Below are 42,088 nucleotides of genomic sequence, written 5' to 3'. Positions count from 1 at the left end.
GCCTGAACCGCCGTGTACGGAACCGTACGCACGGTGGTGTGGGAGGACGGCGGCCGTGAGGCCGCCTCCTACCCGATCGTGACGTTTGACTGAGGTGCTCAACCCAACGTCTGCACGGCGAGTCCGGGAAAGTCGGTGATGATGCTGTCCACCCCGAAATCGGCCAGGCGCCGCATCAGCGCTGGCTCGTTGACTGTCCATACGGAGACATGCAAGCCAGCTTTTTGCGCTTTGAGCAGGCGCTCCGGGGTGCACAGTGTCCAGTTAAGGGCCAGTAGATGGCAGCCGTAATGCTTGGCGACTTTAAGTGGGTCGAGCCAGGCGTACTCGGCGACCAAGCCGCGTTGCAAATGCGGCGTCAGGCGTTGCAGCGCGCCAAGTACCTCGCGTGAGCTGGACGTTACCGTGACTTTGTCAGTCAGTTTGTAGCGCTCAGCCAGCTCGCTAATGGCCTCAACCATGCGCGCGGCGCGGACCTTAGAGGCGCTTTTGACTTCCAGCTGCCAGTGCTCGAAGTCGCATTGTTGGAACAGTTTTTCCAAGCGTGGGATGGGGCAGGGCGACACGGCGCCAGGGCCGCCTTTGCGCGCGTCATAACCCACCAGTTCAGCAGCGTCATGTTCGACCACCTTGCCGCGGCGGCCGGTGGTGCGCTTGAGCGTGGGATCGTGAATCACCATCAGCTCGCCATCACGCGATAGGTGCAGGTCCAGCTCACAGCGGCGCACGCCATGCTTAAGGCATTGCTGGAAGCTGGCCAGGGTATTTTCCGGCACCTCGCCTTTGGCGCCGCGATGTCCATAGATAACTGTCACTGTGGCTCCTTGTTGTGCCGGGTTGTGCCGGGCTGATGATGGCGGACGCTGCTGATTAAGTGCGTGTTCTCAAAATAGACACTGAACTCGCGGTAATCCCAGCGGGTAATCGGTGGGTTGCCAACGCTTGGGTGTTCTTCATCGGCTAGGCCGAAACGTTCCAGTACGGCGCGTTGTGACTCACCCAGCTGCGGCAGTGCAAGACCGCTGGCACCTTGCTGGCCCAGAGGGATTTGCAGGGTGTCGGCGAACGCACTAAAGGGCAACAGCAGGGCAATAAGCAGAAACAGGCGTGGCATGTTGGCTCGCTATCAGGGTTGTGGTGGCTGCTCGCGGGCTTGGCGACGTTCCAGTGCCTGGCGTTGCAGGATATGCCGGGCGAGGAGCTGGCGTTGGGCATCGCTGAGGGCTTCGAACTCCGCACCAATCTCAAATTGCTGCGAGGGTAATGCCTGGCAATGCACCACCTTGGCTCGTAATAGCAGACCCAGGGCTTGCGGCATCAGCACCATCTTCAGTGCTAGGTGCGCCCCTTCGGCCACTGGCTGATGGTTATTGAAGCTGACGCCCCCTTCGGAAAGGCTGACCCGGCGCGGTGTGCCAATTTCGCGCAGCAGGCTTTGCGCGACGGCCTGACCGAGCAGGTCGATGCGTTTGTTCATGACCTTGAGGTAATTGGCCAGAGTACGATCACGCTCTGAAATATGCCGCAGCAAATGCTGTGACTCGAAGTCCATCAAATGCAGGTCGCTGAGTAGGTTGAACAGCGGCGAGTTGTCGTGAAGTTCGTCACTGGCCAGGGCCTCGGCGCCCGAGAGTAGGGTGAATTCCAGTGCGATCGTATCGTCGATACGATAGTATTCGCGACGATCATTTTCATCTTGAGTCGGCATGGCGAACCCATGGCAGCAGTAGTGGTCAGAGTGTAAGGCTGCTCGCCAACCCCCGCCACAAGGACGTTTCTTTTTCCCTCAAGTCAGCCTCGAAATGTACAGACCCCTGTTCGTATTTATCGGCACGCGCTACACGCGGGCCAAGCGCCGTAACCACTTCGTCTCGTTTATCTCCCTGACCTCGATGATCGGGCTGGCACTGGGTGTGCTGGTGATGATTCTGGTGCTGTCAGTGATGAACGGTTTCGACCATGAGATGCGCACCCGCGTACTCGGCATGGTGCCGCACGCCACGGTGGAAAGTGCCACGCCGATCAACGATTGGCGCCGCCTGGCCGAACAGGCGCAGAGCAATCCGCAAGTGCTGGCGGTGGCCCCCTTTAGCCAGATGCAAGGCCTGCTGACCAACGCCGGCAAGGTGCAAAAAGTGCTGATCAATGCCGTTGATCCGCTTGAAGAGGCCAAGGTCTCGATCATTGACAATTTCTTTCAGCAGGGCCGTCTGCAGGCGCTGCAGCCTGGCGAGTTCGGCATGGTGCTGGGTGACAAAGCCGCCGCCAAACTGGGCGTCGGTCTGGGCGATAAGGTCACTTTCGTAGCGCCTGAAGTCACGGTGACGCCGGCTGGCATGTTCCCACGGCTTAAGCGTTTTACCGTGGTTGGCATCTTTCATGTGGGTGCCGGTGAAATTGACGGCCACCTGGCCCTGACCCATGTGCAGGACCTGGCGCGCTTGCAGCGCTGGCAGGCTGATCAGGTCCAGGGCATTCGCCTGAAATTCGCTGATTTGTTTGAAGCCCCACGCACGGCCTGGGCCTTGGCGCAAACCCTGGGCGAGGGCGATTACTATGCCCGCGACTGGACGCGTACCCACGGCAACCTGTACCAGGCGATCCGCATGGAGAAGGCGATGATTGGCCTGCTGTTGCTGCTGATCGTTGCGGTCGCGGCATTCAATATCATCTCCACCCTGGTGATGGTGGTCACTGACAAGAAGGGCGATATCGCCATTCTGCGTACCCTGGGCGCAACTCCACGGCAGATCATGGCGATCTTTATGGTCCAAGGTACGGTGATCGGCGTATTCGGCACAGCCATCGGTGCAGTGCTGGGTTGTCTCGCTGCCTTGAATATCAGCAGCGCCATTGCTGCGCTGGAAGGCGTGTTGGGGATCAAGTTCCTCAATGCCGATGTTTACTTCATCGACTACCTACCGTCTCAGTTGATGCTGGCGGACGTGCTGCTGGTCTGCGGTGCGGCCCTGGTTCTAAGTTTTTTCGCCACCCTGTATCCGGCCTGGCGTGCGGCGCGTACCCAGCCGGCGGAGGCTCTGCGTTATGAATGATCAGGTTATGAGTGATTCGGTTATGCAAGATCGTGCAGTGTTGAGTTGTCGCAACCTGGGTAAAAGCTACGACGAGGGTCCGCAATCAGTGGCCGTGCTGCACGACTTGCAGCTTGAGCTGCACCCTGGTGAGCGCGTGGCGATTGTTGGCAGTTCCGGCTCGGGCAAGAGCACCTTGCTGAATATGCTTGGCGGCCTGGATACCCCGAGCACTGGCAGCGTCTGGCTGGCCGGCGAGGAGTTATCGGCGCTGAATGAAAAGCAGCGCGGCCTGCTGCGTAACCGCGCATTGGGTTTTGTGTACCAGTTTCACCATCTGCTGCCAGAATTCACCGCGCTGGAAAACGTCTGCATGCCATTGCTGATTGGCCGTACGTCAATCACCGAAGCACGCCAGCGCGCCACGGCGCTGTTGGAGCGGGTGGGCCTCGGTCATCGCCTGGCGCATAAACCCTCGGAGCTTTCCGGCGGTGAGCGTCAGCGGGTGGCGATTGCCCGCGCCCTGGTTAACCAGCCTGGGCTGGTATTGCTCGATGAGCCTACCGGCAACCTTGACCATCACACCGCGCAAGGCATTCAGGACCTGATGAAGGAACTGAGCACGTCCTCGCAGACCGCGTTCCTGGTCGTCACCCATGACATGGAACTGGCCCGACAAATGGACCGTATTTTGCGTCTCGAAGACGGCAAGTTGGTGGCCGCCTGATGTTTCGTCCCCTGAGTATCTTTATCGGTATCCGCTATACCGGGGCCAAGCGGCGCAATCACTTTATTTCCTTTATCTCGATGACCTCGATGATCGGCCTGGCGCTAGGCGTGCTGGCGATGATTGTGGTGCTGTCGGTGATGAACGGTTTCCAGAAGGAAATGAGTACGCGCATCCTCGGCATGGTGCCGCACGCCAGTATTGCCGGTGCGCAGCCGCTAGATGATTGGCAGCAGGTTGCCGCAGCCGCGAAGAACAACCCGCAGGTGCTCGCGGCGGTGCCCTTTGCCGAGTTGGAAGGCATGCTTTCGGTGCGCGGGGCTATGCAGCCGATACAGCTGCACGGCATTGATCCGGCGCTGGAGCCGCAAGTCTCGATCATCGATAAGCATATGCAGCAAGGGCGCCTGAGCGATCTGCGTGAGGGCGAGTTTGGTGTGGTGCTCGGCGAGATCACCGCGCGGCGCTTCCAGCTGCAGGTGGGCGACAAGCTGGCGCTGATTGTGCCGGAGCTGAGCAGCGTGCCGGGCGGTATCAGCCCACGTATGCAGCGCTTGAATGTGGTGGGGGTCTTCAAGGTGGGCGCCGAGCTGGACAGCTCCCTGGCGCTGATTCACGTCGCTGATGCTGCGCATATTCAGCGCCTGCAGCCAGGCCAGGTGCAAAGCGTGCGCCTGAAACTGCAGGATCTGTATCAAGCGCCACAGGTGGCTGCGCAGATTGTCCGTGGCCTGGGGGCGGGTTACACATCCAGCGACTGGACCCTGACCCAAGGCAGTCTGTTCAGTGCGATGAAAATGGAAAAGACCATGATCGGTCTATTGCTGTTGCTGATCGTCGCCGTGGCGGCCTTCAATATCATCGCTACGTTGATCATGGTGGTAGCAGATAAAGGCGCGGACATCGCCATTATGCGTACCCTCGGCGCGACGCCAGGGCAGATCATGGGCATCTTTATGGTCCAAGGCACGGTGATCGGCGTGATCGGTACGGTGATCGGCGCGGTGCTGGGTGTGCTCGCTGCGCTGAATGTCAGCCAGTTAGTGGGCTGGGTCGAGCAGTTGAGCGGCCAGCAGGTGATGAGCTCGGATGTCTACTTCATCAGCAACCTGCCATCAGAGCTGCTGCTGTCGGATGTCCTGCTGATCTGTGGCGCAGCCTTTACCCTGAGCTTCCTGGCCACCGTCTACCCGTCTTGGCGTGCCGCGCGTATCCAGCCAGCCGATGCATTGCGCTACGAATAAGCTAGGCTGATCGAAACAAAAAAGCCGTTACTCAGTAACGGCTTTTTTGTTTCAGTGTTGCTGGCGTTTTTCTTGGCGCTTGCGCCAGTTGTGCTGCACCCACCAGCGCCAGTAGGCATTGGTGCCGAAATAGCCGATCAGGCCGAGCACCAAGCCGATCACCAGCGAGCCTAGGTAAAGTGGCTGCCAGTGGGTTTGCAAGACATGGCCGACCCAGCTGATGGTGATGTGATCCGGCATTTGCAGGGTCGGCGTATTCATCAACCAAGCACCGAATTTATAGCTGCAGTAGAACACCGGCGGCATGGTAATCGGATTGGTCAGCCAGACCAGGCCAATCGAGATCGGCAGGTTGGCCCGGCCGGTTATTGCACTTGCTGCGGCAGCCAGCATTTGCAAAGGCATGGGGATCATCGCCCAGAACAGGCCGATAGCCATAGCGCGCGAAACGGAATGGCGATTCAGGTGCCAGAGGTTGGGGTCATGAATCAGGCTGCCCAGAAAACGCAGGGATTTATTGTCCTTGATGCGGTCTGGGTGAGGCATGTAGCGCTTAAATAAACGACGCGGCATGAAGGCTCTCTGGCAGGTAAAAGCGCCGACATTATGCACCCATTGCGCGCTGCCTGCTTTCACACTTTGTGACAGCAGATAAGCAAGCGTGGGTCTTCAGGCTAAGTATTCTCCCCGACTCAAGGAGTGAGTCTATGCGCAGCGGCATATTAGCGTTGGTGGCCGGGCTACTGACGCTGCGTTTTCTTCCAGCCTTGCCGCCGTTCTGGTTGCTGGCTCTTTTGCCAATTGTGGGGTTGATGCTGTTGCCGTTTCGCAGCTATCCCATTGCCTTGTTTCTGTTCGGCTTTACGTGTGCCTGCGTCTCGGCGCAGTGGGCGCTGGATGATCGTCTGGCACCATCATTAGATGCGCGCACGCTGTGGTTGCAGGGGCGGGTGGTCGGCCTGCCCGATGTCAGTGAAGGGGTGGTGCGCTTCGAGTTAGAGCAGGCGGTTTCGCGCCGCGGGGCGTTGCCCGAACGGTTACGCCTGTCTTGGTATGGCGGGCCCGCGCTGCATGCAGGGGAGACTTGGCGCCTAGCGGTTCGCCTCAAGCGCCCCCATGGTTTGGTCAATCCACAGGCATTTGATTATGAAGCCTGGCTGTTGGCGCAGCGTATTGGGGCTACCGGCACAGTGAAAGCGGGTGAGCTGATTTATCCAGCCAGTGGCGCCGGGGCGTGGCGTGATCGCTTGCGGCAACATCTGTTGGCAACTCCAGCGTATGGCCGTGCAGGTGCTTTGGCCGCGTTGGTGCTGGGTGATGGCGCAGGGCTGTCGACAGCCGATTGGCAGGTGCTACAGGCCACCGGTACGGTGCATCTGATGGTGATCTCAGGCCAGCATATAGGGCTGTTAGCAACGCTTTTGTATGGCCTGGTTGCTGTGTTGGCGCGTCTGGGGTTATGGCCGCGGCGCTGGCCCTGGTTGCCCTGCGCGTGCGTGCTGGCTTTAACGGGCGCTTTGGCTTATGGCGCGTTGGCTGGGTTTGAAGTGCCGGTACAGCGCGCCTGCGTGATGGTCGCTCTGGTGCTGTTATGGCGTTGGCGCTTTCGCCACCTGGGTGTGGGGTTGCCTGTGCTGTTGGCTTTGCTGGCGGTGTTGCTGTTAGAGCCGCTGGTCAGCTTGCAGCCAGGGTTCTGGTTATCCTTTGGCGCGGTGATGCTGTTGATTCTGATCTTAAGCGGCAGGCTGGGTGCCTGGCCTTGGTGGGGCACGCTGTTGCGCGCGCAGTGGGCCATGGCGATTGGTTTGCTGCCCTTGTTGCTGGCACTGGGTTTGCCCGTGAGTGCCAGCGGGCCCTTGGCCAACCTGGTGGCCGTGCCTGTAGTGGGCTTGCTGGTGGTGCCGTTGGCCTTGCTCGGTACGCTATTGCTGCCGTTGCCTGGGGTGGGTGCTGCGTTGCTCGGCGTCGCTGGTTGGCTGCTGGATTGGCTATTCGGCTTGCTTGCGCAACTGGCCCTGTGGATGCCTGCCTGGTTACCCAGTGCATTGCCATTTTGGGCTTGGCTGCTGGTGGCGCTGGGTGCGTTGGTGCTGTTATTGCCGGCCGCTCTGCCAGTACGCAGCCTTGGGGTATTAATGCTAATGCCATTGTTGTTCACCGCGCAGTCGCGGCCTGAGCACGGCCGGGCTGAGGTATGGATGCTGGATGTGGGGCAGGGGCTGGCGGTGCTGGTACGCACCCAGAAACATGAGGTGCTGTATGACGCCGGGCCGCGCTTTGGCGAGTTCGATACGGGCGAACGGGTAGTGCTGCCCTCGCTGCGGGCGCTGGATGTGCGTGGGCTTGATCTGCTGTTGCTCAGTCATGCCGATAGCGACCATGCCGGTGGTGCTGTTGCCATTAAGCGTGGGCTGCCGGTTGGGCGCGTCATCAGCGGTGAACCCTACAAGTTGGCGCGTTCACTTCAAGCGCAGGCCTGTGCCACAGAGAGCTGGCAGTGGGACGGCGTGCACTTCAGCACCTGGCAATGGGCCGGTGCGGTCAATGGTAATCAGGCGTCTTGTGTGTTGCGCATCGAGGCCAGTGGTGAGCGCCTATGGCTGACAGGTGATATTGACAGTCAGGCTGAGCGCGCGCTGCTCAATAGCGGTTTGGCGATGCCTGCACACTGGTTGCTGGCGCCTCACCATGGCAGCCGCAGCTCTTCGTCTGCAGCACTACTGGCGAAGGTTAAGCCGTCCGCTGTGTTGATTTCACGGGGTGCACACAATGCTTTTGCTCATCCGCATACTGAGGTTCTGACGCGTTATCAGGCGATTACGGCGCAGCCTTATGACACCGCACGGCATGGCGCGGTACGGATTCGCCTGGGTGCATTCGAGCCGGCGCAAGGTTTGCGTGATTACGCACGTTTTTGGCGGGAAAAATGAGAACGGCAGCGGTCGGCGAGGCCGCGACCCTATGCTAGAGTGGCGCCACTTTTGTGAAGGGGATCTGCCACCGTGTGGGAACTGGTAAAAGCTGGCGGCTGGATGATGCTGCCGATCATTCTGTGTTCTATCGCTGCGGCCGGCATCATTGCCGAGCGCCTCTGGACACTGCGGCCGAGCCGCATCACCCCACCCAACCTGCTCGGTCAGGTGTGGAAGTGGATCAAAGAAAAGAAACTGAATAACCAGAGGCTCAAGGAATTACGGGCCAATTCGCCGCTCGGGCAGATCCTCGCCGCTGGGCTGGCCAATTCCAAGCATGGTCGCGAGATCATGAAAGAGTGCATTCAAGAAGCCGCCGCGCGGGTGATTCACGACCTGGAGCGCTACTTAAATGCCCTGGGCACTATCGCCGGCATCGCACCGCTACTGGGCTTGCTCGGCACGGTGCTGGGCATGATTGAAATCTTCAGCTCGTTTATGGGCTCGGGCATGGCCAATGCGGCATTGCTGGCTGGCGGTATTTCCACGGCACTGATCACCACGGCCGCGGGGCTGATGGTGGCGATTCCGGCCCTTTTCTTCCACCGCTACCTGCAGCGCCGGATCGATGAGCTGGTGGTGGGCATGGAGCAGGAAGCGATTCGTCTGGTTGAAGTGGTACAAGGCGACCGCGATGTTGATATGGGCGAGGGCAAGGCGTGAAGTTCCGGCGTAAACCGCGGGAAAACGTTGAGATCAACCTGGCCTCGTTGATCGACGTGGTATTTATCCTGCTGCTGTTCTTTGTGGTGACCACAACCTTCACTCGGGAAACCCAGCTCAAGATCGACCTGCCGGAAGCCGCCACGGGCACGCCGCCAGAACAGACCGAGCTGAAGCAGCTGGAAATCCTGATTGCCGCCGATGGCAGCTATTCGCTGAATGCCAAACAGTTGCTGAAAAGCGATCTGCCCAGCCTGATGGCGGCGCTGCAGAAGGAGTCGGAAGGCGATAACAGCCTGCCGCTGATCATCAGTGCCGACGCCAAGACGCAGCATCAGGCGGTGATTACCGCCATGGATGCCGCCGGCAAGCTGGGCTTTGCCCACCTGCGCATGACCACCATTGAGGCGCAAGCCGCGCCTTGAGGCTTGCCCGTCGATGAGTCTGACTGACCGCATTACGGCTGCCTGGTACGCCGGTCATCCGGCGCTGGGGCTGCTGCGTCCACTTGAATGGCTCTATCGTGCGGTAGTGCAGCGCAAGCGCTCGCGCTTTCTCGCGGGTGAGGGCGAGATCTACCGTGCTCCGGTGCCGGTCGTGGTGGTGGGTAATATCACCGTTGGCGGCACTGGCAAGACGCCGATGATTCTCTGGTTGATCGAGCACTGCCGTAGCCAGGGGCTGCGCGTCGGTGTGGTCAGCCGCGGCTACGGTGCGCAACCGCCACAGTTACCCTGGCGGGTACAGGCTGATCAGGCGGCCCGCGTGGCTGGCGATGAGCCGCTATTGATTGTGCAGCGCAGTGGCGTGCCACTGATGATCGACCCGGACCGCAGTCGCGCGGTGGCGGCCTTGCTGGCTGAGGAACCGTTGGACCTGATTCTCAGTGACGACGGTTTGCAACATTACCGGTTGGCCCGTGACCTGGAATTGGTGCTGATCGATGCGGCGCGCGGTCTGGGTAACCGTCACTGTCTACCGGCCGGCCCGCTGCGCGAGCCGGTCGAACGCCTGCAAAGCGTCGATGCATTGCTCTATAACGGCGCATCAAGCGATCCGCAGGGTGGTTATGGATTTACGCTGCGGCCGCATACTCTGGTTAACCTGCACAGCGGCGAAAAGTGTCCGCTGAGCCATTTTCCACCCGGTCAGGCCCTGCATGCGGTCGCCGGTATTGGCAACCCGCAGCGTTTCTTCAACACCCTCGAAGGGCTACACTGGCGGCCTGTCGCGCACGCCTTTGCCGACCATGCGCCCTACAGCGCCGAGTTGCTGAATTTCAGCCCGGCGCTGCCGCTGGTGATGACGGAAAAGGATGCGGTCAAGTGCCGTGCCTTTGCGGCTGACGATTGGTGGTACCTGGCGGTGGATGCCGAGCCCTCGGCCGCGTTTGTCGCCTGGTTTGATCAGCAATTGCAGCGCCTTGTGCCGCGCACCTGATTGTTCTGATCATTCGGCGGTTTCGTCCGCCTCAGCAACTGCTTCCTCTCAAGGATCTCCCATGGACCCGAAACTACTCGATATTCTCGCCTGCCCACTGTGCAAGGGGCCGCTGAAGCTCGCGGCTGATAAAAGCGAGCTGATCTGCAAGGCCGACGCCCTGGCCTTTCCGGTGCGTGATGGCATTCCGGTGATGCTGGAAACCGAAGCGCGCACCCTCAACGTCGACGAACGTCTGGACAAGTAAATGAGCACTGCCTTTACCGTTGTGATTCCGGCGCGTTTCGCTTCCACTCGCCTGCCAGGCAAGCCGCTGCAGGATATTGCTGGCAAGCCGATGATTCAGCATGTCTGGGAGCAGGCGTGCAAAAGCAGCGCCCAGCAGGTGGTGGTGGCGACCGATGATGCGCGGATCGTCGAGGTGTGCCGTGGTTTTGGTGCGCAGGTGGTGCTGACCCGCGTTGACCACAACTCCGGTACCGATCGTTTGGCTGAGGTGGCCACGGCTCTCGGCCTGGCGGCTGACGCCATCGTGGTCAACGTACAGGGCGACGAGCCGCTGATTCCGCCGGCGATCATCGATCAGGTGGCGGCCAACCTGGCCGCTAATCCGCAAGCAGCCATCGCCACCCTGGCCGAGCCGATTGAGGATGTACAGGCGCTGTTCAATCCCAACGTGGTCAAGGTGGTCAGTGATAAAACCGGCCTGGCCCTGACCTTTAGTCGTGCGCCGTTGGCCTGGGCGCGGGATGCTTTCGCCAAGAATCGTGACGAGCTGCCAGCGGGTGTGCCGTATCGCCGGCATATCGGTATTTACGCCTATCGTGCGCAGTTTCTGCATGACTTTGTCAGCTGGGGCCCTTGCTGGCTGGAAGACACCGAGTGTCTTGAGCAACTGCGCGCGCTCTGGCATGGCGTGCGTATTCATGTGGCCGATGCACTCGAAGCACCGCCAGCGGGCGTTGATACCGCAGAAGACCTGGAGCGGGTTCGTCGCCTGCTGGGGGCCTGATGCGCATTCTGTTTGTGTGCTTGGGCAATATCTGCCGCTCACCTACGGCGGAAGGTGTTTTGCGCCACAAGCTACGTGAGGCCGGGCTGGCGGGTCGCATTGAGGTCGACTCGGCCGGTACGGGCGATTGGCATGTCGGTAAGGCTGCTGACGTGCGCACCCGGCAAGCCGCGCAGCAGCGCGGCTATGATTTGTCCGCTCTGCGTGGGCGGCAGGTCAATGCCGCCGATTTTCATGCTTTTGACCTGGTGTTGGCGATGGATGCGAGCAATCTGAATGACTTGCAGCAACTCCGACCAGGCAACGCTTCGGCCGAGTTGGACCTGTTCTTGCGCCGTTATCAGTTGGCGCTGGATGAGGTGCCTGATCCTTATTACGGTGGCGAAGCCGGTTTTGCCCAAGTGCTGGACTTGATCGAGCAAGCCTGCGATGCCTTGGTGCTTGAGCTTAAGGAGCGTGTATGAGCTTGCAGGTGCGCACTCAGGTATCGCTGAAACCCTATAACAGCTTTGCCGTCGAGTCCCAGGCCAGCCATTTTGCCGAGGCTGAAAACGATCAGCAGGTGCGCGAGGCGTTAAATTATGCGCACGCGCAGCAGTTGCCGTTGCTGTTGCTGGGCGGCGGCAGCAATTTGCTGCTCACTGCTGATGTTCAGGCGTTGGTGTTGCGTATGGCCAGTCGCGGTATTCGCCTGCTCGAGGATGACGGCGAGCGCGTACTGATTGAGGCGGAGGCGGGCGAGCCGTGGCATGCCTTTGTGCAGTGGACCCTGGCCCAGGGCTTTGCCGGGTTGGAAAACCTCAGTCTGATTCCCGGCACTGTGGGTGCAGCGCCAGTGCAGAACATCGGTGCTTATGGGGTTGAGCTGAAGGATCTGTTTGCGGGCTTAACGGCCTTGGATCGCCACACTGGCGAGCTGCGCGAGTTTTCTCTGCAGGACTGTGCCTTTGCCTACCGCGATAGCCTGTTCAAGCGCGAAAGTGGGCGCTGGGTCATCCTGCGTGTGCGTTTTGCCTTGAGCCGCGTTGCTGCACTGCATCTGGATTACGGCCCGGTGCGCCAGCGTTTGACGGAGCAGGGCATCAGTGTCCCTACGGCGCTGGATGTCAGTCAGGCTATATGCGCCATTCGCAGTGAAAAACTGCCTGATCCAGCTGAGCTGGGCAATGCCGGCAGCTTCTTTAAAAACCCCTTGGTATCGGCTGAATTGGCGCAGCGTTTGCGCGATGAATATGCTGATCTGGTGGCTTATCCGCAGGCCGACGGGCAGGTCAAATTAGCCGCTGGCTGGCTGATCGAGCGGGCGGGCTGGAAGGGTTTTCGCGAGGGTGATGCGGGCGTGCATCGCTTGCAGGCGCTGGTGCTGGTCAACTATGGCGCGGCCACTGGTGCGCAGCTGTTGGGGTTGGCACGGCATATTCAGGTGGATGTTGCGCAGCGTTTTGCGGTTGAGCTGGAGATTGAGCCTAACGTGCTGTAGGCATGGTCAATAGAGTCGCGAGCGAAGATGTGCGCGGCTAACAACGCAAAAGGGGATGCCGAAGCATCCCCTTTTTTATTGCCTGAAGCGGATTAGATTTGCGGTTTGGCCGCTTCTTTATCCTGTGCTTCAGTATCTGCCTCAGTAAATAGCGAGCTTTGCGGCTCTTGCTTTACTTCAGCTTCTGCTGGCGCTGCGGAGGGTGTTTCTGCTTCAGCTGCAGCATCAGCGATCGGCTCGGCGGCAGGTGCTGCCGAGGCAGTAGCTGGGGCTTCTGCGGCTGCACGGGCCAGGCGCTCAGCCTCGCGCTTACGACGGCGCACTTCGCGCGGATCGTTAGGTGCGCGACCGCTGTTGCTGGCGACTACTGCAGGTGCGGCCTCGGCGACTGCCACTTCGGCAACTGTCTCAGGAGCAACCACTGCGGCGGGTTCTTCTACAACCTGTGCCGGTGCCTCAACAACAGCCGGCGTTGGTGCAGCTTCGCTGGCTTCAACGGTTTGAGCCGCTTCAACTGGCGCTTCGTTGGTCTCTGCAACAGGGCTGCTTACCGCTTCAATAACAGCAGTTTCAGCGACCTGTTCAACAGCTGCTTCAACAACTGCATCAGCCGTTACTTCAACAGTTGCTTCAACTGGCGCGGTTGGCGCTTCAGCTGGAGCCGCTTCAGGTGCGTGCTCCTGCTTGGCAACAACAACCGGTGCAGGTTCCACTGCCGCTGGTGTTGCTTCATCTGCAGTTGCACTTGCAGTAACAGCGCTAGTGGCTGCCGCTGTTGCAACTAATGCAGTGTCTACATCGCTGGTTGTTTCTCTTGCCTCTTCGCTGCCCTCAATCGGGTTGCCGTTGGCATCGCTCTGGCGCTCACGACGATTGCTGCGACGACGCTGGCCGCGGGAGCGGCGGCGTGGACGATCACCACCTTCGCTACCGTCCTGCTCGTCATCTTGCAGAGCTTCTTCGGTATTCAGCGCTTCTTCATCAGCTGCGGCGGTCGCTTGCTCGGCACGCGGCTTGCGTTCTTCACGTGGTGGTCGCGGCTGGCGCGGTTCACGTTGTGGGCGCTCGGCCTGGGCTTCATCGCTTGTGGCAGTGCTGTTGTTTTCTGCGGCATCTAGTGGTTCACGCAGTTCGCGGGTCTGGCGCTCTTCACGTGGCTTGCGGTCACGCTGCTGGCGCTCTTCGCGTGGCGGGCGCGATTGGCGGACTTCCTGCGGCTCACGAACCTCTACGGCATCACGTGGGCTACGTTCCTCGCGAGGTGCACGCTCTTCGCGTGGCGCGCGCTCTTCACGGGCGGCGCGGGGCTGGCGTTCTTCGCGTGGTGCGCGCTCCTCGCGTGGTGCGCGTTCTTCACGCGGCTTGCGATCTTCGTTGTTACGACCACCGCGGTTGCGGTTTTGCTGGCGACCGTTACGGCGCTCATCGCCGCGCTGTGGGCGTTCGCTGGTTTTCTTCTCGACGACAGCAGGCTTTTCTTCTTCCTTGCTGGCGAACAGGCTGACCAGCGACTTCACCAGACCCTTGAATAGGCTAGGTTCAGCGGCAGCAACAGGCTGAGCGGCAACGGCTTCAATCGGGGTTGGTGCGGTGCGCTGCGGGGCTGCTTTGATTGCGGCTTCTTGACGAACCAGGGTGCGAGTTGCTGCAGCCTGCTTCTCTTCTTCCACTTCAATGGTCGCCATTTCATAGCTGGATTGAGTGGATTGCGCTTCCGGGCTGTCGTCGCGGATGCGGGTAACTTCGAAGTGCGGCGTTTCCAGGTGGTCGTTTGGCACGATCACGATGCGCGCACGGGTGCGCAGTTCGGTCTTGGTGATCGAATTGCGTTTCTCGTTGAGCAGGAAGGCCGCAACGGTAATCGGCACCTGTGCACGCACTTCAGCGGTGCGGTCTTTCAGGGCTTCTTCTTCGATCAAGCGCAAAATGGCCAGCGACAACGATTCGACGTCACGGATGATGCCTTGGCCGTTGCAGCGTGGGCAGACGATACCGCTGCTTTCACCGAGTGATGGACGCAGGCGCTGACGCGACATTTCCAGCAGGCCGAAGCGTGAGATGCGGCCCACTTGTACGCGGGCGCGGTCAGCTTCGAGGCTTTCGCGGACTTTTTCTTCCACGGCGCGCTGGTTCTTCGCCGGGGTCATGTCGATAAAGTCGATAACAATCAGGCCACCGATATCACGCAGGCGCAGCTGGCGGGCGATTTCTTCGGCCGCTTCCAGGTTGGTCTGCAGGGCGGTTTCTTCGATGTCGCTGCCTTTGGTCGCGCGCGCCGAGTTGATGTCGATGGACACCAAGGCCTCAGTCGGGTCGATGACCAATGAGCCGCCGGATGGCAGTTTCACTTCGCGCTGGAAGGCGGTTTCGATCTGACTTTCGATCTGAAAGCGGTTGAACAGCGGCACGCTGTCTTCATACAGCTTGATCTTACTGGCGTACTGCGGCATCACCTGATTGATAAAGCTCAGGGCTTCCTGCTGCGCTTCGATGCTGTCGATCAGTACTTCGCCGATGTCCTGGCGCAGGTAGTCGCGGATGGCGCGAATGATCACGTTGCTTTCTTGGTAGATCAGGAAAGGTGCGGCGCGGTCGAGCGAGGCTTCCTTGATGGCGGTCCAGAGTTGCAGCAGGTAGTCGAGGTCCCACTGCATTTCTTCACTGGAGCGACCCAGGCCTGCGGTGCGCACGATCAGGCCCATGTCGCTTGGTGCGACCAGGCCGTTCAGTGCTTCACGCAGCTCGTTACGCTCTTCGCCTTCAATGCGGCGCGAGATGCCGCCGGCGCGCGGATTGTTCGGCATCAATACCAAGTAGCGGCCAGCAAGGCTGATAAAGGTGGTCAGGGCTGCGCCCTTATTGCCACGCTCTTCTTTCTCGACTTGAACGATGACTTCCTGGCCTTCCTTAAGCACGTCTTTAATGTTGACGCGGCCTTCTGGGGCCTTGCTGAAGTATTCGCGGGAGATTTCTTTGAGCGGGAGAAAACCGTGGCGCTCGGAACCGAAATCGACGAAAGCGGCTTCAAGGCTAGGTTCTACGCGGGTGATTTTACCTTTGTAGATGTTAGATTTTTTCTGCTCACGAGCGCCGGACTCGATGTCCAGGTCGTAGAGTTTTTGCCCATCTACCAGGGCGACACGCAGCTCTTCGGGTTGAGTTGCGTTAATCAGCATTCTTTTCATGTAATACCGTCGGTTTCCGGTGCTGGCGGAAGCGGCGTTCGGCACACACGACTTCAGGGGGCAGTGTTAGGTGCGTCAGGAACGGTCGTAAAGCGTTCCAGTGTCTAGCGGCGATCAGCCTGTTGTGCTGGGCCGCGACGGACGTCTCCTGCTCGCTGTAACTAACAGAAAGCACTAAGTCAGGAGGAGGAATCAGCTGTTGGTAGCGGACGAGATAAAGCGTCTTGGTAAAGCGAGCTGCTACGCGGACCAACAGTTGTACGTCTCCACCCTACACGTATCGCTGAAACTCGGGTGCCGCTCGCGAAAATCCGCTGCGGGTTTACTATTATCGCAACTGTCCAAAGGGGCAGGTTGCGCATCATGGCTTAAAGGCTTGGTTTCCGGATTATTCAAAGCCTAAGTGGCTTTCTTTCAATCTAATAATCCGTTGGACGGCCTTGCGTCCCAAATGAATTGCGTTAGTTGGAGGTGGCAGTTTTGAAGAGCACCCGCAAACTAGGCCGCTTTTGGCGGCGTTCCCGACTATAGCAGCAATGATTAAGTGCTTCAATTCCATAAAAATTGTTATGATTGCGCGATGACAAATCCTTCCCCTCCAACCTCTGGCGTTCAGCTGCTCGAGGTTGCGCCGGAACTTGCCGGCCAGCGTATCGATAACTTTCTCCGCACCCAGCTGAAGGGTGTCCCTAAGACATTGATTTACCGGATTTTGCGTAAAGGCGAAGTGCGTGTAAATAAAGGTCGCATCAAGCCTGAGTACAAGCTGCAATCCGGCGATATCATTCGTGTGCCGCCACTGCGTTTGGCTGAGCGTGATGAGCCTGAGCCGCTTGCGCAGGGGCTTCTTCAGCGTCTTGAGGCGGCGATTGTCTATGAAGATAAAGCGCTAATCGTGCTGAATAAGCCGGCGGGCATTGCTGTGCATGGCGGCAGCGGATTGAACTACGGGGTTATCGAGGCGTTCCGGCAGTTGCGTCCGCATGCCAACGATATTGAGTTGGTTCATCGCCTGGATCGCGACACGTCGGGCCTGCTGATGATCGCCAAGAAGCGCAGCATGCTGCGTCACTTGCACGAGGCATTGCGTGGTGATGGCGTGGATAAGCGCTACATGGCGTTGGTGCGCGGTAATTGGGCTACAGCCAAGAAGCAGGTCAATGCGCCGCTGCTAAAAAGTAATTTGCGCTCCGGTGAGCGTATGGTCGAGGTTAATCCTGAGGGTAAGGAGGCTTTGACGGTGTTCCGTGTGCTGCGCCGCTTTGGTGAGTTTGCCACGTTGATCGAGGCTAAGCCTGTTACCGGGCGTACCCATCAGATCCGTGTACATACGCAGCATGCCGGGCATTGCATTGCCGGTGACAGCAAGTACGGTGATGACGACTTCACCAAGGAAATACGTGGCCTAGGCGGTAAGCGCTTGTTTTTGCATGCGTACGAGTTAACCGTGCCGTTGCCTGAAGGGGGCAAGCTCAAGTTAGAGGCGCCGGTTGATGAGATGTGGGCGCGAACCCTGGAGCGGCTCAGTGCGTGATTATCAGCTGCTGATTTTCGATTGGGACGGCACCTTGGTCGATTCCATTGGGCGCATTGTTGCCGCCATGCACATGGCGGCGGATGCCTGTGAGTTGCCGCGCTGCACGGATGAGCAAGTGCGCGGCATTATTGGTCTGGGTCTGCCTGAGGCAATTCGTTGCCTTTACCCCGATATGCAGAGTGCGGTCTTGGCGCAACACGTGCGTAAGAGCTACAGCGAAAATTATCTGGCCTTAGAGTCTGAGCCTTCACCGTTGTTTCACGGCGTGGCGGAGGGGTTGGAGGCGTTTCGTGCGGAGGGCTATCGTCTGGCTGTGGCGACTGGTAAAGGTCGGCATGGTTTGCAGCGTGTGTTGGCGGATCGAGGTTGGCTGGATTATTTCGACTGCAGTCGTTGCGCCGATGAAACGGCGAGCAAGCCTGACCCGCTTATGCTGCACGAAATTCTTGCGCAAAGTGGCGTTGCGGCCGATCAAGCGTTGATGGTGGGTGATTCGTCTTTCGATTTGTTGATGGCGCAGCGCGCGGGTATGGATTGTGTGGCGGTCGGTTATGGTGCGCAGTCGCTGCAGGCGTTGCGTAAGTGCCAGCCGACGTTGGCTATAGAGTGTTTTACCGAGTTGCGTGCCTGGCTGGGTCAGCGTGCGCCTAATCAGTCAGTTGAGGTGGTGGTACATGGCGGATGAATGGAAGGCATCGGCAGCAGCTGATGGTGATGAGAAGAGCTGGAAGTTGTTAGAGAAAACCCTACTGGCCGGTGTGCAGGAGCAGCGCCGGTCGCGGCGCTGGGGGATTTTCTTCAAGCTGCTGACCTTTATTTATATCTTTGCCGCGCTGGCGCTCTTCTCGCCGATGTTGGCGATGAAAAAGGGTGCGACTACAGGTAGCCACACTGCTCTGATTGAAGTGCGCGGGATGATTGCCGACCAAGAGGCGGCTAGCGCTGACAATATCGTCAGTAGTCTGCGTGCAGCGTTTGAGGATGCTAATACCAAGGGCGTGATTCTGCGTATCAATAGCCCGGGCGGCAGTCCTGTGCAGTCGGGTTACATCTATGACGAGATACGTCGCCTGCGTGCCGAATACCCGGCAATTAAACTGTATGCCGTGATTACTGATCTAGGGGCGTCGGGTGCCTATTACATAGCCAGTGCTGCCGATCAGATTTATGCCGATAAGGCCAGTCTGGTGGGGTCTATTGGTGTAACGGCGGCAACCTTTGGTTTTGTTGGGGTGATGGAGAAGTTGGGGGTTGATCGTCGGGTTTATACCTCAGGCGAGCACAAGGCTTTTCTGGATCCGTTCCAGCCGCAAAAAGCTGAAGAAACCGAGTTTTGGCAAGGTGTGTTGAAAACGACCCATCAGCAGTTTATTGCCAGTGTTAAGCAGGGGCGTGGTGAGCGTTTGAAGGATGCCGAGCACCCTGAGTTGTTCTCCGGTCTGGTTTGGTCGGGTGAGCAGGCTTTGCCATTGGGCTTAATTGATGCGCTGGGTAATACCAGCTATGTCGCGCGCGAAGTGATTGGTGAGAAAGAGCTGGTCGACTTCACTGTGCAGGAGTCGCCGTTTGATCGTTTCGCCAAAACCATAGGTGCCAGCATGGCTGAGCGCATTGCGCTGTGGATGGGCTTTCAGGGTGCTGTGCTGCGTTAGCGCGTGAGTCAGATGAAAGCGAGCCCGGTCATTGATCGGGCTTTTTGCTTTAGGGGAGTTCTATGCCGTTGGCGTGCAGCATATCCACGAGGCGGATCAGTGGTAGGCCGATCAGGCTGTTGCTGTCGCTGCCTTCTGTGCTGCGAAATAGGCTGATGCCCAGGCCTTCGGCTTTGAAGCTGCCGGCGCAATCGAAGGGCTGCTCGGTAGTCAGGTAACGCATGATTTGTGCCTCGCTGAGAGGGCGGAAGTGCACGGTGAACGGTACGCAGTCGGTTTGCTGCTGGCCGGTTGCGCTATTAAGCAGGGTAAGTCCGGTCAGAAAGATCACGCTGTTGCCGCTGGCGGCCATTAATTGCTCGGAGGCGCGTTCAAGGGTGTGAGGCTTGCCGAGGATTTGTGCGCCCAGTACTGCGACCTGGTCCGATCCGATAATCAGGTGTTGCGGGTGGGCTGCGCTCAGCGCTTGAGCTTTTTCCTGTGATAGTCGGCGTACGAGGGCTTCTGCGTCTTCATTGGCGCGCCTTGATTCGTCGATATCCGGTGCGCTCCAGGTGAATGGCAGGCGCAGGCGGGCGAGGAGTTCACGGCGGTAGGGTGAGCTTGAGGCGAGCACCAAGGGCAGCACGGCGATTTCCTGTATTGGGTTGTCTGGTGAGTGGTGGATTCTATCCATCACCTCAAATGCTGGACAGGCCGAATTTCCTTTGACAGGGGTGGGTTGCATCCCTAGAATGCGCCGCCTATGTCAAATGACCCGATTCCACCTCACGTTGATCCGCGTAAATTAGCCGACCGCAGCGCTACCCTTGAAGGTAAGCTGCAGCTTGCAGATTTACAGCGCCTCTGCGGCCCGCTTGCCGATAACCAAGGCATGGTGCGTACGAAGTTCTCTTTCGAGCGCGACGAGCGCAATGCTGTGGTTTTTCACAGCGAGCTCGAGGTTGAGGTCAAGATGGTTTGCCAGCGTTGTCTGGAACTAGTCACTTTGCCGATCCATAGCGAGTGTGATTACGCTGTGGTGAAAGTAGGTGGGAATACCCAGTCAGTGCCGCAAGGCTATGACGTTATTGAGTTGGATGAAGACCCATTGGATCTGCTGGCGCTGGTTGAAGAGGAGCTCTTGCTCGCTTTGCCCATTGTCCCGGCTCATGACCCTAAAGATTGCCAGCAGCCGGCCGGCCTCGAAGAGCCCGAGTCGAGCGAGGACGAGGTAACGCGGTCCAACCCGTTCAGTGTATTGGCGCAGTTAAAGCGTGACCCAAACGTTTAGGAGTTAATTAGTTATGGCTGTTCAGCAGAACAAAAAATCCCGTTCCGCCCGTGACATGCGTCGTTCGCACGATGCTCTCACTGCAAGCACCTTGTCGGTTGAGAAAACCACCGGTGAAATGCATCTGCGTCACCACGTATCGCCAGAAGGCGTTTACCGTGGCCGTAAAGTGATTGATAAGGGCGCTGACGAGTAAATCTTGTCCGTTCAAATCATCGCGATTGATGCAATGGGTGGGGACTTCGGTCCCCACTGCATTGTTCCAGCCTGCATCTCCTGCTTGGCTGAATACCCTTCGTTGCACCTGGTCCTTGTCGGCCAATCTGAACTTATTGAATCGTTGATTGCACGCCATTCTGGTGTCGATCGCGCGCGCCTGCGTGTTGAGCATGCCGATGAGGTCATTGGCATGAGTGACCAGCCTGCTCAGGCCTTGCGCAGTAAGCCCGGTTCGTCGATGCGTGTCGGTCTGGAGTTGGTTCGCGATGGTGTGGCGCAAGCCTGTGTCAGTGCCGGTAATACAGGGGCGCTGATGGCTTTGTCGCGCCATGTGCTGAAAACTCTGCCCGGCATTGATCGTCCGGCCATGATCGCGGCTGTTCCGACGCAGGCGGGTATCTGTCATTTGCTCGATCTAGGCGCCAATGTCGATTGCAGTGCCGAGCACCTCTATCAATTTGCGGTGATGGGTTCGGTCGCGGCTGAGGTGTTAGGTGCGGCGCGCCCGCGTGTGGCGTTGCTGAATGTGGGTACCGAGGACATCAAAGGCAACCAGCAGGTTAAGTTGGCGGCCAGCTTGCTGCAGCAGGCCGAGGGTCTGAATTACATCGGCTTTGTGGAGGGGGACGGGCTTTACCGGGGCGAGGCTGATGTGGTGGTGTGTGATGGCTTTGTCGGTAACGTCCTGCTCAAGTCGAGTGAAGGCCTGGCTGTGATGATCGCTGGGCGGATTGAGGTGTTGTTCAACTCCAGCCTGGCCGCGCGAATGGTTGGGCTGTTGGCGTTACCGCTGTTGCGGCGTTTGCGGGGTGAGTTGACCCCCGCTAAACACAATGGTGCGAGCTTGGTTGGGCTGCAGGGTATTGTGCTGAAAAGCCATGGCGCTGCCGGTCCAGAGGGCTTTAAAAGCGCCATTCGCCGAGCCTTGCGGGAGATTGAGGAAGATTTACCGCGACGTTTGCAGGGGCGACTGGACAAGCACCTGCTTTAGAATGTGACCGCAACGGGCAGCCTGTCATCCAACTTTCAGTTTCCTGCGCTTGGCTAAGCTGAGCGTGCATTACCGACGATCATGAACATTAGGAACAGGTTTCCATGTCTGCATCTCTCGCATTCGTTTTTCCAGGTCAGGGTTCCCAGTCTTTGTCCATGCTCGCCGAGCATGGTACACAGCGGCCGCTGATTCTTGATACGTTCGCCGAGGCTTCCGAAGCCCTTGGCTATGACCTCTGGGCGCTTACTCAGCAGGGCCCTGAAGAGCAGCTCAATCAAACCGATAAAACCCAGCCGGCAATTCTGACCGCCTCTGTGGCGTTATGGCGTGCGTGGCTGGCTGAGAGCGCAGCGCGTCCGGCGTTCGTCGCCGGCCATAGCCTGGGTGAGTATTCAGCTCTGGTTGCCGCCGGTAGCCTGTCGTTGGGCGCTGCGGTCAAGTTGGTCGAGCATCGTGGGCAGCTGATGCAGCAGGCTGTTCCGGCCGGGCAGGGCGGGATGGCGGCGATTCTTGGTTTGGAAGATGCTGACGTGCTGGCTGCTTGCGCCGAAGCGGCGCAGGGTGAGGTGGTCAGTGCGGTAAATTTCAATGCGCCGGGTCAGGTGGTGATTGCGGGTGGTAAGGCTGCTGTTGAGCGGGCCATTGAGGCCTGTAAGGCCCGTGGTGCAAAGCGCGCCATGCCATTGCCGGTCAGCGTGCCATCGCACTGCGCGCTTATGCGTCCAGCGGCTGAGCGCTTTGCTGAGGCGGTGGCGGCGATTGACTGGCAGGCGCCGCAAATTGCTTTGGTGCAGAACGTCAGCGCGGCAGCGGTGACTGATCTGGACGGGCTCAAGCGTGATTTGCTGGCTCAGCTCTACAGCCCAGTGCGCTGGGTTGAGTCAATTGTTTGCCTGTCTGCGCAGGGCGTGACTGATTTGGTTGAGTGTGGGCCGGGCAAAGTGTTGTCTGGTTTGAACAAGCGCTGCGTTAAAGGCATCAATACCCACAACCTAGACACCCCAGACGCCTTCGCTGCGGCGCTTGCGGCTCTGGTCTGATTAAGGAGAAACGTTATGAGCCTGCAAGGTAAGGTTGCATTAGTCACCGGCGCGAGCCGTGGCATTGGTCAGGCGATTGCCCTGGAGTTGGGTCGTCAAGGCGCTGTGGTGATTGGCACTGCTACGTCGGCCTCGGGTGCTGAGCGTATCGCGGAAACCCTGAAAGCTAATGGCATTGAAGGTGCCGGTTTGGTACTGGATGTCAGTGACAGTGAGTCGGTTGCCAGTACCCTCGAACATATTCAGCAACACCTTGGTCAGCCGTTGATCTTGGTCAATAACGCCGGCATCACCCGCGATAACCTGATGCTGCGGATGAAAGACGACGAATGGTTTGATGTCATCAACACGAACTTGAGCAGCCTGTATCGGCTGACCAAGGCCGTGCTGCGCGGTATGACCAAGGCACGTTACGGGCGCATCATCAACATCGGTTCGGTGGTGGGTGCCATGGGTAATGGTGGTCAGGTTAACTACGCGGCTTCCAAGGCCGGCCTTGAAGGTTTTGGCCGTGCGCTGGCACGTGAAGTGGGCTCGCGGGCGATTACCGTGAATGCGGTGGCGCCTGGTTTTATCGACACCGATATGACCCGTGAATTGCCTGAAGCGCAGCGTGATGCGCTGCTTACTCAGATTCCGCTGGGCCGTTTGGGGCAGGCTGAAGAGATCGCAAAAGTGGTCGCTTTCCTCGCTTCTGATGGCGCAGCTTACGTCACAGGCGCTACTATCCCTGTGAACGGTGGAATGTACATGAGCTGAATGTGACGGATGGCTTCAGAAAACTGTCATAGATGCTGTCTAAAATCCGTTATAAAGCTGTAATAGATTTATAGGCAGATCGTTGAAGTGTTCGTGGGGCTCCCCGGCATTCAGCTTGAAATGCTAAAAACCCTTTCTATACACTTGGCTGCTGAACAGTGGCCTGGATTGTCCCATTAGGAGTGAGAACAACGTATGAGCACCATCGAAGAGCGCGTCAAGAAAATCGTTGCTGAGCAACTGGGCGTTAAAGAAGAGGAAGTAACCAATAGCGCTTCCTTCGTCGAAGACCTGGGTGCCGACTCTCTTGACACCGTTGAGTTGGTGATGGCTCTCGAGGAAGAATTCGAGACCGAGATCCCGGACGAGCAAGCCGAGAAGATCACCACCGTTCAGGAAGCGATCGACTACGTTACCGCTCACGCGTAAAACGTAATCGTCGGTTCCCGACTCGGAAAAGCCGCACGCCCTTGATCAGGCGTGCGGCTTTTCTTTAAGCGCATTCCAAGCGTTGAAAACTAGAAAAGGAGATTGCTGTGTCGCGTAGACGCGTCGTGGTTACCGGTATGGGCATGCTGTCGCCATTGGGTAACGATGTGCCGAGTAGCTGGCAGGGCATTTTGGCCGGGCGCAGTGGCATCGGTCTGCTTGAGCATATGGACCTTTCCGCTTACTCCACTCGTTTTGGTGGGGCGGTTAAGAATTTTAATGTTGAAGAGTATTTGTCCGCCAAAGAGGCGCGCAAACTCGATTTGTTTATCCAGTATGGCCTCGGTGCCAGTTTTCAGGCGATGCGCAACTCCGGTTTGGAAGTAACCGACGCCAACCGTGAGCGCATTGGTGTGGCCATGGGCTCCGGTATCGGCGGCCTGACCAATATCGAGAACAACTGTAAATCGTTGCATGAGCAAGGGCCGCGGCGCATCTCGCCGTTCTTCGTGCCCGGCTCGATTATCAATATGATTTCCGGCTTCCTGTCGATCCATTGGGGGCTGCAGGGGCCTAACTACGCTATTGCCACGGCCTGTACCACGGGCACTCACTGCATCGGCATGGCTGCACGCAATATTGTCTACGGCGAAGCCGACGTGATGGTTGCCGGCGGTGCCGAGATGGCTGCCTGTGGCCTGGGCATGGGCGGCTTTGGTGCTGCGCGTGCGTTGTCTACCCGTAATGATGATCCTGCCAAGGCCAGTCGTCCGTGGGACAAAGACCGTGATGGCTTTGTGTTGTCCGATGGTGCCGGCGCGTTGGTGCTCGAAGAGCTGGAGCACGCTAAGGCGCGTGGGGCGACCATTCACGCCGAGCTAATCGGCTTTGGTATGAGCGGCGATGCCTACCATATGACCTCGCCACCGGAAGACGGTGCAGGCGCTGCGCGTTGCATGGCCAATGCGCTACGCGATGCGGGCGTGAATCCTGAGCAGGTGCAATACATCAATGCCCATGGCACCTCGACTTCGGCGGGGGATAAGGCTGAAGTTGCAGCGGTGAAGTCGGTGTTTGGCGACCACGCCTACAAGCTGGCAGTCAGTTCGACCAAGTCCATGACCGGTCACCTGCTGGGTGCTGCCGGTGCGGTGGAGGCGATCTTCAGCATCCTCGCGCTGCGTGATCAGGTGGCGCCGCCGACTATCAACCTGGATAACCCGGACGAAGGGTGTGATCTGGACTTCGTCGCGCACCAGGCCAAGGCCATGGCCCTAGACGTCGTGCTGTCCAACTCCTTTGGTTTTGGTGGTACCAACGGCTCGCTGGTGTTCCGCCGGTTCGCCGGTTGATGCTGAGCTGGGTCGATGGCCAGCCGGCCGAGCTGCTGTCCGTCAAGGATCGCGGCTTGGCCTACGGCGATGGGCTGTTTGAGACCATCGCGGTAAATACCGGGCAGCCGACCTTGCTGGAGCGTCATCTGGCACGTTTAGCCGAAGGTTGTGCGCGGCTGAGAATGCCTGTCGAGTTGCCTGTTGTGCGGGCCCAGGTGCTGGCGTTCAGTCAGCAGCTGGGCGAGGGCGTGGTCAAGCTGATCCTCACACGTGGTGACGGGCAGCGCGGCTATGCAGTGCCGCAGCCTGCAAAGCCTCGGTTGATTTTGCAGGCGAGCGCTAAGCCCGCTTACCCGACTACTCATGCCGAGCACGGCGTGCGTCTTTTTCCCTGCGTTATGCGCCTAGCCGAGCAGCCTGTGTTGGCGGGCTTGAAGCATCTCAATCGGCTTGAGCAAGTGCTGGCGCGCAGTGAGTGGCACGACGCCGAGCATGCTGAGGGCTTGATGCTGGATACCAGCGGTCGGGTGATTGAGGGGGTATACAGCAACCTTCTGCTTGTCAGTGCAGGTGTGCTGATGACCGCCGATCTATCGCGCTGCGGTGTGGCCGGGGTGATGCGCGCGGAGCTGCTGGCCCAAGCTGATGCGCAGGGTATCGAGTGCCAGGTGCGTGATATCAGTTACGCCGAGTTGCTGGCTGCTGACGAAGTGATGCTGTGTAACAGCGTCTATGGCGTCTGGCCCGTGCGCGCTTTGCTTGCGCACGACTGGCCGGTCGGGCCGCTCACCCGTAAACTGCAGGCCATTGCCCGCGATCTACTGGACTGCTGATTTGTGATACGCAAAATTTTGCTGCTGCTGGAAGGTGGTGTGCTGCTGGTTGGCTTGCTGGTTGCGTTTGCTGCCTGGCAACAACACGCAGCGTTGCACCAGTCCCTGAATCTTACTGATGAATACCTGGTTGATGTGCCCGTTGGCGCCACGCCAGGTGGTGTGCTTAATCGTCTTGAGGCGGATGGCGTCCTCGATCAGGCCTTTTGGTTGCGTCTGTACTGGCGCTTTAACTTGCGCGATCAACCGCTGCACAGTGGTGAATACCGCCTGGTGCCGGGTAGCACTGCTAGCGATATGCTCGACCTTTGGCGTCGCGGTGAGGTGTTGCAGTACAGCTTGACGCTGGTCGAAGGCTGGGATTTCCGTCAGGTGCGTGCCGCGCTGGAGCGCGAGAAGCGTCTTGAGCTGACCCTGAGTGGGCTCAGTGATGCCGACTTGATGAACAAGCTTGGTCTGCCAGGCCAGAATCCAGAAGGCCGTTTCTTTCCGGATACTTACAGTTTTGTCCGCGGCATGAGTGACCTTGAGTTGCTCAAGCAGGCGCATGCGCGGCTGGAAAAAGTATTGGCCGAAGAGTGGGCGCAGCGCGCCAAGGATTTGCCTTACAAAGAGCCCTACGAAGCGCTGATCATGGCTTCGATGATCGAGAAGGAAACCGGCGTGCCGCAAGAGCGTGGCGAAATTGCCGGGGTGTTCGTGCGGCGTTTGCGTATCGGTATGCGCCTGCAGACTGACCCGACCGTCATCTACGGTATGGGTGAGCGTTACAATGGCCGCATTACCCGTAACGATCTGCGTCAGCCCACGCCCTACAACACCTACACCATCGACGGCATGCCGCCGACGCCCATCGCACTAGTCGGGCGTGAGGCGATTCATGCCGCGTTGAACCCGGTGGCGGGCAAAAGTCTGTATTTTGTTGCGCGAGGCGATGGCAGCCACGTGTTCTCCAATAGCCTTGAGCAACACAACCGCGCAGTGCGCGAGTATCAGCTCAAGCGCCGTGCGGATTACCGATCAAGCCCAGCGCCTGCCACACCCAATAATCAGTAAGGACAACCTGTGAGCGGTTTGTTTATCACCTTGGAAGGCCCAGAGGGTGCCGGTAAAAGCACCAATCGTGACTACCTGGCCGAGCGCTTGCGTGAGCAGAGTGTTGATGTGTTGTTGACCCGTGAGCCGGGTGGCACGCCCTTGGCCGAGCGCGTGCGTGAGTTGTTGCTGGCGCCCAGTGATGAGCCGATGGCCGCTGATACCGAGTTGCTATTGGTGTTTGCCGCGCGTGCCCAGCACCTGGCGCAGGTCATTCGTCCAGCCTTGGCGCGTGGCTGTGTTGTGCTGTGTGATCGCTTTACCGACGCGACGTATGCCTACCAGGGCGGTGGACGTGGCTTATCTGAAGCGCGCATCGCGTTGCTGGAAGAGTTTGTGCAAGGTTCGTTACGCCCGGATTTGACCCTGATATTCGATTTGCCGATTGAGGTGGGCCTGGCCCGCGCGGCAGCACGTGGCAGATTGGATCGTTTTGAACAGGAAGGTCGGCAGTTTTTTGATGCGGTGCGCCATACCTACCTAAGGCGTGCGGCCGAGCAACCGCAGCGTTATCGCGTTCTCGATGCTGGGCAATCCTTGAGTGACGTTCAGCGGGTGTTGGATAAGCTCGTGCCGCAGTTGTTGGAGCTGCAGCGTGGCTGATGCCTATCCTTGGCAAGACTCGCTCTGGCAGCAGTTAGCTGGGCGCAGTCAGCATGCCCATGCTTACTTGCTGCATGGGCCAGCCGGTATTGGTAAGCGCGCACTGGCAGAGCGCTTGATGGCGAGCCTGCTGTGCCAGCAACCCAACGGGCTGAATGCCTGTGGTCAGTGTAAGTCCTGTTACCTGTTAGCGGCCGGTACCCACCCGGATAATTATATTCTCGAGCCGGAAGAAGCCGACAAGGCGATCAAGGTTGATCAGGTGCGTGAGCTGGTCAGCTTTGTGGTGCAGACCGCACAGTTGGCTGGGCGCAAGGTGGTGCTGGTTGAGCCGGCCGAGTCGATGAACATTAATGCCGCCAACGCATTGCTGAAAAGTCTGGAAGAGCCCTCCGGTAACACCGTGCTGCTGCTGATCAGTCACCAGCCCAGTCGTCTTCTGCCTACGGTGAAAAGCCGCTGCGTGCAGCAGGCATGCCCATTGCCGAGTGAGGCGATGAGTTTGGCATGGTTGCAGCAGGCATTGCCGGACTGCAGTGCCGAAGAGCATCACGAGTTGTTGTTCCTTGCTGCGGGTTCACCTCTGGTGGCGGCCAAGATGCATGAGCAGGGCGTCATCGCTCAGCGTGCTCAGGTGGTGGATGGCGTAAAGAAACTACTCAAGCAGCAGATTTCACCCAGCCAGCTGGCCGAAAGCTGGAATACGGTATCCCTGCAGTTGTTGTTCGATTGGTTCTGTCAGTGGTCGCAGTTGATGTTGCGTTACCAGTTGACGCGCGATGAAGGCGGGCTGGGGCAGGCCGATATGCGCAAAGTGGTGCAATACTTGGCGCAGAAAGCCCCGCAACCGAAAGTGCTGAATATGCAGGATTGGGTGCTGGCGCAGCGTCAAAAAGTTATCGGTAAGGCTAACCTTAACCGTGTCTTGCTTCTCGAAGCCTTGCTGGTGCAGTGGGCAAGCTTGCCCGGGCCGGGCTAGAATCGGCCATTAAGTGAATAAAATCAGGAATGCCGCATGAGTCTGCCTCCTAACTTGGGCCCGCGTAACGGAATTTTGTCGCTGACAATCAAAGACAAATCCGTGCTTTATGCCGCTTATATGCCCTTTATCAAGAACGGCGGCCTGTTTATTCCAACTAATAAAAGCTACAAGCTCGGCGATGAAGTATTCATGCTGCTCAACCTGATGGATGAGCCGGAGAAAATTCCGGTGGCCGGCAAAGTGGTTTGGATCACGCCCAAAGGCGCCCAGGGCAATCGCGCCGCCGGTGTGGGCGTGCAGTTCAATGATGGTGACAACACGGCGCGTAATAAAATCGAAACTTACCTGGCTGGTGCGCTCACCTCAGATCGTCCGACCCACACCATGTAAGTGTTCTCTCCTCCGTACCTTCCTGTGCCGTATTTAGCGGCACCGGTGCTCAAGTGATTGCTCCCCATGCTAGTTGATTCCCACTGCCACCTTGATCGTCTCGATTTGGCCGCCTATGACGGTTCACTGGATGCGGCGCTGGATGCTGCGCGTGCGCGCGGTGTTGGTCATTTTCTCTGCATCGGCGTCAGTGCTGATAATGCGGCGGCAGTCAAAGGCCTGGCCGAGCGTTATGCCGATGTCGATTGCTCGGTCGGTGTACACCCGCTCGACCTTGAGCCAGGCGCCGCGCCAGCGCTGGACTGGTTGCTCGGCGAGTTGAACCATCCGCAGGTGGTAGCCATTGGCGAAACGGGACTGGATTATCACTACGAGCCAGAATCCGCTGCGCTGCAGCAAACATCTTTCCGCCTGCACCTCGATGCGGCGCGAATTACCGGCAAGCCGGTAATTGTGCATACCCGCGAGGCGCGTGCCGATACCCTGGCGCTGCTGCGCGAAGCGGCGCTGCCGCAAGCCGGCGTGCTGCACTGCTTTACCGAAGATTGGGAAATGGCCAAGGCGGCGCTGGATATCGGTTTCTATATCTCGCTGTCCGGCATTGTCACCTTCCGCAATGCGGACGCGCTGCGTGAAGTGGCGCGTCAGGTGCCGGCTGATCGCTTGCTGGTGGAAACTGACTCGCCTTACCTGGCGCCCATCCCGCACCGCGGCAAACCGAATCTGCCTGAGTATGTGCGGGATGTGGCCGAGTACCTGGCGGTACTGCGTGGCTTCAGCTTTGAGCAGTTGGCCGAACAAACCACGGCAAACTTCAAACGCCTGTTTCCTTTAGCTCGAGTGAATTGAGCCCAGGGCAAAAAAGCCCGCAGCAATTCTTAGCGTCGCGTAGCAACCATGAATGACGGTAATAAAAAAAACCCGGACTCTGGGGGGAAGCCGGGTTAAGACCATTAGGAGTAAATCAAGGTACGCGGTCCACGGTACCTTGCCTGGTGGAGCGCTTGGGGGGTACGCCGCACACCAGTAACCATCAGTATTGATGAAGATTGCCGATCGTCCAGGCCGTTCGCCGCCATTCTTAAACGTATTTGGAATACAGGTTGCGCTGTTGAGCGCTTAACCAGTAGCCAGCTGCTGTAACAGTTGCAGCGTTTCCTCGATTACTTGCGGTTTGGTGTAGAAGTGCGGCGACAAGCGGATCCCAGCACCGCGTTGCGCGCAGATCACCTGTTGCTGTTTTAAGCGCTCGAACAAGACTGGCTGCTGCCAACCATCAAGACTGAAGTTCACAATGCCGGCGCGCTGCTGGCGGGCCAATGGGCTGTGAAATCGTATGCCTGAGAGCTTTTGCAGGTCGTCGATCAACCATTGTATGCGCTCCTGCAGAGCTTGCTCGACCTGGGTCATGCCGACGTCTTCCAGCAGTGACAGGCTGGCCTCCAGTGCCATGGCCCCGAGCATGTTGGGGCTGCCGCATTCAAAGCGACGGGCGCTGCGTGCTGGCTCCCAGTCATGGCGTTGGTAGTCACCGGCATGCTCCAGCATATGCCAGCCGTATTCATGCAGTTTCAGTTGCGTACGCAGATCGCTGCGGCAATAGAACACCCCGAGCCCTTCCGGGCCAAGCAGCCACTTGTGACCATCGGCCATGGCGAACGCGCATTGACTGGCCTGTACGTCGAAGGGCAGGGCGCCGAGTTGTTGGATGGCATCGACACACAGCAGCACGCCACGTATTTGGCAGCCGTGACCCAGGCGTGGCAGGTCTAGGCGCAGGCCGCTGGCATATTGCACGGCGCTGATTGCCATCAGGCGGGTGCGCGGGCCACAGGCGGCCAGCAAGGCTGCTTCCGGATCCCCGGCATGCAGGTTGACCTGCACCACCTCGACGCCTTGTGGGGCGAGGGCTTCCCAGACAATCCGGTTGGAGGGGAATTCTTCATCGCTGATCACCACCTGATCGCCTGGCCGCCAATCCAGGCCGAAAGCGACAAAGGACAATGCCTCGGAGGTGTTCTTGAGCAAGGCGATATCAGCGCAGGTCGGTGCGTTGAGCAGGCGCTGCAAGCGTTCACGCAAACGCCGCTCAACTTGTAGCCAGGCCGCATAGTCGCGGGCGCCGGTTCTGGCGTTCTCGACGGCGAAACGGCTGACTGCATCGACGGTCCGTTGTGGCCAGGGTGAGACGGCTGCGTGGTTCAAATAGCGCAGGCCGGGAAGTTGCGGAAACTCGTCATGAACTACGTACATGGTCGGATGATCCGTGCAATTTGCCGTTAGTTAGGCATAATACGTGCCTTCGATTTTTTGACCCCTTAGTCCTTTTATGCATAAAGAACCCCGCAAGGTCCGTGAGTTTCGCCGCCGCGAACAGGAAATTCTCGACACAGCACTGAAGCTTTTCCTTGAGCAGGGCGAAGACAGCGTGACTGTGGAGATGATTGCCGACACGGTTGGTATCGGTAAAGGCACCATCTATAAGCACTTTAAGTCCAAGGCCGAGATTTACCTGCGCCTGATGCTCGATTACGAGCGAGACTTGAATGAGTTGCTGCATTCGGCTGATGTCGACCGTGATAAAGAAGCCCTCTCGCGTGCTTATTTTGAATTCCGCATGCGTGATCCTCAGCGCTACCGTTTGTTTGACCGCCTGGAAGAGAAGGTGGTCAAGGGCAATCAGGTGCCAGAGATGGTCGAGCAGCTGCACAAAATTCGCGCCTCCAACTTCGAGCGCCTGACCCAGTTGATTAAAGGTCGCATCGCCGAAGGCAAGCTGGAAGACGTGCCGCCGTACTTCCATTATTGCGCCGCCTGGGCGCTGGTGCATGGCGCTGTGGCGCTGTATCACTCGCCGTTCTGGAGCAATGTGCTGGAAGATCAGGAAGGCTTCTTCCAGTTCCTCATGGATATTGGCGTGCGCATGGGCAACAAGCGCAAGCGCGAGGGTGACACGTCGGCTAGCTGAGGTATTCAGCGCGTCGATAAACGCTCAGCTGCGCGGGCGGCGCCCCTATACTCGACGCCTTACTTTGCTGGAGTCGAGCATGATCGTTGACCGCCAGGGCAGACGCTTTCGCAATTTGCGTGTCAGCCTGACCGCCGCCTGCAACTATGCCTGTACCTACTGCGTACCCGACGGCAAGCGTTTGGTGGCCGCGCAGGACGAGTTGTCTGCTGATGCGATGCTGCGTGGCGTGGCCTATTTGATCGAGGCGGCCGGTATTGAGCGTGTGCGCATTACCGGTGGCGAGCCGCTGGTCAGCCCCAAACTAGAGGCCTTTTTACGTGGTGTTAGCCAATTGGGTTTGGCCGATATCAGCCTGACCAGCAACGCTCAGTTGCTGACCCGTAAATTGCCGTTGCTGCTTGAGTCCGGTATCCGCCGTTTGAATATTTCCCTCGACACTTTGGATGCGGCGGCATTTCGTAGCATCGCCCGTGGTGGTGACCTGGCCACTGTGCTCGACGGTTTGCAGCAGGCCAGAGCTGCAGGGCTGCAGCTCAAGGTCAACATGGTGCCGCTGCGCGGGCAGAACCTCGACCAAGTGCTACCGATGCTCGAATACTGCTTGGCCAATGGCTTTGAGCTGCGCTTTATCGAGTTGATGCGGATGGGGCATCTGGCGCGCGACCCCAACGCGTTTCAACGTCAGTTTGTCGGCATGCCTGAGTTGCTGGCGATGATTGGTCAGCGTTATGCCTACAGTCAGGCCGTCGCGCCCTTAGATGCCACGGCGCTGCGCTATGAAATCCAGGAGCAGGGTTTTTTTGGCGTAATTGCCAATGAAAGCGTGCCGTTCTGTCGCACCTGCTCGCGGCTGCGCTTGTCATCGAGTGGCTGGCTGCACGGTTGCCTGTCGTCGAGCAACCGCCACTATGTAGGTGATTTGCTCGACAAACCACGCCATCAAGCGTTGCCCGCGCTGCAAGGCATGTTGGTCAAGGCGTTGGCAGACAAGCAAGATGTGGCGTTCACCGGCGGTGCAACCGTGATGAAGATCATTGGCGGCTAAAGCGGCCGCCACCATTGAGTGAAGCCCATGCAAGATTTCCCTATCAGCTACATCGAACCGGTCTTCCGGCCGCCCAGCGAAGCCCATTCGTTGATCTTGCCGGTGACCAATGGCTGCTCTTGGAATCAGTGTACTTTTTGAAATGTACACTCAGGAGCAGAAGAAATTTCGCGCCCGTGACGAGGCGCAGGTGCTTGAAGAAATTCGCCTGACCGGCGAGCGGATGATCGTCCAGCGGGTATTCCTGGCGGACGGTGATGCGCTGGTCATGCCTACGCGGCGCTTGCTGACCATCCTGACGGGTATTCGTGAGCACATGCCCGAGGTTTCGCGGGTGTCCAGTTACTGCCTGCCGCGCAACTTGCGCAAGAAATCGGTGGAAGAGCTCAAGGAGCTAGCTGATGCCGGGCTGGGTATGGCGTATGTCGGCTGCGAGTCGGGGGATGACGAAGTGCTGGCGCGAGTGAACAAAGGCGAGACCTATGCGTCCAGCCTAAGTGCATTGGATAAGCTCGGCCAGGCGGGTATCACCCGCTCGGTGATGATCCTCAACGGTTTGGGCGGCACGGTGTTGAGTGATCAGCATGCTGATAATTCGGCGCGCTTGATGAACGAGGCTCAGCCAGAGTTTCTCTCGACCCTGGTGGTGAGCTTCCCTCAGGGGGAGGCGCGCTTCCGAGCAAACTTTGCTGACTTCCAAGCGCTGAATCAGCAGCAGCTGTTTGTCGAGGTTGAGCGTTTGCTGCAGGGGCTTGAGCTGCGCGATACGGTCTTTCGCAGTGACCATGCCTCTAACTATCTGGTGCTCAAGGGCACGCTCGGTGCAGATAAGCAGCGCTTGCTGGCGCAAGTGCGAGAAGCCATAGAAAAGCCGCAGCAGGCCCATCTGCGTCAGGAGTGGCAGCGCGGTCTTTAAGCGGCAGGGCTGGCGTGAAACCTGCATCTAGGCCCTATCTGCCGGTTTTCTGTCGCCGGCTGCAGGAGAAGTGTGATGCGTAGCCTGTTCTTAATTGTGGGTGTGTTGCTGCTGGGCGGTTGCATGAAGGTCAGTGATCTGGCCGATGGCGCGATTTATCAGCTGCGCGATGTCGGTGTGCTCGACCACAGTCAGACTCGCCGTGCCAGCCCCTGGCGCTTGCAAGCGGACTCGTTCATTTACATTGCTCAGGGCCACTTTGTGCCGCCGGGCGGTGCTTATCCGCGGCCCAATGTGGTGGCTGAGGAGGCCTATAAAGGCTTCGTTGAATATTTCCCGATGGTGCGTCGCGCCAAGTCGCCGCGTGGGCTTGAAGAGGCGATGGCCGAGGCGCGCGAGGCTGGGGCTCATTATCTGCTGTACAGCCGCTTTGCTTTTGCCGATGACCGCATCGGCACCGTGGAGGAGTGGGAGGATCAGGAAGCACTGGATCGTTTGGGCACCGATCGCGGGGTGATTCAGCTGATGTTGATCGAAACCAATACCCGCTATTTGGTCGATACGACCCGCATTCGTAGTCGCGGAGGGTTCTTGACGCTTTATGATGCCAAACCAGAAGACTTGATCGGGCCGGCGCTGCAGGACTATGCGCGGCGCTTGTTGGGTTTGGGCTATTGAGGAGGGCTGATGACTGACACAGACAAAGCTGGCAATTTGCTGGCGCAAATACCTAAAGGTGAGGGCAAAGTGCCACCGCCAGTGCATCTGTGGAACCCGGATTTCTGCGGCGATATCGATATGCGCATCGCCCGTGATGGCACCTGGTATTACATGGGCACACCGATTGGCCGTAAGCCGATGGTGAAGCTGTTCTCCACCATTATTCGCCGCGACGGCGATAAGTATGTGCTGGTAACGCCGGTAGAAATGGTCGGCATTCAGGTTGATGACGCGCCTTTTGTGGCAGTCAGCCTGCAGGTTGAAGGTGCGGGTGAGGCGCAGGTGCTGCGCTTTATCACCAATGTCGAAGATGAGGTGGTGGCAGGTCGCGAGCACCCGTTGCGGGTCGAGTTGGACGCGCTGACTGAAGAGCCTGCGCCGTACCTGCTTGTGCGAACCAATCTGGAGGCGCTGGTGCACCGCAATGTGTTCTACCAACTGGTCGAGCTGGCGGTTGTGCGGGAAATTGACGGTAAAGCGTGGCTGGGTGTGTGGAGCAGTGGTGAATTTTTCCCGATTGGTCCGCAGCCAGACTGACTGTTCGTGTGCTTTTAAACCCACATAAAAAAGGCTCCCGAGGGAGCCTTTTTAGTGCCTTACATGTTGGGGTAATTAGGCCCGCCTGTGCCTTCAGGGGCCACCCAGTTGATGTTCTGGGCGGGGTCCTTGATGTCACAGGTTTTGCAGTGCACGCAGTTCTGCGCGTTGATCTGGAACTTCTTCTCGCCGTCTTCCTGCGTGACGATTTCATAAACGCCAGCAGGGCAGTAGCGCTGCGCCGGCTCGTCATACATCGGCAGGTTTTTGCTCAGCGGAATGCTCGGGTCAGTGAGCTTCAGGTGGCAGGGTTGTTCCTCTTCATGGTTGGTGTTGGAGAGGAATACCGAGCTGAGCTTGTCGAAGCTGAGCTTGCCGTCGGGTTTCGGGTAGCTGATTTTCTCGCAGTCAGCCGCCAGTTTCAGGCAAGCGTAATCCGGCTTGGTGTCGTGCAGGGTGAAGGGCATCTTGCCGCCGAAGATGTTCTGGTCAATCCAGTTGAAACCACCGCCGAGCAGCGGGCCGAATTTATGGATGGCCGGACCGAAGTTGCGGCTACTGAACAGTTCGTCATACAGCCAGCTGGCCTTGAAGCCGTCAACATAACCGGTCAGCTGATCGCCACCTTCGCTGCCGGCAAATAGCGCATCCGCTACTGCGTCGGCTGCGAGCATGCCGGACTTCATGGCGGTGTGGCTGCCCTTGATCTTGGCGAAGTTGAGGGTGCCGAGGTCGCAACCGATCAGCGCGCCACCATTGAAGACCATTTTCGGCAGGGAGTTGAGGCCGCCTTTAGCGATTGCGCGAGCGCCATAAGCGACACGCTTGCCGCCTTCCAGATACTGGGCAACCACTGGGTGGTGCTTGTAGCGCTGGAACTCATCGAATGGCGACAGGTGCGGATTGCTGTACGACAGGTCAACGATCAGGCCAACGACTACCTGATTGTTTTCCAGGTGATAGAGGAATGAGCCACCAGTGTTTTCGGTACCAGTGATATCCAGCGGCCAGCCGGCGGTGTGCACCACCAGGCCTTGCTCGTGCTTGGCTGGATCGATATCCCAGATTTCCTTGATGCCAATACCGTAGTGCTGAGCATCGGCTTCGGAGTCGAGGTTGAATTGCTTGATCAGCTGCTTGCCAATGTGGCCGCGGCAGCCTTCGGCGAACAGAGTGTACTTGGCACGCAGTTCCATGCCCGGGGTGTAGTAACCCTCTTTCGGGTTGCCTTCGCGGTCAACACCGAGGTCGCCGGTTAGAATCCCGTAGACCGAGCCGTTCTCGTTGATCAGCGCTTCTTGGGCAGCAAACCCTGGGTAGATCTCTACACCGAGGTTCTCTGCCTGCTGCGCCAGCCAGCGGCACAGGTTGCCGAGAGAAATAATGTAGTTGCCATGGTTGTGCATGGTCTTGGGAACGAACAGATCAGGCACGCGAGTGGATTTATCTGCACCGGTCAGTACGTAGATGTCATCACGCTTGACTGGCGTGTTGAGCGGCGCACCAAGCTCTTTCCAGTCAGGGAACAGCTCGTTCAGGGCGCGGGGCTCAAATACGGCACCGGAAAGAATGTGCGCGCCGACTTCGGAGCCTTTTTCGACCACGCAGACGCTGATTTCTTTACCGGCTTCGGCTGCTTTCTGCTTCAGTCGGCAGGCGGCGGACAAACCAGCAGGGCCGGCGCCGACGATGACGACGTCGAATTCCATAAACTCGCGTTCCACAGGCTATCTCCTTCTCAAGGCACTCTAATTTTATTTGGTGATCGAGCTCGTTCCGTGAGCGATGCCGGCGCATTATATCCGCAGCCTCCCGATGCTCCAATACAAACGTTTGTTTGAATTTTCTGTAGGGTTGTTAGAATCTTACTACATCGCTTGCGATTGGCTGCCTCGTTGTATTGACCCGCCTAGGTCGTGCGTTCAAGATACGAGCGGTTTTTGTCTGCCGTTACTGGTCGACTCCCGGTTCCGGCCGGTTTGCAGTTCCCGCCATGTTCGCTTCTGGCGACATTCTTATTCACCGGAGAGTAACGAGGAATCCATGAAGGTTCTTGTAGCTGTCAAACGAGTGGTCGACTACAACGTCAAAGTTCGCGTCAAAGCGGACAACAGCGGCGTTGATCTTGCCAACGTCAAGATGTCGATGAACCCTTTCTGCGAAATCGCCGTGGAAGAAGCTGTACGCCTGAAAGAGAAGGGCGTAGCGAGCGAAATCGTTGTTGTAACCATCGGCCCGACCACTGCTCAAGAGCAGCTGCGTACCGCGCTGGCGCTAGGTGCTGACCGTGCCATTCTGGTTGAATCGGCGGATGAGCTGAACTCCCTGGCCGTCGCCAAACTGTTGAAAGCAGTTGTCGATAAAGAGCAGCCGCAGCTGGTCATCATGGGCAAGCAGGCCATCGACAGCGACAACAACCAGACCGGCCAAATGCTCGGTGCTCTCACTGGTTTCGCTCAAGGCACCTTCGCTTCCAAAGTGGAAGTGGCGGGCGACAAGGTCAACGTAACCCGTGAAATCGACGGCGGTCTGCAGACTGTTGCGTTGAGCCTGCCGGCCATCGTGACCACCGACCTGCGCCTCAATGAGCCGCGTTACGCGTCGCTGCCGAACATCATGAAAGCTAAGAAGAAGCCGCTGGAAACTGTAACCCCGGCTGATCTGGGCGTTTCCACCGCTTCCACCGTCAAGACCATCAAAGTCGAAGCGCCTGCTACCCGCAGCGCCGGCATCAAGGTCAAGTCTGTGGCTGAACTGGTCGAGAAATTGAAGAACGAGGCGAAGGTAATCTAAATGACTATCCTGGTTATCGCTGAACACACCAATGCCGCCCTGGCGCCTGCCACGCTGAACACTGTTGCAGCTGCAGCGAAGATCGGTGGTGACATCCACGTGCTGGTTGCCGGTGCCGCTTGCGGCGCAGCTACCGAAGCCGCCGCCAAAATTGCTGGCGTGGCTAAGGTGCTGGTTGCTGACGACGCTGCTTTCGCTCACCAGCTGCCGGAAAACGTTGCGCCGTTGGTTGCCGAGCTGGGTAAGGGCTACAGCCACATCCTGGCTGCTGCCACCAGCAACGGTAAAAACATCCTGCCGCGCGTTGCCGCTGCCCTGGACGTTGATCAGATCTCGGAAATCATCGCGGTTGAAAGCGCTGATACCTTCAAGCGTCCGATCTACGCCGGTAATGCTATTGCCACTGTGCAATCGTCCGCTGCCGTTAAAGTCATCACCGTTCGCGCTACCGGTTTCGACCCGGTTGCGGCTGAAGGCGGTAGTGCTGCTGTTGAAGCCGTTAGCGGTGCAGCGGATGCAGGCAAATCGACGTTTGTCGGTGAAGAGCTGGCCAAGTCCGATCGTCCGGAACTGACCGCTGCCAAGATCGTCGTTTCCGGCGGCCGTGGCATGCAAAACGGCGACAACTTCAAGCACCTCTATGCCCTGGCTGACAAGCTGGGCGCTGCTGTAGGTGCCTCGCGCGCCGCTGTTGACGCCGGTTTCGTACCCAACGACATGCAGGTCGGTCAGACCGGCAAGATCGTTGCACCACAGCTGTACATCGCCGTTGGTATTTCCGGCGCGATCCAGCATCTGGCCGGCATGAAAGACTCCAAAGTGATCGTTGCGATCAACAAGGACGAAGAAGCGCCGATCTTCCAGGTGGCTGATTACGGCCTGGTAGCTGATCTGTTCGACGCAGTACCTGAGCTGGAGCAGCTGGTTTAAACCAGCTTTTCCCAGTTAACAAAAAACCCGCTCAGTGAGCGGGTTTTTTGTTTCCGATGATCGCTGGTTCGGCCTGGTTCTTGTGGTCAGCCTGTCAGGCCTTATTGATCCGCTTGCTCTACTTATCAAGCTCCTTGAGAAAGGCGCGAAGGTGCTGAGCGGTCAACTCCGGTTGTTCAATCATAGGCGCGTGGCCGGTATTGGGCATGATCACCACGTGAGGTTTATGCAGGAGTGTCTGCATGACTTCGACGCTGGATACATCTAATACTCGGTCTTCGGCTCCCCAGATGATCAGCGTGGGCGCCTGAATCTTGCTCAGTTCAGGTTCTAGCGGGATGTAGCGCTCAACCAAGTGGGCAAATATCTGCTCGTAATGCGCACTGTTGTGGGCGGCCTGCTCAGCGAAATAGCCTTTTATCGGTTCAGGCAGGTAGGGCGGCTTGACGAAGATGAACGCCAGCAAGCGTTGAAAGTCCTCGGGGCTCTTGACTACTAATGGGTTGGTTTCACCGCGACTTAGGCGCAGGCGTAGTTCACTGGGTTGCGGTGAGGTGATACCTGCGTTGTCGAGTAATGTCAGCGAGCGTATTCGCGTTGGATAGCGTGCGGCATACAGCGCGCTGATGTGGCCGCCCATGGAGTTACCCATGAGGTGCAACTGGTCCAGCCCCAGTGCGTCGTTGATGTCAGCCAGGCGTTCAGTCTGCGTGCCTATATCGTAGCTGCCAGCGGGCTTGCTGCTCGCACCAAAGCCCGGCAAGTCGAGGGCAATGACGCGATAGTCCTGTGTGAGGTGTCGGGCGAAGCGCAGCCAGTTGTCTTTGTTGGCGGCAAAACCATGCACCAGCAGGATGGTTTGTGCGTCGCTTGGGCCGCCTTCGTAGTAATGGATGTTAAGATCGTGCACGCTGATTTGCTTGAGGTTTAGCCCTGCGCGTTGTCTCTCTATAAATTGCATGCTGGCTAGCAAGGTGGCCGGCGACAGATAGAGCAGAGTGGCGCCGCCCATGAGCACGAGAACCAGGCCTGCGATTAGTTTTTTCATGGCAGCTCTTTATCGCGAATTAATATGAATGCGTATTAAGCTAGCATGAAGAAGGCACCCTCTAGTTTGCATCTGCCCCCTACCTATCCAGGTAAAGTCGAGAAGTCGCTAATGTTTGAGCGTGGTTTATATAAATCGATTTTTCTGCTGATCGGCATGCTGCTTGTGCCGATCACTGCCCTTGCCGCCGGTAAATGTGAGCGGTTGGTGGCCACCGGTAATCCAGAGTACCCGCCTTATTTGTGGCGCGACCCACAGAATCCACAGAAGCTCATTGGTGCAAATGTTGACCTGCTGCAACACCTGGCCAAGGAGCTGGGCGTCACGGTAGATGTCATTTACACCGGGCCTTGGTCGCGGGCGCAGGATGAGGTAAGAAAGGGCCGTGTCGACTTGCTTGCGGGGGCTTTTCTCACGCTGCCACGTTTGGAGGTGATGGACTATATCCATCCGGCCTTCTACATAACGCCGAGCGTAGTGTGGGTACACCGTGGCGCTGAATTTCCTTATGCCGGCTGGGAAGACTTGCGTGATCGCACGGGTGGTACGTTGGTCAACAACAGTTTTGGCCAGCAGTTTGATGCCTACAGCAAGAGCAACCTCAGCGTTGAAGGTGTGTCCAGTTTGCCCCAGGCATTTCAGAAGCTTTTGCTGGGACGCACCGATTATGTTTTGTATGAGCGTTACCCCGGCCAGGCGCTGGCCGATAGCTTAGGCATTCAAGATGAACTGCTGGTGCTTGATCCACCAATTTCCAGTGAGGGTTTGCACCTGACCTTGTCGCATAATTCGTCCTGTAATGACCCTTGGCTACGCGGCATGCTGGCGAAGAAAATGACCGAAGCCGTTGCCAGCGATTTGCCTGAAGCCCTGTTGCAGCAAAACCTGCAACGTTGGGCCGATCAACAGCCCGCCCCCGCTGGCGAGGCCATAGAGTAGGAAATTCTGTGATCAATCGATTTATCTGTGCGGGCTTGCTACCGCTCATGCTCAGTGCCTGTGTGTCTGACCCGGCCCCTCATGAGCAGTTACGTTTAACTGAACAAGCGCTCAGCCAAGCCACAGCACTGGGCCTGTCGACAGAGCAGTCGCCAGCGCTGCAGCTGGCCCAAGACAAGTTCGCGTTGGCGCAAGCGGCCATGCAAGAGGAAGACTACAAGCAGGCGCGGGTGTATGCGGAACAGGCCGAGTTGGACGCCCGCTTGGCTGAAGCGCAATACCTGAGTGCAAAGAGCCAGCAACAGCTGGGCGCATTGAACAATGCCATTAACCGCCTGCGTACACAGTTGGGAGGCATGCAATGACGCGCTTTCAAACGGTTCTAAGTGCTGCCGTGAGCGCACTGTTGTTGAGCGGTTGCGCCTCATCAATGCGCTCCAGCGACCAGTCGTTGGAGGCTGCGCAGGCGGCTTATCAGCAGGTCAAGGAAGATGCGGATGTACTGCGCAGTGCGCCGAAGGATCTGATCCGCGCCGGTGAGTCGCTGGCCAAAGCCGAGCGTTTGTCGAGCTATTGGGGCAGCGCTGATGATGTGGTGCACTATGCCTATCTGAGCCAGCAGTACAGTGCGATTGCTGGGCAGAAGAGCAACCTCAACCTGAATCAGGAGCGCGCTGCCAAGCTAGAGCTTGATCGACAGCGTCTGCAGTTGGCACTGCGCGAAGCCAAGCTGCTGAGCATTCAGGATCAGAACAGCTGGCTTGAGGAGCAGATGATCAGCCTGGCCACCACCCAGAGCGAGCGCGGCTTGGTGATGACCTTGGGTGATGTGCTGTTCGATGCCGGGCAGAGTGAGTTGAACGTTTCAGCTAACCGCACGGTGTTAAAACTGGTGCAGTTTCTGCAGTTAAACCCACGCCGTGTCGTACGCATCGAGGGCTATACCGATAGCCGTGGGGATGCTCAGGAGAATCTCGAACTCTCCCGTACGCGGGCGCAAGCCGTAGCTGATGCGCTGATCGATCTGGGCGTGGATGCCAAGCGCATCGAGGTGCAGGGGCATGGTGAGAGCTTCCCGGTGACCGAGAATGCATCGGCTAAAGGCCGTGCACAGAATCGGCGGGTCGAGATCGTCTTCTCTGACGAACAAGGGCAACTCGGTTCATCACGTTGAGCCTGACGCAGTCAAAAAAGCCCCGTTTATCGGGGCTTTTTTATGGTGCGCCAGGCATGGCGCGTAGCGCCGTGACTGGCGCTGTCGGGTTCACTGTGGTGGTGAGCCTGGCGACTTGGA

45 protein-coding genes and 1 pseudogene are annotated in these 42,088 nt (G+C 58.3%); 37 read left to right on the top strand and 9 right to left on the bottom strand.

Translation table 11 applies throughout. The features are described from left to right. Nucleotides 1–98: 98 nt before the first annotated feature. Genes N1078_RS15900 through N1078_RS15890 form a run of 3 tightly spaced genes read right to left on the bottom strand, consistent with a single transcriptional unit; the run spans nucleotide 99 to nucleotide 1,708 of the window. Complete coding sequence (locus N1078_RS15900) at nucleotides 99–815, bottom strand: glycerophosphodiester phosphodiesterase (RefSeq protein ID WP_274089130.1); 717 nt, start codon at nucleotides 813–815, stop codon at nucleotides 99–101. After that, entirely contained in the window at nucleotides 812–1,114 is a 303-nt protein-coding gene (locus N1078_RS15895; protein ID WP_274089129.1) for a phosphodiesterase, read from the bottom strand. Before N1078_RS15895 ends, N1078_RS15900 begins: the two co-directional genes overlap by 4 nt. A gap of 12 nt (nucleotides 1,115–1,126) precedes the next feature. Continuing rightward, nucleotides 1,127–1,708: a PilZ domain-containing protein gene (locus tag N1078_RS15890; RefSeq protein ID WP_274089128.1), complete on the bottom strand. Its 582-nt coding sequence runs from the start codon at nucleotides 1,706–1,708 to the stop codon at nucleotides 1,127–1,129. A gap of 94 nt (nucleotides 1,709–1,802) precedes the next feature. On the opposite strand from N1078_RS15890, the gene N1078_RS15885 reads away from it, so the two are divergent. Genes N1078_RS15885 through N1078_RS15875 form a run of 3 tightly spaced genes read left to right on the top strand, consistent with a single transcriptional unit; the run spans nucleotide 1,803 to nucleotide 5,003 of the window. Continuing rightward, nucleotides 1,803–3,053, top strand: coding sequence for a lipoprotein-releasing ABC transporter permease subunit (locus N1078_RS15885; RefSeq protein ID WP_274089127.1), 1,251 nt, complete (start codon nucleotides 1,803–1,805; stop codon nucleotides 3,051–3,053). A gap of 22 nt (nucleotides 3,054–3,075) precedes the next feature. Continuing rightward, nucleotides 3,076–3,759: a lipoprotein-releasing ABC transporter ATP-binding protein LolD gene (gene lolD / locus N1078_RS15880; RefSeq protein ID WP_274089132.1), complete on the top strand. Its 684-nt coding sequence runs from the start codon at nucleotides 3,076–3,078 to the stop codon at nucleotides 3,757–3,759. Next, nucleotides 3,759–5,003, top strand: a complete 1,245-nt coding sequence (locus N1078_RS15875; RefSeq protein WP_274089126.1) for a lipoprotein-releasing ABC transporter permease subunit — start codon at nucleotides 3,759–3,761, stop codon at nucleotides 5,001–5,003. Before lolD ends, N1078_RS15875 begins: the two co-directional genes overlap by 1 nt. A gap of 51 nt (nucleotides 5,004–5,054) precedes the next feature. On the opposite strand, the gene N1078_RS15870 is transcribed toward N1078_RS15875, so the two are convergent. Next, a complete protein-coding gene (locus N1078_RS15870) occupies nucleotides 5,055–5,576 on the bottom strand; it encodes a DUF2062 domain-containing protein (protein WP_274089125.1) in 522 nt (173 codons plus the stop codon). A 134-nt stretch (nucleotides 5,577–5,710) separates the two neighbouring features. Here N1078_RS15870 and N1078_RS15865 point away from each other — a divergent pair, with 134 nt between their 5' ends. The 8 genes from N1078_RS15865 to murB all read left to right on the top strand — a co-directional run bounded on the left by N1078_RS15865 (nucleotide 5,711) and on the right by murB (nucleotide 12,570). After that, nucleotides 5,711–7,933 (top strand): DNA internalization-related competence protein ComEC/Rec2, encoded by a 2,223-nt coding sequence (locus N1078_RS15865; protein WP_274089124.1) that lies wholly within the window; start codon nucleotides 5,711–5,713, stop codon nucleotides 7,931–7,933. Between the two features lie 72 nt (nucleotides 7,934–8,005). Further along, the gene (locus N1078_RS15860) at nucleotides 8,006–8,638 is read left to right on the top strand and encodes a MotA/TolQ/ExbB proton channel family protein (protein ID WP_274089123.1); all 633 of its coding nucleotides are present in this window, start codon (nucleotides 8,006–8,008) and stop codon (nucleotides 8,636–8,638) included. Beyond that, the gene (locus N1078_RS15855; protein ID WP_274089122.1) at nucleotides 8,635–9,063 is read left to right on the top strand and encodes an ExbD/TolR family protein; all 429 of its coding nucleotides are present in this window, start codon (nucleotides 8,635–8,637) and stop codon (nucleotides 9,061–9,063) included. Before N1078_RS15860 ends, N1078_RS15855 begins: the two co-directional genes overlap by 4 nt. Nucleotides 9,064–9,076: 13 nt before the next feature. Then, complete coding sequence (gene lpxK, locus N1078_RS15850) at nucleotides 9,077–10,078, top strand: tetraacyldisaccharide 4'-kinase (protein WP_274089121.1); 1,002 nt, start codon at nucleotides 9,077–9,079, stop codon at nucleotides 10,076–10,078. 61 nt (nucleotides 10,079–10,139) lie between these two features. Continuing rightward, on the top strand, nucleotides 10,140–10,325 hold the full coding sequence (locus N1078_RS15845) for a Trm112 family protein (RefSeq protein ID WP_090387286.1): 186 nt from the start codon (nucleotides 10,140–10,142) through the stop codon (nucleotides 10,323–10,325). Continuing rightward, complete coding sequence (gene kdsB / locus N1078_RS15840) at nucleotides 10,326–11,090, top strand: 3-deoxy-manno-octulosonate cytidylyltransferase (protein ID WP_274089120.1); 765 nt, start codon at nucleotides 10,326–10,328, stop codon at nucleotides 11,088–11,090. Then, on the top strand, nucleotides 11,090–11,554 hold the full coding sequence (locus tag N1078_RS15835) for a low molecular weight protein-tyrosine-phosphatase (RefSeq protein ID WP_274089119.1): 465 nt from the start codon (nucleotides 11,090–11,092) through the stop codon (nucleotides 11,552–11,554). Before kdsB ends, N1078_RS15835 begins: the two co-directional genes overlap by 1 nt. Beyond that, the gene (gene murB / locus N1078_RS15830; RefSeq protein WP_274089118.1) at nucleotides 11,551–12,570 is read left to right on the top strand and encodes a UDP-N-acetylmuramate dehydrogenase; all 1,020 of its coding nucleotides are present in this window, start codon (nucleotides 11,551–11,553) and stop codon (nucleotides 12,568–12,570) included. The genes N1078_RS15835 and murB overlap by 4 nt, the downstream gene beginning before the upstream one ends. 92 nt (nucleotides 12,571–12,662) lie before the next feature. On the opposite strand, the gene rne is transcribed toward murB, so the two are convergent. After that, complete coding sequence (rne, locus tag N1078_RS15825) at nucleotides 12,663–15,755, bottom strand: ribonuclease E (RefSeq protein ID WP_274089117.1); 3,093 nt, start codon at nucleotides 15,753–15,755, stop codon at nucleotides 12,663–12,665. A gap of 580 nt (nucleotides 15,756–16,335) precedes the next feature. On the opposite strand from rne, the gene rluC reads away from it, so the two are divergent. The 3 genes from rluC to N1078_RS15810 are packed head-to-tail and all read left to right on the top strand — an operon-like array spanning nucleotide 16,336 to nucleotide 18,944. Next, nucleotides 16,336–17,289: a 23S rRNA pseudouridine(955/2504/2580) synthase RluC gene (gene rluC, locus N1078_RS15820; RefSeq protein WP_274089116.1), complete on the top strand. Its 954-nt coding sequence runs from the start codon at nucleotides 16,336–16,338 to the stop codon at nucleotides 17,287–17,289. After that, nucleotides 17,282–17,977, top strand: a complete 696-nt coding sequence (locus tag N1078_RS15815) for an HAD-IA family hydrolase (RefSeq protein WP_274089115.1) — start codon at nucleotides 17,282–17,284, stop codon at nucleotides 17,975–17,977. Before rluC ends, N1078_RS15815 begins: the two co-directional genes overlap by 8 nt. Further along, a complete protein-coding gene (locus N1078_RS15810; protein ID WP_274089114.1) occupies nucleotides 17,967–18,944 on the top strand; it encodes a S49 family peptidase in 978 nt (325 codons plus the stop codon). The genes N1078_RS15815 and N1078_RS15810 overlap by 11 nt, the downstream gene beginning before the upstream one ends. A 49-nt stretch (nucleotides 18,945–18,993) precedes the next feature. Here N1078_RS15810 and N1078_RS15805 read toward each other — a convergent pair whose 3' ends face one another. Then, nucleotides 18,994–19,620, bottom strand: coding sequence for a Maf family protein (locus N1078_RS15805; protein ID WP_443218118.1), 627 nt, complete (start codon nucleotides 19,618–19,620; stop codon nucleotides 18,994–18,996). Nucleotides 19,621–19,689: 69 nt separating this feature from the next. On the opposite strand from N1078_RS15805, the gene N1078_RS15800 reads away from it, so the two are divergent. The 13 genes from N1078_RS15800 (at nucleotide 19,690) to N1078_RS15740 (ending at nucleotide 29,744) form a co-directional block, all read left to right on the top strand. Then, the gene (locus N1078_RS15800) at nucleotides 19,690–20,217 is read left to right on the top strand and encodes a YceD family protein (protein WP_274089113.1); all 528 of its coding nucleotides are present in this window, start codon (nucleotides 19,690–19,692) and stop codon (nucleotides 20,215–20,217) included. 13 nt (nucleotides 20,218–20,230) lie between these two features. Beyond that, the gene (gene rpmF / locus N1078_RS15795; protein WP_090238127.1) at nucleotides 20,231–20,413 is read left to right on the top strand and encodes a 50S ribosomal protein L32; all 183 of its coding nucleotides are present in this window, start codon (nucleotides 20,231–20,233) and stop codon (nucleotides 20,411–20,413) included. A 3-nt stretch (nucleotides 20,414–20,416) separates the two neighbouring features. Continuing rightward, nucleotides 20,417–21,427, top strand: a complete 1,011-nt coding sequence (plsX, locus tag N1078_RS15790) for a phosphate acyltransferase PlsX (protein ID WP_274089112.1) — start codon at nucleotides 20,417–20,419, stop codon at nucleotides 21,425–21,427. A 104-nt stretch (nucleotides 21,428–21,531) separates the two neighbouring features. Continuing rightward, complete coding sequence (gene fabD, locus N1078_RS15785; RefSeq protein WP_274089111.1) at nucleotides 21,532–22,470, top strand: ACP S-malonyltransferase; 939 nt, start codon at nucleotides 21,532–21,534, stop codon at nucleotides 22,468–22,470. A gap of 15 nt (nucleotides 22,471–22,485) precedes the next feature. Further along, nucleotides 22,486–23,229 (top strand): 3-oxoacyl-ACP reductase FabG, encoded by a 744-nt coding sequence (gene fabG / locus N1078_RS15780; RefSeq protein ID WP_274089110.1) that lies wholly within the window; start codon nucleotides 22,486–22,488, stop codon nucleotides 23,227–23,229. Nucleotides 23,230–23,424: 195 nt separating this feature from the next. Next, nucleotides 23,425–23,658: an acyl carrier protein gene (gene acpP, locus N1078_RS15775; protein ID WP_058066290.1), complete on the top strand. Its 234-nt coding sequence runs from the start codon at nucleotides 23,425–23,427 to the stop codon at nucleotides 23,656–23,658. 107 nt (nucleotides 23,659–23,765) lie between these two features. After that, nucleotides 23,766–25,010 (top strand): beta-ketoacyl-ACP synthase II, encoded by a 1,245-nt coding sequence (gene fabF, locus N1078_RS15770; RefSeq protein ID WP_274089109.1) that lies wholly within the window; start codon nucleotides 23,766–23,768, stop codon nucleotides 25,008–25,010. Continuing rightward, nucleotides 25,010–25,825 (top strand): aminodeoxychorismate lyase, encoded by an 816-nt coding sequence (gene pabC / locus N1078_RS15765; protein ID WP_274089108.1) that lies wholly within the window; start codon nucleotides 25,010–25,012, stop codon nucleotides 25,823–25,825. Before fabF ends, pabC begins: the two co-directional genes overlap by 1 nt. A 3-nt stretch (nucleotides 25,826–25,828) precedes the next feature. Then, nucleotides 25,829–26,881, top strand: coding sequence for an endolytic transglycosylase MltG (gene mltG / locus N1078_RS15760; protein WP_274089107.1), 1,053 nt, complete (start codon nucleotides 25,829–25,831; stop codon nucleotides 26,879–26,881). A gap of 9 nt (nucleotides 26,882–26,890) precedes the next feature. Then, nucleotides 26,891–27,523 carry a dTMP kinase gene (gene tmk / locus N1078_RS15755; protein WP_274089106.1) on the top strand — a complete coding sequence of 211 codons (633 nt, stop codon included), beginning with the start codon at nucleotides 26,891–26,893 and terminating at the stop codon, nucleotides 27,521–27,523. Then, the gene (locus N1078_RS15750; RefSeq protein WP_274089105.1) at nucleotides 27,516–28,502 is read left to right on the top strand and encodes a DNA polymerase III subunit delta'; all 987 of its coding nucleotides are present in this window, start codon (nucleotides 27,516–27,518) and stop codon (nucleotides 28,500–28,502) included. The genes tmk and N1078_RS15750 overlap by 8 nt, the downstream gene beginning before the upstream one ends. A gap of 36 nt (nucleotides 28,503–28,538) precedes the next feature. Continuing rightward, entirely contained in the window at nucleotides 28,539–28,895 is a 357-nt protein-coding gene (locus N1078_RS15745; RefSeq protein WP_090238100.1) for a PilZ domain-containing protein, read from the top strand. A 66-nt stretch (nucleotides 28,896–28,961) separates the two neighbouring features. Beyond that, nucleotides 28,962–29,744, top strand: coding sequence for a TatD family hydrolase (locus N1078_RS15740; protein WP_274089104.1), 783 nt, complete (start codon nucleotides 28,962–28,964; stop codon nucleotides 29,742–29,744). Between the two features lie 270 nt (nucleotides 29,745–30,014). Here N1078_RS15740 and N1078_RS15735 read toward each other — a convergent pair whose 3' ends face one another. Continuing rightward, entirely contained in the window at nucleotides 30,015–31,148 is a 1,134-nt protein-coding gene (locus N1078_RS15735; RefSeq protein ID WP_274089103.1) for an aminotransferase class V-fold PLP-dependent enzyme, read from the bottom strand. A gap of 76 nt (nucleotides 31,149–31,224) precedes the next feature. Between N1078_RS15735 and N1078_RS15730 the strand changes: the two genes are divergently transcribed. The 5 genes and pseudogenes from N1078_RS15730 (at nucleotide 31,225) to N1078_RS15710 (ending at nucleotide 35,084) form a co-directional block, all read left to right on the top strand. Beyond that, the gene (locus N1078_RS15730; protein ID WP_274089102.1) at nucleotides 31,225–31,863 is read left to right on the top strand and encodes a TetR/AcrR family transcriptional regulator; all 639 of its coding nucleotides are present in this window, start codon (nucleotides 31,225–31,227) and stop codon (nucleotides 31,861–31,863) included. A 79-nt stretch (nucleotides 31,864–31,942) separates the two neighbouring features. Next, nucleotides 31,943–32,911 carry a GTP 3',8-cyclase MoaA gene (locus N1078_RS15725; protein WP_274089101.1) on the top strand — a complete coding sequence of 323 codons (969 nt, stop codon included), beginning with the start codon at nucleotides 31,943–31,945 and terminating at the stop codon, nucleotides 32,909–32,911. A 27-nt stretch (nucleotides 32,912–32,938) separates the two neighbouring features. Further along, nucleotides 32,939–33,827, top strand: a pseudogene (locus N1078_RS15720) (radical SAM protein). A 75-nt stretch (nucleotides 33,828–33,902) separates the two neighbouring features. Beyond that, the gene (locus N1078_RS15715; protein ID WP_274089100.1) at nucleotides 33,903–34,505 is read left to right on the top strand and encodes a DUF4823 domain-containing protein; all 603 of its coding nucleotides are present in this window, start codon (nucleotides 33,903–33,905) and stop codon (nucleotides 34,503–34,505) included. A gap of 9 nt (nucleotides 34,506–34,514) precedes the next feature. Then, a complete protein-coding gene (locus N1078_RS15710) occupies nucleotides 34,515–35,084 on the top strand; it encodes a DUF1285 domain-containing protein (protein WP_274089099.1) in 570 nt (189 codons plus the stop codon). A gap of 59 nt (nucleotides 35,085–35,143) precedes the next feature. Here the strand turns inward: N1078_RS15710 and N1078_RS15705 are convergent, their stop codons facing one another. Further along, on the bottom strand, nucleotides 35,144–36,808 hold the full coding sequence (locus tag N1078_RS15705) for an electron transfer flavoprotein-ubiquinone oxidoreductase (RefSeq protein WP_274089098.1): 1,665 nt from the start codon (nucleotides 36,806–36,808) through the stop codon (nucleotides 35,144–35,146). A gap of 319 nt (nucleotides 36,809–37,127) precedes the next feature. Between N1078_RS15705 and N1078_RS15700 the strand changes: the two genes are divergently transcribed. Beyond that, nucleotides 37,128–37,877, top strand: coding sequence for an electron transfer flavoprotein subunit beta/FixA family protein (locus tag N1078_RS15700; protein WP_274089097.1), 750 nt, complete (start codon nucleotides 37,128–37,130; stop codon nucleotides 37,875–37,877). Beyond that, entirely contained in the window at nucleotides 37,878–38,807 is a 930-nt protein-coding gene (locus tag N1078_RS15695) for an electron transfer flavoprotein subunit alpha/FixB family protein (protein WP_274089096.1), read from the top strand. A 118-nt stretch (nucleotides 38,808–38,925) separates the two neighbouring features. Here the strand turns inward: N1078_RS15695 and N1078_RS15690 are convergent, their stop codons facing one another. Then, nucleotides 38,926–39,855 carry an alpha/beta fold hydrolase gene (locus tag N1078_RS15690; protein WP_274089095.1) on the bottom strand — a complete coding sequence of 310 codons (930 nt, stop codon included), beginning with the start codon at nucleotides 39,853–39,855 and terminating at the stop codon, nucleotides 38,926–38,928. A gap of 111 nt (nucleotides 39,856–39,966) precedes the next feature. Here N1078_RS15690 and N1078_RS15685 point away from each other — a divergent pair, with 111 nt between their 5' ends. The 3 genes from N1078_RS15685 to N1078_RS15675 are packed head-to-tail and all read left to right on the top strand — an operon-like array spanning nucleotide 39,967 to nucleotide 41,968. Next, a complete protein-coding gene (locus N1078_RS15685; RefSeq protein ID WP_274089094.1) occupies nucleotides 39,967–40,794 on the top strand; it encodes a substrate-binding periplasmic protein in 828 nt (275 codons plus the stop codon). 8 nt (nucleotides 40,795–40,802) lie between these two features. Continuing rightward, a complete protein-coding gene (locus N1078_RS15680; RefSeq protein WP_274089093.1) occupies nucleotides 40,803–41,159 on the top strand; it encodes a DUF4398 domain-containing protein in 357 nt (118 codons plus the stop codon). Next, nucleotides 41,156–41,968 carry an OmpA family protein gene (locus N1078_RS15675; protein ID WP_274089092.1) on the top strand — a complete coding sequence of 271 codons (813 nt, stop codon included), beginning with the start codon at nucleotides 41,156–41,158 and terminating at the stop codon, nucleotides 41,966–41,968. Before N1078_RS15680 ends, N1078_RS15675 begins: the two co-directional genes overlap by 4 nt. Nucleotides 41,969–42,088 lie beyond the last annotated feature (120 nt).

The organism is Pseudomonas sp. MIL19 (assembly GCF_028680365.1).
GTDB classification, from domain to species: Bacteria; Pseudomonadota; Gammaproteobacteria; order Pseudomonadales; family Pseudomonadaceae; genus Aquipseudomonas; species Aquipseudomonas spirodelae.
The sequence above is the reverse complement of the archived record's forward strand: the minus strand, read 5'-3'. Positions and strand labels throughout refer to the sequence as shown.

Excerpts from the sequence above, each read along its gene's own strand:
- N1078_RS15870 (WP_274089125.1), bottom strand. The coding sequence starts at position 5,576 with ATGCCGCGTCGTTTATTTAAGCGCTACATGCCTCACCCAGACCGCATC.
- lpxK (WP_274089121.1), top strand. The coding sequence starts at position 9,077 with ATGAGTCTGACTGACCGCATTACGGCTGCCTGGTACGCCGGTCATCCG.
- rluC (WP_274089116.1), top strand. The coding sequence starts at position 16,336 with ATGACAAATCCTTCCCCTCCAACCTCTGGCGTTCAGCTGCTCGAGGTT.
- N1078_RS15810 (WP_274089114.1), top strand. The coding sequence starts at position 17,967 with ATGGCGGATGAATGGAAGGCATCGGCAGCAGCTGATGGTGATGAGAAG.
- N1078_RS15690 (WP_274089095.1), bottom strand. The coding sequence starts at position 39,855 with ATGAAAAAACTAATCGCAGGCCTGGTTCTCGTGCTCATGGGCGGCGCC.
- N1078_RS15725 (WP_274089101.1), top strand. The coding sequence starts at position 31,943 with ATGATCGTTGACCGCCAGGGCAGACGCTTTCGCAATTTGCGTGTCAGC.
- N1078_RS15745 (WP_090238100.1), top strand. The coding sequence starts at position 28,539 with ATGAGTCTGCCTCCTAACTTGGGCCCGCGTAACGGAATTTTGTCGCTG.
- N1078_RS15835 (WP_274089119.1), top strand. The coding sequence starts at position 11,090 with ATGCGCATTCTGTTTGTGTGCTTGGGCAATATCTGCCGCTCACCTACG.
- N1078_RS15885 (WP_274089127.1), top strand. The coding sequence starts at position 1,803 with ATGTACAGACCCCTGTTCGTATTTATCGGCACGCGCTACACGCGGGCC.
- N1078_RS15700 (WP_274089097.1), top strand. The coding sequence starts at position 37,128 with ATGAAGGTTCTTGTAGCTGTCAAACGAGTGGTCGACTACAACGTCAAA.
- fabG (WP_274089110.1), top strand. The coding sequence starts at position 22,486 with ATGAGCCTGCAAGGTAAGGTTGCATTAGTCACCGGCGCGAGCCGTGGC.
- rpmF (WP_090238127.1), top strand. The coding sequence starts at position 20,231 with ATGGCTGTTCAGCAGAACAAAAAATCCCGTTCCGCCCGTGACATGCGT.
- lolD (WP_274089132.1), top strand. The coding sequence starts at position 3,076 with ATGCAAGATCGTGCAGTGTTGAGTTGTCGCAACCTGGGTAAAAGCTAC.
- murB (WP_274089118.1), top strand. The coding sequence starts at position 11,551 with ATGAGCTTGCAGGTGCGCACTCAGGTATCGCTGAAACCCTATAACAGC.
- N1078_RS15800 (WP_274089113.1), top strand. The coding sequence starts at position 19,690 with ATGTCAAATGACCCGATTCCACCTCACGTTGATCCGCGTAAATTAGCC.
- N1078_RS15735 (WP_274089103.1), bottom strand. The coding sequence starts at position 31,148 with ATGTACGTAGTTCATGACGAGTTTCCGCAACTTCCCGGCCTGCGCTAT.
- N1078_RS15890 (WP_274089128.1), bottom strand. The coding sequence starts at position 1,708 with ATGCCGACTCAAGATGAAAATGATCGTCGCGAATACTATCGTATCGAC.
- kdsB (WP_274089120.1), top strand. The coding sequence starts at position 10,326 with ATGAGCACTGCCTTTACCGTTGTGATTCCGGCGCGTTTCGCTTCCACT.
- N1078_RS15805 (WP_443218118.1), bottom strand. The coding sequence starts at position 19,620 with ATGGATAGAATCCACCACTCACCAGACAACCCAATACAGGAAATCGCC.
- acpP (WP_058066290.1), top strand. The coding sequence starts at position 23,425 with ATGAGCACCATCGAAGAGCGCGTCAAGAAAATCGTTGCTGAGCAACTG.
- N1078_RS15730 (WP_274089102.1), top strand. The coding sequence starts at position 31,225 with ATGCATAAAGAACCCCGCAAGGTCCGTGAGTTTCGCCGCCGCGAACAG.
- N1078_RS15675 (WP_274089092.1), top strand. The coding sequence starts at position 41,156 with ATGACGCGCTTTCAAACGGTTCTAAGTGCTGCCGTGAGCGCACTGTTG.
- N1078_RS15875 (WP_274089126.1), top strand. The coding sequence starts at position 3,759 with ATGTTTCGTCCCCTGAGTATCTTTATCGGTATCCGCTATACCGGGGCC.
- N1078_RS15895 (WP_274089129.1), bottom strand. The coding sequence starts at position 1,114 with ATGCCACGCCTGTTTCTGCTTATTGCCCTGCTGTTGCCCTTTAGTGCG.
- N1078_RS15710 (WP_274089099.1), top strand. The coding sequence starts at position 34,515 with ATGACTGACACAGACAAAGCTGGCAATTTGCTGGCGCAAATACCTAAA.
- N1078_RS15865 (WP_274089124.1), top strand. The coding sequence starts at position 5,711 with ATGCGCAGCGGCATATTAGCGTTGGTGGCCGGGCTACTGACGCTGCGT.
- rne (WP_274089117.1), bottom strand. The coding sequence starts at position 15,755 with ATGAAAAGAATGCTGATTAACGCAACTCAACCCGAAGAGCTGCGTGTC.
- N1078_RS15740 (WP_274089104.1), top strand. The coding sequence starts at position 28,962 with ATGCTAGTTGATTCCCACTGCCACCTTGATCGTCTCGATTTGGCCGCC.
- fabD (WP_274089111.1), top strand. The coding sequence starts at position 21,532 with ATGTCTGCATCTCTCGCATTCGTTTTTCCAGGTCAGGGTTCCCAGTCT.
- N1078_RS15685 (WP_274089094.1), top strand. The coding sequence starts at position 39,967 with ATGTTTGAGCGTGGTTTATATAAATCGATTTTTCTGCTGATCGGCATG.
- N1078_RS15845 (WP_090387286.1), top strand. The coding sequence starts at position 10,140 with ATGGACCCGAAACTACTCGATATTCTCGCCTGCCCACTGTGCAAGGGG.
- N1078_RS15715 (WP_274089100.1), top strand. The coding sequence starts at position 33,903 with ATGCGTAGCCTGTTCTTAATTGTGGGTGTGTTGCTGCTGGGCGGTTGC.
- N1078_RS15695 (WP_274089096.1), top strand. The coding sequence starts at position 37,878 with ATGACTATCCTGGTTATCGCTGAACACACCAATGCCGCCCTGGCGCCT.
- pabC (WP_274089108.1), top strand. The coding sequence starts at position 25,010 with ATGCTGAGCTGGGTCGATGGCCAGCCGGCCGAGCTGCTGTCCGTCAAG.